The 57,671-nt window shown below is 50.8% G+C and carries 37 protein-coding genes (2 of these 37 only partly in view); 22 read left to right on the forward strand and 15 right to left on the reverse strand.

Annotation, left to right across the window (positions count from 1 at the left end):
• On the reverse strand, positions 1-947 hold the 5' end (the start) of the coding sequence (ftsH, locus tag CHB92_RS00865) for an ATP-dependent zinc metalloprotease FtsH (protein ID WP_089317267.1). The gene continues 1,165 nt to the left of window position 1, outside the view; only the first 947 of its 2,112 coding nucleotides appear in the window; its start codon is at positions 945-947; the stop codon falls past the left edge of the window.
• 68 nt (positions 948-1,015) lie between these two features.
• A complete protein-coding gene (gene rsfS / locus CHB92_RS00870; protein WP_089317268.1) occupies positions 1,016-1,390 on the reverse strand; it encodes a ribosome silencing factor in 375 nt (124 codons plus the stop codon).
• Between the two features lie 50 nt (positions 1,391-1,440).
• Between rsfS and CHB92_RS00875 the strand changes: the two genes are divergently transcribed.
• From CHB92_RS00875 to rlmB, 5 genes are all read left to right on the forward strand, one after another.
• The gene (locus tag CHB92_RS00875; RefSeq protein ID WP_089317269.1) at positions 1,441-2,190 is read left to right on the forward strand and encodes a biotin--[acetyl-CoA-carboxylase] ligase; all 750 of its coding nucleotides are present in this window, start codon (positions 1,441-1,443) and stop codon (positions 2,188-2,190) included.
• Between the two features lie 335 nt (positions 2,191-2,525).
• Positions 2,526-3,068 (forward strand): T9SS type A sorting domain-containing protein, encoded by a 543-nt coding sequence (locus tag CHB92_RS00880; RefSeq protein ID WP_179222914.1) that lies wholly within the window; start codon positions 2,526-2,528, stop codon positions 3,066-3,068.
• A gap of 123 nt (positions 3,069-3,191) precedes the next feature.
• Positions 3,192-6,140, forward strand: coding sequence for a glycosyltransferase family 117 protein (locus CHB92_RS00885; protein WP_089317271.1), 2,949 nt, complete (start codon positions 3,192-3,194; stop codon positions 6,138-6,140).
• Positions 6,141-6,343: 203 nt separating this feature from the next.
• A complete protein-coding gene (locus CHB92_RS00890) occupies positions 6,344-7,459 on the forward strand; it encodes a GWxTD domain-containing protein (RefSeq protein WP_245842232.1) in 1,116 nt (371 codons plus the stop codon).
• The gene (rlmB, locus tag CHB92_RS00895) at positions 7,432-8,247 is read left to right on the forward strand and encodes a 23S rRNA (guanosine(2251)-2'-O)-methyltransferase RlmB (protein WP_089317272.1); all 816 of its coding nucleotides are present in this window, start codon (positions 7,432-7,434) and stop codon (positions 8,245-8,247) included. Before CHB92_RS00890 ends, rlmB begins: the two co-directional genes overlap by 28 nt.
• A gap of 124 nt (positions 8,248-8,371) precedes the next feature.
• On the opposite strand, the gene CHB92_RS00900 is transcribed toward rlmB, so the two are convergent.
• Both CHB92_RS00900 and CHB92_RS00905 read right to left on the reverse strand, forming a co-directional pair.
• Positions 8,372-9,448: a mannose-1-phosphate guanylyltransferase gene (locus CHB92_RS00900; RefSeq protein ID WP_089317273.1), complete on the reverse strand. Its 1,077-nt coding sequence runs from the start codon at positions 9,446-9,448 to the stop codon at positions 8,372-8,374.
• A gap of 8 nt (positions 9,449-9,456) precedes the next feature.
• Positions 9,457-10,428, reverse strand: coding sequence for a KpsF/GutQ family sugar-phosphate isomerase (locus tag CHB92_RS00905; protein ID WP_089317274.1), 972 nt, complete (start codon positions 10,426-10,428; stop codon positions 9,457-9,459).
• A gap of 64 nt (positions 10,429-10,492) precedes the next feature.
• Here CHB92_RS00905 and recQ point away from each other — a divergent pair, with 64 nt between their 5' ends.
• Positions 10,493-12,673, forward strand: coding sequence for a DNA helicase RecQ (recQ, locus tag CHB92_RS00910; RefSeq protein ID WP_089317275.1), 2,181 nt, complete (start codon positions 10,493-10,495; stop codon positions 12,671-12,673).
• A gap of 199 nt (positions 12,674-12,872) precedes the next feature.
• Positions 12,873-14,162 carry a phosphoribosylamine--glycine ligase gene (purD, locus tag CHB92_RS00915; RefSeq protein WP_089317276.1) on the forward strand — a complete coding sequence of 430 codons (1,290 nt, stop codon included), beginning with the start codon at positions 12,873-12,875 and terminating at the stop codon, positions 14,160-14,162.
• Between the two features lie 75 nt (positions 14,163-14,237).
• On the opposite strand, the gene CHB92_RS00920 is transcribed toward purD, so the two are convergent.
• The gene (locus tag CHB92_RS00920; protein ID WP_089317483.1) at positions 14,238-14,651 is read right to left on the reverse strand and encodes a BrxA/BrxB family bacilliredoxin; all 414 of its coding nucleotides are present in this window, start codon (positions 14,649-14,651) and stop codon (positions 14,238-14,240) included.
• Positions 14,652-14,964: 313 nt separating this feature from the next.
• On the opposite strand from CHB92_RS00920, the gene CHB92_RS00925 reads away from it, so the two are divergent.
• Both CHB92_RS00925 and CHB92_RS00930 read left to right on the forward strand, forming a co-directional pair.
• Entirely contained in the window at positions 14,965-15,315 is a 351-nt protein-coding gene (locus tag CHB92_RS00925) for a hypothetical protein (protein ID WP_144266248.1), read from the forward strand.
• Positions 15,316-15,585: 270 nt separating this feature from the next.
• Positions 15,586-16,122, forward strand: a complete 537-nt coding sequence (locus CHB92_RS00930; protein WP_179222916.1) for a TetR/AcrR family transcriptional regulator — start codon at positions 15,586-15,588, stop codon at positions 16,120-16,122.
• Positions 16,123-16,283: 161 nt separating this feature from the next.
• Here the strand turns inward: CHB92_RS00930 and CHB92_RS00935 are convergent, their stop codons facing one another.
• The 5 genes from CHB92_RS00935 to CHB92_RS00955 all read right to left on the reverse strand — a co-directional run bounded on the left by CHB92_RS00935 (position 16,284) and on the right by CHB92_RS00955 (position 24,251).
• Positions 16,284-18,542 carry a glycoside hydrolase family 20 protein gene (locus CHB92_RS00935; protein ID WP_089317279.1) on the reverse strand — a complete coding sequence of 753 codons (2,259 nt, stop codon included), beginning with the start codon at positions 18,540-18,542 and terminating at the stop codon, positions 16,284-16,286.
• Between the two features lie 27 nt (positions 18,543-18,569).
• On the reverse strand, positions 18,570-19,892 hold the full coding sequence (locus CHB92_RS00940) for a sugar MFS transporter (protein WP_089317280.1): 1,323 nt from the start codon (positions 19,890-19,892) through the stop codon (positions 18,570-18,572).
• Positions 19,893-19,986: 94 nt separating this feature from the next.
• Positions 19,987-20,868: an ROK family protein gene (locus CHB92_RS00945; RefSeq protein WP_089317281.1), complete on the reverse strand. Its 882-nt coding sequence runs from the start codon at positions 20,866-20,868 to the stop codon at positions 19,987-19,989.
• A gap of 101 nt (positions 20,869-20,969) precedes the next feature.
• Positions 20,970-22,889, reverse strand: coding sequence for a glucosamine-6-phosphate deaminase (gene nagB, locus CHB92_RS00950; RefSeq protein ID WP_089317282.1), 1,920 nt, complete (start codon positions 22,887-22,889; stop codon positions 20,970-20,972).
• A gap of 111 nt (positions 22,890-23,000) precedes the next feature.
• Positions 23,001-24,251: an ROK family transcriptional regulator gene (locus CHB92_RS00955; RefSeq protein ID WP_089317283.1), complete on the reverse strand. Its 1,251-nt coding sequence runs from the start codon at positions 24,249-24,251 to the stop codon at positions 23,001-23,003.
• A 791-nt stretch (positions 24,252-25,042) separates the two neighbouring features.
• Here CHB92_RS00955 and CHB92_RS00960 point away from each other — a divergent pair.
• The 4 genes from CHB92_RS00960 (at position 25,043) to CHB92_RS00975 (ending at position 34,199) form a co-directional block, all read left to right on the forward strand.
• Positions 25,043-28,192: a SusC/RagA family TonB-linked outer membrane protein gene (locus tag CHB92_RS00960; RefSeq protein WP_089317284.1), complete on the forward strand. Its 3,150-nt coding sequence runs from the start codon at positions 25,043-25,045 to the stop codon at positions 28,190-28,192.
• Positions 28,193-28,279: 87 nt separating this feature from the next.
• Positions 28,280-29,824, forward strand: a complete 1,545-nt coding sequence (locus CHB92_RS00965; RefSeq protein ID WP_258178983.1) for a RagB/SusD family nutrient uptake outer membrane protein — start codon at positions 28,280-28,282, stop codon at positions 29,822-29,824.
• A gap of 112 nt (positions 29,825-29,936) precedes the next feature.
• The gene (locus CHB92_RS00970; protein ID WP_106219042.1) at positions 29,937-30,494 is read left to right on the forward strand and encodes a hypothetical protein; all 558 of its coding nucleotides are present in this window, start codon (positions 29,937-29,939) and stop codon (positions 30,492-30,494) included.
• 213 nt (positions 30,495-30,707) lie between these two features.
• The gene (locus CHB92_RS00975; protein ID WP_245842233.1) at positions 30,708-34,199 is read left to right on the forward strand and encodes a VCBS repeat-containing protein; all 3,492 of its coding nucleotides are present in this window, start codon (positions 30,708-30,710) and stop codon (positions 34,197-34,199) included.
• A 12-nt stretch (positions 34,200-34,211) separates the two neighbouring features.
• On the opposite strand, the gene CHB92_RS00980 is transcribed toward CHB92_RS00975, so the two are convergent.
• The 4 genes from CHB92_RS00980 to CHB92_RS00995 all read right to left on the reverse strand — a co-directional run bounded on the left by CHB92_RS00980 (position 34,212) and on the right by CHB92_RS00995 (position 45,243).
• On the reverse strand, positions 34,212-36,500 hold the full coding sequence (locus tag CHB92_RS00980) for a CRTAC1 family protein (RefSeq protein ID WP_089317288.1): 2,289 nt from the start codon (positions 36,498-36,500) through the stop codon (positions 34,212-34,214).
• A gap of 36 nt (positions 36,501-36,536) precedes the next feature.
• Complete coding sequence (locus CHB92_RS00985; protein WP_089317289.1) at positions 36,537-40,082, reverse strand: VCBS repeat-containing protein; 3,546 nt, start codon at positions 40,080-40,082, stop codon at positions 36,537-36,539.
• Between the two features lie 94 nt (positions 40,083-40,176).
• Complete coding sequence (locus CHB92_RS00990) at positions 40,177-41,526, reverse strand: vanadium-dependent haloperoxidase (RefSeq protein ID WP_179222918.1); 1,350 nt, start codon at positions 41,524-41,526, stop codon at positions 40,177-40,179.
• A gap of 204 nt (positions 41,527-41,730) precedes the next feature.
• Positions 41,731-45,243, reverse strand: a complete 3,513-nt coding sequence (locus CHB92_RS00995; RefSeq protein WP_179222919.1) for a VCBS repeat-containing protein — start codon at positions 45,241-45,243, stop codon at positions 41,731-41,733.
• A gap of 620 nt (positions 45,244-45,863) precedes the next feature.
• Here CHB92_RS00995 and CHB92_RS01005 point away from each other — a divergent pair.
• The 6 genes from CHB92_RS01005 to CHB92_RS01025 all read left to right on the forward strand — a co-directional run bounded on the left by CHB92_RS01005 (position 45,864) and on the right by CHB92_RS01025 (position 51,144).
• Positions 45,864-46,121: a hypothetical protein gene (locus tag CHB92_RS01005; protein WP_089317293.1), complete on the forward strand. Its 258-nt coding sequence runs from the start codon at positions 45,864-45,866 to the stop codon at positions 46,119-46,121.
• A 13-nt stretch (positions 46,122-46,134) separates the two neighbouring features.
• Positions 46,135-46,287 (forward strand): hypothetical protein, encoded by a 153-nt coding sequence (locus CHB92_RS25680; RefSeq protein ID WP_179222920.1) that lies wholly within the window; start codon positions 46,135-46,137, stop codon positions 46,285-46,287.
• Between the two features lie 30 nt (positions 46,288-46,317).
• A complete protein-coding gene (locus CHB92_RS01010; RefSeq protein WP_089317294.1) occupies positions 46,318-46,635 on the forward strand; it encodes a hypothetical protein in 318 nt (105 codons plus the stop codon).
• 182 nt (positions 46,636-46,817) lie between these two features.
• Positions 46,818-47,654 (forward strand): fumarylacetoacetate hydrolase family protein, encoded by an 837-nt coding sequence (locus CHB92_RS01015; RefSeq protein WP_089317295.1) that lies wholly within the window; start codon positions 46,818-46,820, stop codon positions 47,652-47,654.
• A 40-nt stretch (positions 47,655-47,694) separates the two neighbouring features.
• Complete coding sequence (locus CHB92_RS01020) at positions 47,695-49,275, forward strand: aldehyde dehydrogenase (NADP(+)) (RefSeq protein WP_089317296.1); 1,581 nt, start codon at positions 47,695-47,697, stop codon at positions 49,273-49,275.
• Between the two features lie 147 nt (positions 49,276-49,422).
• Complete coding sequence (locus CHB92_RS01025; RefSeq protein ID WP_089317297.1) at positions 49,423-51,144, forward strand: IlvD/Edd family dehydratase; 1,722 nt, start codon at positions 49,423-49,425, stop codon at positions 51,142-51,144.
• Between the two features lie 276 nt (positions 51,145-51,420).
• Here CHB92_RS01025 and CHB92_RS01030 read toward each other — a convergent pair whose 3' ends face one another.
• Positions 51,421-52,011 (reverse strand): RNA polymerase sigma factor, encoded by a 591-nt coding sequence (locus tag CHB92_RS01030; protein ID WP_089317298.1) that lies wholly within the window; start codon positions 52,009-52,011, stop codon positions 51,421-51,423.
• A 188-nt stretch (positions 52,012-52,199) separates the two neighbouring features.
• On the opposite strand from CHB92_RS01030, the gene CHB92_RS01035 reads away from it, so the two are divergent.
• The 3 genes from CHB92_RS01035 to CHB92_RS01045 form a co-directional block, all read left to right on the forward strand.
• Positions 52,200-53,228 (forward strand): FecR family protein, encoded by a 1,029-nt coding sequence (locus tag CHB92_RS01035; RefSeq protein ID WP_089317299.1) that lies wholly within the window; start codon positions 52,200-52,202, stop codon positions 53,226-53,228.
• Between the two features lie 150 nt (positions 53,229-53,378).
• On the forward strand, positions 53,379-56,837 hold the full coding sequence (locus CHB92_RS01040) for a SusC/RagA family TonB-linked outer membrane protein (RefSeq protein ID WP_245842234.1): 3,459 nt from the start codon (positions 53,379-53,381) through the stop codon (positions 56,835-56,837).
• Positions 56,838-56,858: 21 nt separating this feature from the next.
• Positions 56,859-57,671, forward strand: partial view of a SusD/RagB family nutrient-binding outer membrane lipoprotein gene (locus CHB92_RS01045; RefSeq protein ID WP_089317300.1) — the 5' portion only. 762 nt of this gene lie beyond the right edge of the window; only the first 813 of its 1,575 coding nucleotides appear in the window; the start codon lies at positions 56,859-56,861; its stop codon lies off the right edge, out of view.

The raw sequence follows: 57,671 nt of genomic DNA on the forward strand, positions 1-57,671 counted from the left end.
GGTGTTGCCCCACGGCTACGGTGACGGCCGATGGCATCAATCTCGTCAATAAAGATGATACAGGGCGCTTTGGCTTTGGCCTGCTTAAACAGGTCACGCACACGGGCGGCACCCACCCCTACGAACATCTCCACGAAGTCTGAACCAGACAGGGAGAAGAACGGAACGTCGGCTTCACCTGCCACGGCTTTCGCCAGCAAGGTTTTACCGGTTCCCGGAGGGCCTACCAGCAAAGCTCCTTTCGGAATCTTACCGCCCAGCACGGTAAACTTGGCCGGGTTTTTCAGGAACTCCACGATCTCCTGCACCTCTTCTTTTGCTTCCTCCAGGCCGGCCACGTCCTTAAACGTTACCTTTACCTTGTTTTCTGCATCAAAAAGGGCGGCTTTTGACTTGCCAATGTTAAAGATCTGGCCACCGGCACCACCCGAGGTGACGCGGCGCATCAGGAACCAGAAACCGAATAACAGTAAGATCAGGAAGCCCCAGTTCAGGAAGAACTCGGCAAAGCCGGTGCGGTTCTCCAGGTTATAGGCTACCCGATCTTCTTTCGGAAGTTCGGCCTGCACCTCCTCCAAATCCTCTTTGAAGGTCTCGGCTGATATGATCTGGAAGTGGTACTGCGGGCCCTCATTTGTGGTGAAAGCGCCTCTGTTGTCGAGCTCTACTTTATACTTTTCGTTTTGTAGTGCCTCTTCTTCCAGAAAAACCTCTACTGTCTTGCCATTCACGATGGTCAGCTTACGAACATCGCCGCTCAGCAGCATTTCCTCGAACTCCTGTTGTGTTGTTTCCACAGAGGAGTTGCTTTTGTTAAGATAGGTTAGGCCAAAAATTAGCAGAATGAGCACGGCCAGCATCCACAGCTGCATGGTAGGGCGTGGAGGCCTGTTCGGGATCATCGGCTTTTTCTTCTTGTTATTGCCTTTATTATTAAATTCTGCCATTGATGTTTAGTTACAGTTGATTGAGAAACATGAGAGGGTACAAAAAGTTCTTTGTACAGCCGCCCCTGTTAGACAGACGCAATATGCTCTATGCTGGCATCGCCCCAAAGCTCCTCCAAGGCATAAAACTCTCGCTTATCTTTTAAAAATACGTGCGCTACTACATCCACATAATCCAGTAGCACCCACTCTTTGTTGGTGCGTCCCTCGCTTTGCCACGGGCTTTGCTTGGTCGCTTTGTACACTTCTTCTTCTATGGAGGAGGCGATGGCGTCTATTTGTGTATCGGAACTAGCGGAAGCTATTACGAAATAATCTGATACTGCGTTTTTAAGTGATTTAAGGTTAATCACCACTATATCGGAGGCTTTCTTCTCCTGCATACCCTTCACCACAATATCTGCCAATATGTCTGAAGTAGCCTCTGCCTTGGTTTCTTTCATTTGCGCTCTTTAAATTTGATCTACAAAAGTATTAAATCTATACATAAAATATGTTGCCTAATACGCTGTTTATAGGCCAGCAGCTGTTTTTTCTGCCAGTTTGTGAATCTACTAGCTCGGAGGCCCATCAGCTACTTAACAAAAATGAGGCCATAGAGGGTTGCACCGTAATAACTGCCCAACAAACCCGGGGCCGGGGGCAACGGGGAAACAACTGGGAGGCGGAGCCGGGGAAGAACATCACGCTTTCTGTTATCCTGTCACCTTCTTTCCTGGCCGTCCGGCAGCAATTTTACCTCAATATGGCCGTGTCGTTGGGGGTGCTCGACCTGCTGCGCAGCCAGGGGCTTGCACAGGCGCAGGTTAAATGGCCAAACGATTTATATTTTGAAGATAAGAAACTTGGTGGGATTCTAATAGAAAACACCATAAATAGCCTCTCTTTACAACACAGCATTGTTGGGATTGGTTTAAACGTGAACCAGTTAGCTTTTGGTTATCCCACGGCCACTTCAATGGCCAGCGTGGCAGGGCATCCTTTTGGCCTGGAGAAGCTGACGGAGCAACTGCTGGAGCTAGTGGAGAAAAGGTACCTGCAACTGCGAAACGGAAGACACGACAGCTTAAAGTATGACTACCTGCAGGCGCTGTACCGCTACCAGGAGGTGCACTCCTATGTGGTTGACGGGCAGGAAACAGAGGGGCAAATCGTGGGGGTGTGCGAAGACGGCAGGCTAGCGGTGGAAACAAAAGGGCAACTGCGCTATTTTGCCTTCAAAGAAATAGGGTACCTTATCTGAGTAAACAGCGGAGCCAGCGGCAAAGGCGCTTCGAGCAGAAGAGGCTGCGTGTTTTTTTAGGAGGTGAACAGGATAAATGGAGGTGTGAACAAATGTTTTTCCTAAGTAAGTTCCGAATAGGCATAGTTTTTGATGGTGCTCTAAGATAGATGGAGGCAAAATATGCAGTGTTCTTACCAGCCTCATTTACAAATATTTTGGAAATTATATTTATAGTTTTGGTATTTTAATCTATCTTTGATTGATAAATCAGGGTGTAAACATTTAAGGCACTTAGGAGTATGGGAATTTTTACTAGAGTTTTTTTAATAACGGTCCTTATTAGCTCACACCTGTTGAGTTTTGCAGGTACTGTAGCTGGTGAGCAGGTTGAAGGAGTAACCCCAACTTATAAAGGCGGCAACACGCTTTGGAAGCTTTTGCCAGATAAGGTGTCACAGCTTACGGTGTCTGCGCAAAACGCCAGGCCGGCCTTTGTGAAAAACCCGGACGAGCATACCTGCTCTAAAATTTATGCTTCTGCTGTAAGCCAGGTGTTCCATGTGGTAGAAACAAAAGCCAGCAACAGTGTTTATACGAATGTAACCTTGGCGGCTTTTGCCCCAGGCCGGGAAATAAGTCCTTTGCCTTCTATCAATGCTTATCCCAACCCCTCTCGTGGAATTACACGTCTGGCATTAAACTTGCCTGGCAACGATAGCTACAAGATCCGGATATCGAATACAATCGGTAAAGTGCTGCGGGTGCATGAGGTAGCCCCTGCGGAGAACGCTGTAGTTGAACTGGATATGAGAAGCCTGCCTTCTGGAATCTACTTTTATAGCCTGGTGGTGAATGACAAGACGGTGGAGACGAAACGCCTCGTGTTGCAAAAGTAGTTTGTGGGAAACCAAGTAAAACAGAAAGCCGGCCATCGAGTCGGCTTTTTCATTATAAACATCTAATGTATAGGCAGCCACTGAACATTATTTACTATTTTCGGGGCTGAATCAAAAAACACTATGACGGATTATCGAAAGATAAATAACATTGTGGGCTGGGTCGTGTTCCTTATTGCGACTACAGTATATGTGCTGACGCTGGAGCCAACAGCCAGTTTCTGGGATGCCGGGGAGTTTATCGCCAGTTCTTATAAATTACTGGTGCCACACCCGCCGGGAGCACCCTTCTACCTGTTAGTTGCCCGGGTGTTCTCAATGTTTGCAGGCGACCCTACCCAGGTAGCCTGGTGGGTAAACCTGTTCTCTGCTCTGGCTAGCTCCTTCACGGTGCTGTTTCTGTTCTGGACAATTACCATACTGGCACGCAAGCTATTAGTGAAAGAGGGCGAATTGCCTACTACCGGGAACGTACTGCTGATTATGGGCAGCGGCGCGGTAGGGGCACTGGCTTATACCTTTTCAGATTCTGCCTGGTTCTCTGCGGTGGAAGCGGAGGTGTATGCCCTGTCTTCCTTCTTTACGGCCATCGTTTTCTGGGCTATCCTGCGCTGGGAGGCGAAAGCGGGTGAGGCGTACTCTGACAAGTGGCTTATCCTGATTGCTTACCTGGTCGGGCTCTCCATTGGAGCGCACTTGCTGAACCTGGTAACGATTCCGGCGCTTGCTTTTGTTTACTACTTCCGTTTATACAAACCAACTTTCTGGGGAGGGGTGCTGGCCTTTGCTATAAGTGCCGTCATTGTTGTGGCAATCCTGTGGGGTGTTATCCCTGGCCTTCCTTCCCTGGCCGGTAACTTCGAAGTTTTCTTTGTGAACAGCCTGGGGCTGCCTTTCGGGTCTGGTCTGATCGTGTTCCTCGTGCTGTTAATAGCCGCCGTTATCTTTGGCCTGCGCTACTCTATCAAGCATAACAACCGGGTGCTGAATACAGCCCTGCTCAGCTTCGTGTTTGTGCTGATCGGTTATTCCTCTTATATGATGATCCCGATCCGCTCGTCTTATGACCCGACCATCGATGAGAATGACCCGGACGATATCCTGACCTTTGTTTCGTACCTGAAACGGGAGCAGTACGGTGACCGTCCGTTGCTTTACGGACCGCAGTATAACGCGCAGCCGGTAGACCAGGAAGAGGGAGCTGCCCGCTACATAAAAGGAGAAGACCAGTACATTAAGACCGGCAACAAGATTGAGCCTGTGTACGACAGCAAGGACAAGACCCTGCTGCCTCGTATTTACAGCGATCAGCCACAGCATATAGAAGAGTACAAGAAGTGGGTGGACCTGAGAGAGGGGCAAGCGCCAACCTTTGGCCAGAACCTGAGTTTCCTGTTCCGCTATCAGTTGGGGCACATGTACTGGCGCTACTTCCTGTGGAACTTCGTTGGCCGTGAAGGCGACATACAGAACTCCGGCGTTTTATGGTTCGGTGGTGATGCGGATGCCCCTGAGAGAGTACTGGAGAGCGAGGCCCGTAACCAGTTCTTCATGATCCCGCTGTTGATCGGTATCATCGGATTGATTTACCAAGCACGCAAAGATGAGCGCGATGCCTTTGTGGTAGGTCTGTTGTTCTTCTTTACTGGTATTGCCATTGCCTTGTACCTGAACCAGCCACCAGTAGAGCCACGCGAGCGGGACTATACCTTCGCGGGGTCTTTCTATGCCTTCAGCATCTGGATAGGCTTGGGTGTGCTGGGTGTTGCGGCTCTTTTAGAGAAAGTGTTGAATAATAAAACAGCGCGCGCTGCTGTGGCTACGCTTGTTTGTTTGGCGGCTCCTGGTATCATGGCGGCCGAAGGGTGGGACGACCACGACCGCTCGGACCGTTACCATTCAGTAGACTCTGCCCGCAACCTGCTCGATTCTGTGGCGCCTAACGGCATTTTGTTCACGAACGGCGATAACGACACCTTCCCGCTCTGGTATGTGCAGGAGGTGGAAGGCTACCGTACCGACGTGCGTGTGGCGGTACTGAGCTACCTGAACACGGATTGGTACATCGACCAGATGAAGCGCCAGTCTTATGAGTCAGATCCGTGGCCGCTGTCGCTGGAGAACCCGAACTACCGCCAGGGCACGAACGATTACCTGCCTTACGTAGAGCGACCACAAGTGGCCGCAGGTATTGACCTGGAGCAGTATGTAAAACTTGTACGGGAGAACCATCCGGCCCTGCAGGTACAGTACGGTGCTGGAACCACGCTGCTGACCATGCCGACGAAGAACTTCTTCCTGAACGTTGACAAGGAGCGCATAAAGGCACTGGACTTCGTGGCAGAAGACAAGGAAGACGAGATCGTAGACCGCATGTCCTGGACAATCAACAAGTCGCTACTGGAGAAAAAACACCTGGTGATGCTGGACTTGCTCGCTACGAATAACTGGGAGCGCCCGATCTATTTCTCTACAACTGTAAACAGTGCAGACTTTATCGGCCTGTCAGACTACTTCCAACTGGAAGGCCTGGCTTACCGTGTGGTGCCTGTAAAGTCTCCTGAGGGTGAACAGGGCTTCGTGAATAAAGAAGTGATGTATGAGAACATGATGAAGGAGTTCGAGTTGCGAAACTTTAATAACCCGGACATCTTCTACGACGAGAACTACTACCGCTTTGCGGCCAACCTGCGGGATAAATATGCCCGCCTGGCTGCCGCTTACCTGGCGGACGGGAATAAGGCCCGGGCAAAGGAAATCGTAGACTTCGTGTTCGAGAAACTACCGGCTGAGACGGTTCCTTATGACTACTATACGCCGCAGTTCATCCCCATCTTAGCAGAGTTGGGCGAGATGGAAGAGGCCGAAGCATTGTTGAATGCCATGGCGCAGGATGCCATTCAGTCTCTGGATTATTTCTTTGCAAAGGGCGCCCTGTATGACATGGAGATCCAGACGAACATGGTGATTCTGCAGCAGTTGATAGGTGCGGCAGAGGAACTGGGTATGGAAGAAAGAGCTGCGCAGCTACAGCAGCAGTTCATGCAGTACCTGCAGCGCATGCGCCGCTAAACAAAAAAGCTGGATTCGCAGTAAAAAAAGCCGGACCAAGAGAATAGGTTCGGCTTTTTTTCCTTAGGCTCTAATTTCTGATTTGCATGAAGCGTGTATACTTGTGGTTTTTGATGTTGGTTCTGTTTACTGCTTGTGGGGGAGGTTACAGGCCTCCGAGTCTGGCTCCTGTGCAGGTAGAACAAGAAACACCCAATATTATCATGCAGCATGCCTTCTATGGCAAGAACGACAGCCTGTTTCTGATCTTACGCTTCGAGGATGTACGCGAGGTGCTGGACGTATTGCAGGCAGCCAGTTCGTACGAGTATACTGTCAGAAACGGCGTAGGAGCACAAAGCACGGTCGTGACTAGCGACTCATTGGACTTACCGGTCAGAAGTATAACAGACGTGGAAGGGGAAGTAACAGTACGAATGGCGCTGCCCGGAAGCGTGGTGCAGGAGCCCAATGTGCTGCAGTTGATTCTCTGGAATGTGCTGTCGGGGCAGGAGCGGATGGGCGTTAAGTTCAAACTGCCGCTGACACAGCAAATGCTGCGCAAAAACTATTTGCTGGAACATGCGAAAACGGGTAAACCTCTCTTTCAGAACTATGTGACTACAGCTGATAAGTTGGTTGTAAAGAGCTTTGGAGGAGGCACAGACCCGGTGAACGTGCAGCGTTTTGCGGCAGACTTCGGACCTGCCTTGCCTCCTATGGCAGTAGAGAAAGGAGAGGTGCCGCGTACTTTGTCGGCTATCGATACAAAGTCCTTTTACCCTGGCGATACCATTCGTTTTGAAGAGCAGGGGCTTTACCTGTTCGAGCCAAACACTGCTTTCACGAGAGGCCTGTTGGTACTTCCCAATCATTACCCCCAGATAACAAAGACGGAGGAGATGCTGCAGCCGCTAATATACCTCACTACCTCCGAGGAGCGGGAGGCGCTGCTGAGAGAGGCGGACACGAAGGCCGCCGTGGATAAGTTCTGGATAGCGACAGGTGGTGACAAGAATGTTGCCCGCGACCTGATCCGCAAGTTCTATAGCCGTGTGGAGATGGCAAACAAACTGTTTTCCTCGCATAAAGCGGGTTGGGCGACTGACAGAGGAATGATTTACATTATTTACGGGGAGCCGACAAACGTAAGCCAGGTAGGTTCTAACATCACCTGGATTTACCGGAACAGGGAGACGGCACCCTACACCAAGTTCGTTTTTACAAAAAAAGAGAATACCTTTACCGAAAATCATTATGAGCTGGTACGGCGCCGCGATTATGAGGATAGCTGGTACAGCTCAGTAGCAAAATGGAGAGCAGGCAAAATAAACATGTAGGCAACCGCTATGGTGGCCACAGAGTACCCAAAGAAGAGAAAAGCGAGATGATCTTCGGTTCGCGTCCTATCCTGGAGGCGTTCTCAGCTGGTAAAGAGCTGGAGAAGATCTTTCTGCTACGAGGCGCCCGCAATCCTACTACGGATGAGATCGTTGCTCAGGCCAAGCGCTTTGAGGTGCCTGTGGTAACGGTGCCGGCAGAGAAGCTAGACAGGCTCACGCGTAAGAACCACCAGGGGGCGGTAGCTTTTATCTCTCCTATTACCTATCAGCCACTCTCTGAAATCGTGACATCCCTGTTTGAACAGGGCAAGAGCCCTTTGGTACTCGTTCTGGATCGGGTGACAGATGTGCGAAACTTTGGTTCCATAGCCCGTAATGCGGAGTGTATGGGAGTGGATGCCATCGTGATCCCCAGCCGTGGCGGTGCGCAGATCAACGCAGACGCGGTGAAAACCTCTGCAGGAGCTTTGCACCTGGTACCTGTGTGCCGCGAGCCAAACCTGAAGGAAACCCTGGATTACCTGAAAGACTATGGCTTTAACATAGTGGCCTGTACCGAGAAAACCGAGCAAATGCTAACGGACCAACCGGTAGACATGGCAGGGCCGACCGCTATTATCATGGGAAGCGAGGAGGATGGTATTTCACCGGAATACCTGAAGCGGGCTGATGTAAAATTGCGCATTCCGCTTATGGGGCAAATCGGTTCTTTAAACGTTTCTGTAGCGACAGGTATCATCCTGTACGAAGCCATGCGCCAGCGCCTGCGTGATCGCCAGGCCTAGGAAGGACTATATTGGACAAAGGACTACTTCTGGATAAGGGATAAAAGCGCAAAAGAGAAGGGCCTGCTAAGTTTAGCAGGCCCTTCTCTTTTGCGCTAACAAAGGATGTCCAAAAGTCCTTTGCCTATATATAGTCCGGGCCTTTTTTTGATTTCGCGTCTGCCATAAATTCTTTCACCTTCTGCTCTTCTGTTTTCTTACAGATCATCAGCACATTGTCATACTCCGCTACAATGTAATCCTCCAGACCCTGAATCACCACCAGGCGATCTTTTGGTGTTTTGACAATGCAGTCTTTGGTGTCGTATAGCATCACATCCCCGTCCACCACGTTGCCTTGCTCGTCTTTCGTGTTAATGGTATAGAGTGAGTTCCAGGTGCCAAGGTCAGACCAGCCGATATCAGTCAGCATCACGTACACATTGTCCACTTTCTCCATCACTCCGTAGTCGATAGATACGTTACGGAACTGGGAATATGCTCTTGTAATGAAATCGCGCTCTTCGGGGGTGTTCATCACCGCACTGCCTTCATCAAATATCTCTGTAATGTCAGATAAGTGCTGGTGAAAAGCCCGCAGGATTGTCTGAACATTCCAGATAAAGATGCCGGAGTTCCACACAAACTCCCCGCTCTCCAGGAACATCTTCGCCAGCTCCAGGTTAGGCTTCTCTGTAAAGGTCTTCACCTTCTTGATGCTCTGGGACTCGTTGTTGATGTATTGGATATAGCCATAGCCTGTATCCGGACGGCTAGGGGTAATGCCCAGGGTAAGCAGGATATCGTCTTTTGCCACAGCTTCTACGGCCTCTCTGATCACACTTGTAAACACATCCTGCTTGAGTACAGCGTGGTCGGAGGGGGTTACAATAAGGTTCGCGTTGGGGTTGAGCTGCGCTATTTTGTAGGAGGCATAAGCAACACACGGAGCGGTGTTGCGGCCTACAGGCTCCAGCAGAATCTGGTTATCGCTTAACTCCGGTAGCTGCTCCTGTACCAATTCCTTGTAGTCTTTGTTGGTGACAACAAAAACGTTTTCGGGGGGGCAAATGTCCTTAAAACGGTTCATCGTCATCTGCAGCATGGTTTCCCCTATGCCCAGCACGTCGTGGAACTGCTTTGGGTAGTTGGTGCGGCTGAAAGGCCAAAAGCGGCTTCCGATGCCACCTGCCATGATCACTACATAAGTATTGTCTCTCATAACTTAATTTATACAAGTCCTTCTTTTAGCAAGTCATGCAGGTGTATAAAGCCCGCAAATTCACCTGATTTAGTTACTACTAGTTGTGTTATGCTTTTATTCTGCATCAGTACCAGGGCCTCCACAGCATAGGCCGATGCTTCGATAGTTAAGGGGGAGGGCGTCATGATGTCCGATGCCCTGATTCCTTCAATCGTGTCATACTTATTTAGCATGCGGCGCAGGTCACCGTCTGTGATTATACCAATAAGATTTTTCTTGTTTTCCGTCAGTACGGCAGTGGCCCCTAAACGTTTGGAGGAGATTTCTATAATGATCTCCTTTAATGGTGCTTGCTCCGTTACCCTGGGTACCTGGTTTTGCGGGTAAATGTCGGCCACTTTCAGGTACATGCGCTTCCCGAGGGAGCCACCGGGGTGCAAGCAGGCAAAGTCCTCACTGCTGAAACCGCGGGCTTCCAACAAGCTTACCGCTAGGGCATCGCCCAAAGCGAGAGCTGCTGTAGTGCTGGTGGTGGGGGCCAGGTTGTGGGGGCATGCCTCGCGCTCTATGTTGGCATTCAGAATAAAATCAGCACAACGGGCCAGGTAGGAGTCTGTGCTGGAGACCATGGCTGCCAGCCTAGAGCCCTTGCGCTTTAGCAAGGGCACCAGCACCTTTATTTCCGGGGTGTTGCCGCTTTTAGAGATGCAGATCACAAAATCATCTGATTGAATCATTCCAAGATCGCCGTGAATAGCATCGGCAGCGTGCATAAACAAGGCCGGGGTGCCGGTAGAGTTAAGGGTAGCTACGATCTTCTGGGCGATGTTGGCGCTTTTCCCGATCCCGGTTACCACAACACGGCCTTTGATCTGCAGGATAGTTTTAACGCACGCTTCAAAACTTTCGTCGATAAAATTCGCTAATCTGGCGATTGCCTGGGCCTCTGCTTCTAAGACTTTTTTTGCTGTTTGGGTTATATTATTAGCGATATTCAAATTAAATTTGTGTTAGTGTACTCTTTAGGAGTACGTTGCAACCTTTTATTTTTTGCAGGATTACATGTCAGTTAAACAAGAGATAAATCTCAAGAACAAATTAAAAGAAGTTTTTGGGTATAATCAATTTAGGGGAAATCAAGAGTTGATAATAAACAATATTATCAATGGCAAGAACACCTTCGTGATTATGCCAACAGGCGCGGGCAAGTCGTTGTGTTACCAACTTCCTGCTCTTTCTTTACCAGGTACCGCCATTGTTATTTCCCCGCTGATCGCCCTCATGAAGAACCAGGTAGACCAGCTGAATGCCTTTGGCGTTAATGCTCATTTCCTGAATTCCACCTTATCCAAGGCTGAAACCAACAGAGTAAAAAAGGAGACCCTGGCAGGGGAAGTGAAGTTGTTGTATGTGGCGCCGGAGTCGCTGACGAAAGAAGACAATATTGAGTTCTTGCGTAACTCTAACCTCTCTTTTGTGGCCATTGACGAGGCGCACTGTATATCGGAGTGGGGGCACGATTTCCGGCCGGAGTACCGCCGTATTCGCGGCATTATCGATCAGATCGGTCACCTGCCGATTATCGCCCTTACGGCTACGGCTACACCAAAGGTACAGCTCGACATACAGCGTAACCTGCAAATGGACGATGCCTCTGTTTTTAAATCGTCTTTTAACCGCACCAACCTGTACTATGAGGTGCGCCCGAAGCACCACACCAAAAAGCAGCTGATCCAGTATGTGAAAAAGCACAAAGGCAAGAGCGGGATCGTGTACTGCCTGAGCCGTAAGAAGGTGGAGGAGATCGCAGAACTGCTTCGTGTAAATGACGTGAAGGCGCTGCCTTACCATGCCGGGCTGGACGCGAACGTGCGCATGGCCAACCAGGACGCTTTCCTGAACGAGGAGGCGGACGTAATTGTAGCGACCATTGCCTTTGGCATGGGCATCGACAAGCCAGACGTGCGCTTTGTGATCCATTACGATACACCAAAGTCAATCGAGGGCTACTACCAGGAAACGGGCCGTGCCGGACGCGACGGGTTGGAAGGAAACTGCATCATGTTCTACAGCTACGATGACATCGTGAAGCTGGAGAAATTTAACAAAGACAAGCCGGTAACAGAGCGAGATAATTCCAAGCTCTTGCTGCAGGAGATGGCCGCTTACGCCGACTCAGCGGTGTGCCGCAGAAAGCAGCTGTTGCACTACTTTGGAGAGGCGTACGAAAAAGACTGCGGCTTCTGCGATAACTGCTTGCACCCGAAAGAAAAATTTGAGGCCGAGAAAGAAATACAGTTGGCGCTTAAAGCCGTAGAACAAACAGGGCAGCGTTTCGGTATCGACCATATCACTGCCGTGCTAACTGGGCTGCGTAACCAGTACGTAACCAGCTACGACCACGATAAGCTGGAGGTATTTGGCGCCGGCAAAGAGCAGGATGCTCAGTTCTGGAGTTCTGTGTTGCGGCAGATCCTGCTGTCTGAGTTCCTGGAGAAGGACATCGAGAGCTTCGGGGTGATTAAGCTGACTCAGAAGGGCCTTGACTTTATTCAGAAACCATACTCCGTACAGTTAACAAAGGACCATAACTACGAGCAGGAAGTGAAAGAGGACGAGGAAAAAGAAGAAACACAGGCATCGGCCGGGCACGACGAGGTACTGTTTGACCTGCTGAAAAACTTGCGTAAGAAACTGGCCAAGGAAAAAGAACTGCCACCGTACGTGCTGTTCCAGGATCCATCCCTGAAAGAGATGGCTACTGTTTACCCAACCACAAGAGACGAACTGGCACACATTGCCGGCGTGGGCATGGGCAAAGTGCACAAGTTCGGCAAGCCCTTCCTGGATCTGATCAGCAAGTACGTAGAGGAGAACGACATCGTAACGGCCGCTGACGTGGTGGTGAAGTCCACGGTCAACAAGTCGAAGATCAAAATCTATATCATTCAGCAGATCGATAAAAAGGTAGACCTGGAGGAGATCGCTGCCTCTAAAGACCTGACGATACAGGAACTGATTGAGGAAATCGAGCACATTTGTTACTCCGGTACAAAGCTGAACCTGAATTATTACATTAATAGTATTTTGGATCAGGAGCGTCAGGAGGAGATTTACGACTACTTTATGCATGCCAGCACAGATAACATTGGCGAGGCACTGAAGGAGTTGGGTACCGATGACTATTCAGAAGAAGACCTGCGCCTGATGCGCATCAAATTCCTGTCTGAGTATGCGAACTAAGGCTCGAAACGGGATGCCATAAACGGCACTTCGCATTCGCTACATCAAAGGGCAGGCCTACAAACAGGTCTGTCCTTTTTGTTTTAAATCTCCTTTAAGTATAAGGGCGAAGGTGCTGCACGGGCAAGTATAAATCTTTAACTTCGCAGCAGATACTTTTGAGGAACAGCTATACTTTTATAATCAGCAATTACAACCCATGAACGTACTGATAATAGGATCCGGAGCCCGGGAACATGCCATTGCCTGGAAACTGAGCCAGAGCGAATACTGCGAGAAGGTGTTCGTAGCCCCCGGTAATGCCGGGACAGCCAAATTCGGCACTACGGCGGCAGTAGACATTCATAATTTCAATGAGCTGGCTAAGTTTGCCACAGACTTCGACATCATGATGCTTGTAGTAGGGTCTGAGAACTCGTTGGTGGAAGGCATTCATGATTATTTCCAGAGCTCGGAGTACCTGAAGCACATCCTGGTAGTTGGGCCGAAAAAAGCCGGTGCCATGCTGGAAGGAAGCAAGGATTACTGTAAGGCTTTCCTGCAAAAGTACGGCATTCCGACGGCACGTTACCAGACCTTTACAGAGGACACCTTCAAAGAGGCGGCAAGCTATCTCCGCGACCACAGCTATCCTGCCGTAATAAAAGCCGACGGATTGGCTGCAGGCAAAGGGGTGATCATAGCACAGGATTACGAGGAGGCGATCAGCGTACTGGAAGACATGCTGCGCAACAAGCGCTTTGGCAGTGCCAGCAGCAAGGTCGTGATTGAAGAGTACCTGCAGGGCATTGAGGTATCGGTGTTTATCCTGACAGACGGCAAGGATTACGTGCTGTTGCCGGAAGCCAAGGACTACAAACGCATTGGTGAGGGAGACACAGGGCTGAACACTGGCGGCATGGGAGCTGTTTCCCCGGTTCCGTTTGTAGACGATGCCTTTATGCAGAAGGTAAAAGACCGTGTGATCGCGCCTACCCTGCGGGGCATGCAGGAAGAGAAGATGGACTACACCGGCTTCCTTTTTATCGGCCTGATGAACGTGAACGGAGACCCTTACGTGATTGAATACAATGTACGCCTGGGCGACCCGGAGACAGAGGCAATTCTGCCGCGCATCAAGTCAGACCTGTTCGAACTGTTCAGAGCCCTGCACGAACACAAGCTTGGCGAATTTAAGCTGGAGATAGACCCTCGCACAGCCACTACCGTGTTTTTAGTATCGGGTGGTTATCCAGAGGGCTTTGAGAAAGGCAAGGAGATAAGCGGCCTGGCGCAGGTACCGAAGGACGTATTGGTGTTCCATGCCGGCACAAAAGAGCTGAATGGCAAGCTGCTCAATAACGGAGGGCGCGTAATTGCCGTTACGGCGCTGGCAGATACGATGGATGAGGCGCTGGCCAAAGCGAATGCTGCGGCAGAGGCCATTACCTGGGACGACCGTTACTACCGCCGTGATATTGGTTTTGACCTGAGAGGCATACCTGCCTAAAAATAAGTAGAAGCTAAAAACAGCGAAGGCCGGTGAATTTCACCGGCCTTCGCTGCTTAAGAGGAATAATGCTGCTTAGCAGTACTCTTCGATGGCTCCTTTCAGGTTGTCCACGATGCGGTTCAGCTCATTGCCCTCGATGTGGTAGCGCTCGATCATATGCACCAGTTCGCCGTCCTTGAACAGGGCAATGGATGGTGATGATGGGGGGTAAGGCAGCATGTGCTCACGCGCTTTCGCTACTGCATCCTGCTCCATGCCCGCAAAAACAGTGATGAGCTTCGTTGGTTTTTTATCAGACGCTGCAACAGCCATTTTAAGGGCAGGGCGTGCTTTAGAGGCGGCACAGCCACACACAGAGTTCACCGCCAGAAGTACGGTGCCATCAGTTTTGATAGCGCTCTCTACTTCTTCAGGAGTCATCAGTTGCTCAAAACCTGCCGAGGTAAGGTCCTCACGGATAGGGGCAACCATATATTCGGGGTACATTGCCATAGTTGTTCTGTTTTTAATTTAATGTGCTGTAAAGTTAACAAATCCTTATCACAAAGTATACAAGCAGCTAAAGCGAGAGGCTCTACCTGCTTCCTTAAAGGTTATAACAAAGTTAAGGCAGCTTTTGTTAGCGCTATCCCTTAAGTTTATGATGCCGCCCAGGCTATTGGTGTTGTTAAAGCAGTGGCTTAAGAGCCTAAAAGGGGAAAGGATGTAACTACTCTTACTAAGAAGCGGTACAAGGTTTTGAAACTTGTATCGCAGCTTTTTTTAGTTGCTATGGCCCTATAATTTTCAACCCCTGTTTGTGAACGATATGCCTACGCATCACTCCAAGTTAATGCTCCCCTGTGTTCGTTACTTCTATCTGCCGGCAAGTAACGGGAGGCACGCCGAAATAATCGTAGTGCTTTACAGTGGCAGCACGCGTGTGCAGGTACCCATGCGGGAGGAGGACGTGACCCTGCGTGCCTTTTTCGAGAGAACCCTTACCCCGGAAGAAGCGCAGGCCTGCAAAGGAGACCAAACATGGAAAGTGTTTGACAGCTGGGAGGAGCTGCAGCAGGACCATAACGAACACGGTGTTGCGCATGAAGCACTAGAGGCGCTACAGGATGGCCTTGCAAGGCTTTCACCTATAGAAGAAGCAGTGGTTTAGTAGCATGCCTCTGTTTACGACCAGGCCTTTCCTGCAAGAAGTACAACGCGGAGTTAAGTAAAGACCGTACAAATGCTGTGGCGTTTTCCACTTTTATGGCAAAGGTTTTGCTTCCTTTCTTGTTGCAACAAAGGTTCTTGCCCTCATTGCTTTCTTAATACATTTTATCGTTTTACTTTTGCAAATTGTAACAGTAAACCGCACTTTCCTGGTCAGATGTTTAAAGCTGGCTTGTTGCAAGAAAGGGCAAGAGATAACTCATTTTTGAAAATGGTCAAGACAAAAAAAGAAATTATACTGGATACAGCCCTGGACCTGTTTGCCGAGAAGGGCTATGACGCCACTCCCACCAGCCTGATTGCCCGGGAGGCCGGCGTGTCGGAGGGGCTGATTTTTAAGCACTATATCAACAAGGAGAACCTGCTAGAGGCAGTAGTGAAGGCGGGGTATCGGCGCATCACGGATAAGAGCAAAGGCCTGGTGTCGGAGGATGATCCGGAGAAGCTGATCATGAACGTGCTGGATATGCCCTTCAAGTTGGTGGAAGAGGAAAAGAACTTCTGGCGCATGCAGTTCCGCCTGGTGGATGAGGAGATTTCCCAGCGTCACCACGCCCGCTACTCGCAGTCGGTGATGCAGACCCTGGTTGGTGCTTTTAAAAGGTTGGGCTACAAGGAACCTGAGTTGGAGACAGAGGTACTGATGCTCATCATCGAAGGTTTGTGGAGGCACTACCTGCTGAACGAGGACAAGGAGCACTTCGGTAAAATGATCAACCTGATCAAAGCCAAGTACAGACAAGGATAACAGGCAGGTATAGAAGAAGAGGAACACTTTTCTTTCCGGGCTTCCTGTGCCCATTTTTATACCCTCCCAGCTTAAGATGAAAACAAGGCGTAGCCAAACAGAAAGGCCGCTTGCTATAAGCGGCCTTTCTGTTTGGGGTAATGCTTTAAAAATGCTTGCGCCTAGTTCACCTCAATCTCATCTAAGAATAACCAGGCTTTTTCACCAGCACCCTGCTTTCCTTCCGGAACAGTTTGTGTGTTCCGCACGGCCACTTTCACAAAGCGGGTTGTAGCGGGTTCAAACGCTACTTTTACGATAGCCTTTGGTCCGGTTAGCTGCGTTACTGCATACGTGCTGCCCAGCGGCACAAACGTTTTACCATCCACAGAGCCATATACCTCCACTGCTTTCGGTGGGTAAATGTAGCTGCCTCCGGCTTGGAGCGCATGCACTACGACGTTGTTGATGGGCTGTGCTGCCCCCAGGTCTATGGTGGCCTCTACATCGCTGCCGGAGTACCCGATTGATTCCTGGTTCCGGCTTCCTTTCTCATTAATGATGCCGTCAATCAGCGTGAAGGCACCATTTCCCGGATAGTAATCAGACGGGAGCTGGCTTAAAGTAATGGCTTTGCCGGTTGCTTTATTGAAGTTGAGGTTAATGGTCAGGGAGTCAATAAGCTTGTTGTCCTTGTAGTACATGCCCATCACTTTGGCCGTCTCCTTTATCAGCAGCGGAGCGTTGTACTCCTGTTCAGGCTGAACCCCCTTAATCGCGTACACCAGTTTGCCTAAATCTTTCTTTCCGTCAAGTTGCACGGTAATGCCTTCGTAGTTTGCTGCAGGTAAGAGCTTGGCATAAATATCATAATAAGCGTTGCTGTACCTGGCTCCCCACAGGTCGTAACGCTTAAACTGCGTCAGCAATCTTTTCTCAAAGTCGTTCCAGTTTTTCTTCTCAGGCGCTGTCCACAGCACCTCACTCAGGGCACTCATCCGCGGAAAGATCTGATACTCTACTTTAGCCGGGGTCTTCATATACTCTGTCCACACGTTTGCTTGTGCACCCAAGATGTACTTGCTCTGTTCGGCAGTAAGCTCCTTAGGAACCGGCTCATAGCTATAGGCTTTTTCCACAGTTGTGAACCCCCCAATTGTCACGGAGTCCTCGCGTTGGCTTTGGGAATGGTCGAAGTAAACGTGGCTACCGGGTGTCATGATCACGTAGTGGTTCTGCTGCGCGGCGGCAATGCCACCCGCTTCTCCACGCCAGCTCATCACGATGGCATTCGGGGCCAGGCCACCTTCCAATATCTCATCCCAGCCAATGATCGTGCGGCCTTTGCTGTTGATGTACTTCTCCATGCGCTGGATAAAGTAGCTCTGTAGTTCATGCTCGTCGTGCAGGCCCTCGTCCTTTATCCTTTTCTGACACAGAGAGCAGGCCTTCCAGTTTGCTTTTGGGCTTTCGTCACCACCAATGTGGATGTACTTCGAGGGGAAAATGGCCATTACCTCGTCCAACACATCCTGCAGGAAGGTGAAGGTAGAGTCTTTGCCGGCGCAGTACACGTCATCAAACACCCCCCAGGTCTGCTCTACTTTGTAAGGACCCGTACCGGGGCAACCTAACCAGGAGTAAGCGGTAAGCGCCGCACTGGAATGGCCTGGCATTTCGATTTCAGGAATCACTGTAATGTGCCTGTCTGCCGCATACTTTACAATCTCTTTGGCCTCTTCCTGCGTGTAGAAGCCTCCGTAGCGCTTGTTGTCGTTGCCGGTTCCGGGATAGCGGCCAATGATGGTTCCATCCCGGAAGGCACCAACTTTCGTAAGCTCGGGGTACTTCTTGATCTCGATTCGCCAGCCCTGGTCTTCTGTTAAGTGCCAGTGGAAGTAATTCATCTTGTGTAGAGCCAGGTAGTCGATATACTTTTTAATAAAGGATATCGGAAACATGTGGCGGCCTACATCCAGGTGCATGCCCCGGTAGTTAAAGCGGGGAACGTCCTGTATGGCCACTGCCGGGATCGACAAGGCCCTGCTTTTCTCCACAGGCAATAACTGAATCAGTGACTGCAGACCATGGAAAGTGCCGGCATAGGTATCACCTGCTATGGTCACGCCATCCTTCGTAACATCCAGGGCATAGGCATCCTTGGCGTTTGTGCCGGACGGCTTGCGCGTTTGTAACCTGATGTAATTTTTGGGCTCTTTTTTTTCGATAGGGAGCGTAAAGCCATACACTTCCTGCAGGTAAGCATTCAGGAAGTCAGCAGCCTTCCGGTCTTCTTTATCCTTGGCCACGATCGTGGTGCTCTGGGAGAGGGTAAAGTTACCTGGCTTAACCTGAACACTGGCAGGCTTCGGAATAATAGAGATGTCCTGTGCTGTTGCCATTTGGGCTACAAGCACTAGTAAGAACAAGAGTCGTTTCATACTATTCTGTGTTTAGGGGAAGATTAACTACAAAGGAAGGTCGCCGGATACTTGCGCTCTAGTCCTGATCTTGTGACCGTAAACAGCGAAGTATAAAATGAACAGGTAGCAAGGCACCATGATCCAGTACGCCTGGTGCGGGTCAATGGTGTCGGCCAGCCAGCCGTAAACCAGCGGCAGCACGGCGCCACCGGCAATACCCATGATCAGGAGAGAAGACCCAATCTTGGTGAAGCGCCCCAAGTCAGCAATAGCCAGTGGCCAGATAGCAGGCCACATCAGGGCGTTTGCCAGGCCCAGCAACGAGATGAACAGCACCGAGACATAGCCATCGGTAAAGAGTGCCACCAAGGCAAAGACCACCCCCAGCACCGCAGACACCTGTAGGGCCTTGGATTGGGAGATGTATTTAGGGATCGCGAAAATACCGATAACGTAACCTATGAGCATGGCAACCATGGTGTAAGTTGTGAAGACCTTTGCCTCTGAGAGCGCAATACCTTGTGCGGCACCATAACTGATAACGGTATCACCGGCCATTACCTCCACACCTACATAGAGGAAAAGTGTAAAGGCACCAAGCAACAGGTGCGGGAACTGAAAGACGCTCTTCTTGTTCGAGTTGGCAGAGGCAACAGTTTCGTCTTCCTGGTCTGTGTCCACTTCTGGTAAAGCAGAGAAAGAAACCAGAACAGCCAGTACTACCAGCACACCTGCCATAATGAGATAAGGCGTAATTACTTCTGAAGCTAAGTTATCCAGCTCTAAGGCCTGCTGTGCGGCACTCATGCCGGCGAGGCTCTTTTCCAGTTCATCTGCATTCTCTAAAATGATGGCTCCCATGATCAGCGGAGCAAGAGCACCTGCCACTTTGTTGCAGATACCCATGATGCTGATGCGCTTGGCAGCACTTTCGCGGGGGCCCAGAATGGTGACATAAGGGTTAACGGCTGTTTGGAGTATTGCCAAACCAGTACCCTGTATAAACAGGCCGATCAGGAAAAAGGAGTAAGTCCGGGTCATAGCGGCCGGAATAAACACCAGCGCCCCTACGGCAATAACGCCGAGCCCGACAGACATCCCCCGCTTAAAGCCAGTCGCCTTCAAAACCCAGGCAGAAGGGATGGCCATCACGAGGTAGGCAACATAAAAGGCAAAAGCCACCAGGTATGACTCAAAGTTGTTGAGCTCGCAGGCTATTCTAAGGTAAGGGATCAGAACTGAGTTAAGCCAGGTGATAAAGCCAAATATGAAAAACAGGGTTCCGATGATGAGCATGGAGCGTACGCTGCCCTCATGCTGTGAGGCAGGCGTTTGCTTTTCCTCTTTTGTTAATGAGTTTTGTGCCATTGGGTAATGCCGGTTAGATATTGATTTCTTAAAGCTAATTGTTTTGGTTTAATCAAGGTAGCAATGTCGCTTGTTTTGAACAGTGCTTTTTAGGCTAAGGCAGGGCCAGGTTAGCCGGATAACTGTGCTTGTGTCTCATCTGGAAGAGCGCCACGGCTCCCAGAATGGCAACATTATCCATGGCCGAAGGCTCGATTACCAGTTTGTCCCGGATCCTTTTAAAAGGGAAGGCCTGCACTTGTTTTAGCATGGCTTCCTTAAAAAGCGGAAAAGACTTGCTGATAGAGCCTCCTAAGAATATGGCCTCTGGTGAAAGCAGGTGCAAGACGAGGTTGATGGCGTTCCCCAAGTGATAGCCATACTGCTCGTAAGCTTCGAGGGCCTTTGTGTCACCTTGCTTTGCTCTCTTTTTTAGTTCATTGCCCTCTACGCCGTATTGCTGGAGGAAAAACTTGCCACCGCAATAATCCTCCACCACCTGGTTCAGGTAAGGGATGCTTCCTATCTCGCCTGCACTGGAGAACGAGCCACTATAGAGGTCGCCATTGATGATAATGCCAGCGCCAAGGCCTGTCCCAAGTGTTAAGCCCACTACATTTTGGTAAGCCTGTGCTTTCCCAAACACTTTCTCGCCCAGCACAAACGTGTTGGCATCGTTGGTGAGGTACACGGGTACATTAAAGTAGTCCTGCAGGTTCTCTTTGAGGGGCACTTCCTGCCAGGCCGGGATATTCGTGATATCGTATACTTTGCCCGCAGCCTCATCTACCAGGCCCGGGACGCCGATCCCGATCCCGGCTACCTGCTCATCCATTAGTTGTGCTATGCCGCCTTTGATGTTCGCAATAATTTGCTCCTCGGGCGCCTGTGCTTCTGTGGGTATCTTTACTTCGGCTACAATAGAGCTCCCCCGGACTACGCCCATGTGGATCTTGGTGGCACCAATGTCAATACCGATTATCTTTTGTTCTTCCATTGTTGTATGTTAAAGGAGTTCGCATTGTCATGTTCACTCCAACTCGTTTGTCTAAGTAGCGGGCTGCACAGGTTAACTGAGCAGCCCGGGTAGGAGCTTCCCTAGTAACGGAACCGGACAAAGGCCTCCATTGCCTCATAGTCTGCCAGGCCCAGCTGGTCGTAGTGTCGGGCAGTCTCACGATTGCGCTCCTCTGCCCGCACCCAGAACTCCCGTGCATCATCACCGGGGAACACAGGGCGGTCCTTTTGCGACTGGTGCTTAAAGATAGCAAAGCGTTTGCGCTCCACTTCCTGTGGCGAAAGTGGCACGGCCATTTCGATCTCATGCGTGTCGAACTCGTGCCAGGCACCGCGGTACATCCACAGCCAGCAGTCCTCTATCCAGTCCTCAGTTTCGCGCAGGCGGCGCAGTGCCTCCAATATAATTCTAAAGCAGACGATGTGCGTGCCATGTGGGTCGGCAAAATCACCGGCAGCGAAGATCTGGTGTGGCTTCACTTCACGCAGCAGTGCCATGGTCAACTCAATGTCTTCGTCTGTTACAGGGTTTTTGCGCAGCTTGCCTTCCTCGTAGAAGGGCAGGGCCATAAAGTGTATGCGCTTGTCTGGCAGGCCTGCGAAACGGGCTGCCGCAAAGGCCTCGCTTTTGCGGATAAAGCCTTTCACGTTCCGAATCTCCTGGGTGTCCGGCTGGTTCGGCTGCTTGGTGCTGAAGAACTGGCGCATGTCCTCGTAAAGGTCTTTTAATTTGCCGCTGTCTTCCCCTATGCTTCTGTCGAAGTCAATGGCAAACTCCATGTAGCGGAGCACATCATCGTCCCACACAGCAGTATTGCCCGATGTCTGGTAGGCCACGTGTACCTCGTGCCCCTGGTCTACCAGGCGGATAAAGGTACCGCCCATGGAGATCACGTCATCATCGGGGTGAGGCGAAAAGATTACTACTCGCTTCTTGGCCGGTTCTGCCCGCTCTGGACGCTGCTTGTCATCAGCTTGGGGCTTACCGCCTGGCCAGCCCGTGATGGTGCGCTGTAGTTGATTGAAGATATCGATATTGATGTTGTAAGCCGGGCCTCGCTCCGTGGCCAGTTGAGCCATGCCGTGGTTGTTGTAATCCTCCTCCGTTAGTTTCAGGATTGGCTTCTTCACTGTTTCTGAGAGCCAGATCACAGCCTTCTTCGTTAGCTGCTCATCCCACACGCAGTCCTTCACGAGCCATGGCGTATCGAAGCGGGTTAGTTCAGAGGCGGCGTCCTCGTCCAGCACGAACTCCACGTTGTCGGAAAGTTGCAGGTAGGTAGCCGGCACCTCAGACGAAATCTCTCCCTCGACTGCTTTTTTAATGATTGGTGCTTTCTTTCTGCTCCAGGCCATGAGGATGATCTCACGGGCCTTAAAGATGGTGCCGATCCCCATGGTGATGGCCTTGGTTGGCACGTTCTCCTTACCGCCAAAGTCGCGGGAGGCATCCCTTCTGGTCAGGTCATCAAGCGTCACCAAGCGGGTGCCGGAGTTAGGTGCGGAGCCCGGTTCGTTAAAGCCGATGTGACCCGTACGGCCAATGCCCAGGATTTGTAAATCAAGGCCGTTTAGCTCCTCGATCATGTGCTCGTAGTTCAGGCAGTAAGCTGCTATCTCATCCCGTTCCAGCGTGCCATCCGGAATGTGCACGTTCTCCCGAGGTATATCCACATGGTCGAACAGGTTCTCATTCATGAACGTCACATAGCTCTGGGCTGCGTCGGGCTGCATCGGGTAGTACTCATCCAGGTTAAAGGTGATCACGTTCCGGAAGCTCAGTCCTTCCTCACGGTGCAGGCGCACCAGTTCAGCATACACACCCACAGGGGTGGCGCCTGTAGCCAGTCCCAACACAGCTTGCTCCCCTTTCTTCTGTTTGGCGAGGATAAGATCTGCAATGCGGCGGGCAACCCTGACAGAGGCTGTTTGCTCATCGGGGTACACGGTTACGGGAAGCTTTTCGAAGCGTGTTTCTTCAAGAAGGTTTAATCGGGCCATTTTTGTTAACGTATGTGTTTCTTAGTTTCTGTTTGGTGTATGTAAGCTGTTCTTTTCTGTCGTTCCCCGGAAAGGGAAGTGCCAGGTGGCAGAGCTGTGGCTGTGGTCTTGTTATTTGGCCAGTTCAATCTGGCTTTCGAAAATGTTTTCCATAACAGTGGCTACCGAACCTAAAATACCTGCATCCTTGCCAAGGCCAGAGAGGGCGATGTTCGTCGTTTCCCTGAGCTGTGGCATGCAGTAGGTGTTGATAGCTTGTTGTATCGGTACGGTGATGTATTGTTTGGCTTCGGCAATTTTGCCGCCCAGTATGACTAGTTCGGGGTTAAAGAGCTGTATCAGGATCGCGATTCCCTTGCCCAGGTGCATCCCTGTTTCGGCAAGGATGCTGATGGCGTACTGGTCGCCCTGGTTCGCGGCGTCAATTACTACCTGGGGCTCTATCTGTTCTATCTCCTGGTCCGACAACCTGTTCAAAAGGGAACTTTGCCCGGACTTGATGCCCTCTTTGGCCATGCGTGCCATCGCAATGCCCGAAGCAACTGTTTCCAGGCAGCCTCGCTTGCCGCAATGGCACAATGCCCCATTTTCTAACAAAGGTATGTGCCCCAGCTCTCCTGCAAAGCCGGAAGATCCGCTGCGGAGCTTGCCGTCCACAATAACACCGAGGCCAATGCCCCAATCCATGGAAATGACCAGTACGTTTTTCTTGTTCTGGGCAAGGCCGAACCGGAACTCCGCCAGAGTGGCGCTCTTTACGTCGTTTTGGATGTACACAGGCTTGTTAAACTTCTTCTCCAACACTTGCTGCAGGGTGTCAGAGTTCGGAGGTGTTAGTAAGTAGGTATAGTTGCTGCCCACATTGGGCGATACCAAGCCGGGCATACTGATGCCTATACCCATTAGCTTGTTTGTATTGATTCCGGAAGACAGGATTAAGTTGGTCGCGTACTGGTAAAGCTGCTCAACAGCGCTTAAGTCTTTGGATATCTTAAAAGAAAAAGTTTGCGTGCCTGCAATGTTATTGTTGTTGTTGTCAAAGATCGCCATCCTGGTCTTAAAGCGGTCCATGTCGATACTCAGCACAAACAGGGAGTTGTCTTTTAGTCCATATAAGTCTGGCTTTCGTCCTCCCACCGACTTGCCTCGTCCCTGTTTCTCTACCAGTCCTTCTGCCATCAATTCATTTAGCAAAGCCGTAGAGGTTGGCGAACTGATATGAAAGCGGTTGCAAATGTCTGTATTGGTTTTTGCCCCTTTTACATAAAGGTGCTTTATAATCTTTATTTTCTGGAGGTGCTTTTTTCTTTCGACGTTGTTGAGCGTCTCAATAAAGCTGTTCTCTGTTAGTAAGGATACCATTTCGTTCCGCTGAAGTACAATCTACGGACTTAAATTGAATATTATTTTAGTAAAATCAAACCACTTTAGTAAAAATATAGAGTAAGTCATGTTGATTAAGCCAAAGTTTTTTAAAAATATCCTCGCCTTAGTGCTGCCCTTAGGCTTTGGCGTGCCAAGTTGATTCTGAGAGTTTCGCTTTTAAAAAAGCCTTGTGGAAGGGGGTTGCTTTTATATAGCATATTCGACAACCACATATGCCATTCTATCGTTTTATTGGCTTATCTATAAAATAAAGTTAAGTGAGTGCTCATATTTTTATTAATACCATAAAGTATTTTGTTTTTACGGTGTTTAGGACTCCCTTGTCATGCTTATCTTAAATACTGAACTATTTAAAAGTTTATAATTAAATATAGGCTGTCCTTTTAGTGTATCATAACATCTGTTATATATAGAGTTGTTATAACATTGATTTACAGTGTTTATACTTCGAATGTGGCTGGCTTTAGATAGTTGTTGCTTTATTTATTGTATAACGGGGGCTTGTTTAGTTCAATTTGGTTAAAAAAATATCACCAAAAAGTAGACACTATTGATTTTTATTATAGATTTGGGTTTGAATATATGTTTGAGTAACTAATCACTATGCTTATGTAGCACTTATACGCCTCCTTGCCTATTCTAGCTTCCTGGTAATATCATTCATTTTGCAGTGCATGTAAAGGCTTGTCTTACCGTGTACTGGCAGATGTCTTAATTGATATGGTCTGTAGAAATCCGATGTCTTTATAATCTCAAAACAACACAGTATGAAAAAGAGATACCTGAACACTTGGGCAATCCCCAAGAACACCCATTCGAAGAGTGTACCTCAAAAAAAGGTGCTCGCTCTTCTCTTAGCTGCTGCGTGCTTGTCGCAGGGCCCTATGGGGGCAGAGGCCCTTGCAGGTAATTTAGATGCATCTTATGATGGTAATAGGGCTGGCCTGCTTGTGAAGCAGGGTACGGAGGTAAGAGGAAGGGTTGTTGGCCCGGATGGAGCAGGGGTGCCGGGAGCTACCGTCGTTGTGAAAGGAACTACCACCGGTACTGCCACAGACATGAACGGTAACTTTACCCTGAACGTGCCAAGTGGTAACGGAACCCTTGTTGTTTCCTTTATTGGCTACAAAACCCAGGAAGTGCCAATCAACAACCGTTCAACTGTGAACGTGTCGCTGGCAGTGGATACAAAAGCGCTGGAGGAAGTTGTGGTGGTGGGGTATGGTACTCAGGAGCGTGCTGACGTGACTGGTGCTATATCCTCTGTAACCGGGGAAGCCATGGAAAGGGTACCAACGCCGACTGTTGCCCAACAGCTGCAGGGGCAGGTACCAGGCGTGCAGGTAACGGCTAACTCTGGCTCACCAGGTGCAGGATCCAGCATACGCATCAGGGGTGCTGGTACTATCGGTAACAACAACCCGCTTTACGTAGTGGACGGGGTGCAGGTAGAGGGTAACATCAACTACTTGAACAGTAATGACATTGCCACGATTGAGATCTTAAAAGACGCTTCTGCCACTGCCATATACGGATCCAGAGCAGCGAACGGGGTGGTTGTGGTAACAACCAAAAAAGGAAAGGCGGGGAGCCCTGAGATTAACTTCTCTGGTTACAGAGGCTGGCAAACTCCCTGGAGACAATTGGATATGACCAATGCTGCTGAATACGCAGCGTTAGACAACTTAGCCAGACAAGCAGCAAATATTCCGACCAATCCAGCCTGGGCAAACCCAGAGGCTTTAGGAGAGGGCACAGACTACCAAGAAGAATTATTCAGAACAGCCCCTATTTCGAATTACCAGTTATCCTGGTCTGGCGGTAGCGATAACTCCACGTTCTATGTGTCTGCTGGCTATTTTCAGCAAGACGGTATTGTGATCGGAAGTGATTTTGAGCGCTATACCTTCCGTATCAACACAGACCATAAAATCGGAGAGCGTGTAAAGATTGGTAACACCTTGTTGCTGAGTACCACAGATGAGTCGCTTATCCCAAACAACACTGACTTGAACACAGGCGTGCTCTCGCGCGGTATCCGCCAGCTGCCAACAGTGCCTGTTCGTAACCCCGATGGTTCTTTTGCCGGTCCTACCAGTAACTTTGAGGGTGAATCAGAAAACCCGGTATGGTTAGCGCTTGAGTCCTATAACACAGACAGAAATTACCGTGTGCTGGGCTCCGTTTACGGTGAGGTGGAGATCGTGGAAGACCTGGTTTTCCGTTCTAACTTTAACCTAGACTTCAACTACTTCCGAAACAAGAACTTCGATCCGGCTTATGCCATCGGTAACAGGATAAACAATGCTAACTCGTTGAGTGTAAACAATAGTACATTCACCGGGTGGCAGTGGAGTAACCTCTTAAACTACGAAAAGACTTTCGGGCTGCATGAGGTCTCAGTGCTGGCCGGTATCGAGGCACAGGAGAACCGCTATGAGAACAACTTTGCCAGAGGCGGTGGCTTCCTGAAGAACGATGAGATCCAGTTCCTGAACCAGGCGACCAAAGATTTCTTCGTGAGTGGTGGAGCCAATGAATCAGCCATTTTCTCACAGTTGGCAAGAGTGAACTATAGCTATGCGGATAAGTACCTGTTGACAGCGTCTGTCAGAAGAGACGGTTCTTCTAAGTTCGCGAATAACCGCTACGGTGTTTTCCCTTCTGCATCAGTAGGCTGGAGACTATCTGAAGAAGGCTTCTTTAGAGACAATGTTGATTTCGTAAGCAACCTGAAACTGCGCGCCAGCTGGGGTGAGACAGGTAACCAGAATATCTTCAGTAACTACCCTACCTATGGTGTGATTGTCGGAGATGGTCGTTATGCCTTGGGAGAGACCCAGATTCAGGTGCCCGGCTTCTACCAGGCTGTTCAGGTGAATCCCGACATCCGTTGGGAAACAACAGTGCAGACTAACTTTGGTTTAGAGGCAGGTTTCCTGTCTAACAAGATCACCTTCTCTGCGGATTATTTCATTAAGACGACTGAAGACCTGTTGCTGCAGCTGCCAATTCCGTCGAGTACTGGTCCTGGCGCCGCTTTCACGAACGCCGGTAGCATCCGCAACAGAGGTTGGGAGTTAGCTTTGGGCTATCGTAACATGGACCACGAGTTCGGTTACAGCTTTAACCTGAACTTTACCACCATTGATAACGAGGTGCTGGACCTAGGCGGGCTGGTGCTGACTGAAGGTAACAGCCGTACGCAGGAGGGCCTGCCAATCGCACAGTTCTTTGGCTTTGAGACTGCAGGCATTATCAGAACGCAGGAGCAGTTAAACGAGGTGCAGCCAATACAGCCTGACGCTGAGTTAGGTGACATTATCTTCGTAGACCGCAATGGCGATGGCCAAATCACCGGTGACGACAGAACCTTTATCGGTAACCCGCTACCTGACTTTACCGCAGGCTTTACTGGTGAGTTTACCTATAAGAACTTCGACCTGAACTTCCTGTTCAACAGCAGCTTTGGGAATGACATCTGGAGCGCCATCAGCCTGTATGGTTACTCTGCTGACCCAGGTAACAAGTTCTCTGTGCTGATCAACAATACCTTTACTCCGGAAAACCCGGATGCAGAGTTCCCAAGACTGATTGCCGGTGATCCGAACAATAACCTGAGGCCAGACTCTGACAGATGGATAAGAGATGGATCTTACATCCGATTGAAGAATTTGCAGCTGGGCTATAACGTACCAACAGCTTTCTCCAGCAAAGCAAAGATCGACCGCCTGAGAGTGTATGTAAGTGCTGCCAACCTGTTTACCTGGACACGCTACGACGACGGGTTTGATCCGGAGATTGGTTCTGCAAGATTCCTGCAAGGGCAATCAAACAGTGTACTGGAAATTGGCGTTGACCGTGGTATCTATCCACAGTCCAGAACATTCTTAGTTGGTGTAAACATTGGTATTTAATTAAAGCATTAATTCAAACGAACCATGATAAATTTTAAGAGAAAACTTCATCTGTCCCTTCTAGCTGGGGGGCTTATTACAGGTGGAATGGTGTTGCAGGCATGTGAGGAAGAGTTTTTGGATAGGAAGCCTTTGTCTGAATTAACTACTGCAAACTTTTATACCTCAGCCGCCGATGCGCTGGCTGCGCTCAATGCTGCTTATGACCCTTTGCAGTGGGACGTGCACTCCCGCATGGACTGGATATTTGGTGACGTGGTAGGTGGAGACACCGACAAAGGTAGCACCGACGACCAGGACTATAGTGAAATTCTCCAGTTCCAGAACTTTACACAGGTGGCAAGCGCTCCGCTGTTAATGGACTTCTGGAGCCAGTCCTATGACGGTGTGTACCGCGCAAACCTGGTGTTGGAGCGTGTGCCAGATATTGATATGGATCCGCAGCTGAAGGCTCGTATACTGGGAGAAGCTAAATTCCTGAGAGCCCAGTATTACTTTGACCTGGTAAGAGCCTGGGGACGTGTCCCGATCATTACAACTGTACTCAATCCGGATGAAGTTTTCGTGGCGCGTCCGGAGTCTATCGCTGAGAACTGGGAGCAAATAGAGCAGGATTTAAGAGACGCTGCTGAAGTGCTTCCTTGGGTGTATGGTGGAGGAGACGTGGGTAGAGCAACAAAAGGCGCTGCCCTGGCGCTTCTGGCCAAAGTTAACCTTTTCCAATCTACGCCTGAGGGGTGCAGCAGCACGCCTTACGCTACAACAGACCAGTACCAGGAGGTAGTAGATCTAACCGGTGAAATCATCGCCTCCGGAAACTATATGTTGTTGCCAGACTTTCCTGGCCTGTTTACCTTACAGGGAGAGAACAGTCCGGAGCACATCTTTTCTGTGCAGGGTGTAGCTGGTACCGGTGGCTGGAACAACGAAAACGATGGACTAGCCCTGAACCAGTGGATCGCACCGCGTACTTCGAACTTCTCTGGTTGGGGTTTCAGTACCCCGATCGGGCCAATTACGCCGGAAGGTTACGGTGGTAACCCGAAGATCAAAGTGAACAACATCTACGAAGCCTTCGAGCCTTGTGACCCTCGTCTGGAGTACTCTATCTTAGAGCCAGGCGATATCATCGACCACGGCGGTGATAAAGTGTATGAGTATGACAACACCTGGTCGCGTACGGGGTACAGTATTCAGAAGTTCCTGATCCCGGAGGCAGAGTTAGCGGGTGCTGCCAACTCACCGCTGAACATCCCATTGATCCGTTATGCAGATGTACTGTTGTGGCATGCTGAGGCCCTGAACGAACTAGGCAGAACAGACGAGGCGCTGGAGTTTGTGAACATGATCAGAGCCCGTGCGCGTGCCAGCATGCCGGGCGCTACTTGCCCACTGCCTCTTGAAAACGTAAGCCAGGCAGAGCTGCGCGACCTGATCATTTTAGAGCGACGCAGAGAACTGGCCTTCGAAGGACACCGTTTCTTTGACCTGGTTAGAACTTGTAGAGCATCTGAGGTGCTGAATGCGATGGGCAGACCATTTGTGGAAGGCAAGCACAACCTGTTCCCTATTCCACAGGCTGAGATTGACAGAAACCCTGCCTTGCAGGGAGATCAAAACCCTGGCTTTTAATGTTTTAATTTAACAAAAGGACCTTTTAAGGTTTCATGTTAGAAATAAAGAAAAAGGATCGCGAACTGCGATCCTTTTTCTTTATTTTAGCTAAGTGATGAAACGGACCTATATGAAGAACTTTTTTTGCAAACACATTCTTTACTTTTTACCGATCCTCTGTGGATTGTTTCTTGCTGCCTGTGGCGATGATGACATGCCCGATCCGACAGTGGTCACCACAAGCGGTATGTCGGCCGTGGTGAATGGTGCCGATTGGTCCTCTTCTAATGGGAACTTTAAGTTAGGGAACCGCACGATCACAGATGGTGCCAGTGCTTTTGTTGGATCAGGAGATACGCTTACGATCATCGGCGTACAGGCCCTGCCGACAGATACAACAGCCATTATGCTCTCTGTGAAGCTTAGCCCGGAGAAGGTAGGCACGTACCAGCTTAGAAGCGGAACAGCTGGCCAGGGAAAAGCTTACTTTCTGACAAAAGTATCTGGTAATGCCCTGGCAGAAACAAAAGAGAAGTACGGTGCCGGCATTACCAACGGCAATCTCCGCATCACGAGTTACGATGCCGCAAACTACAGCGTGTCCGGAGATTTTGCGTTCAGCATGTCTGCCACCGGCGAAACGACCTATACTGTAGTAGCCGGGGAAATAGATAATGTCACTTTTTAAGAAGTAATTGTGTTCTCTGTTTTTCAGAAACTTAATGCGCCTGCAATTTTTTAGCAGTAGGCCTTGTTGATGCCTTGATAGCCTTTCCTGGCGACTTTCGCCATAAGCCCTATTACCATGATATCGAATTTTTGTCGTTTTCCTGTTCTTAAAAGAGCCCTCGTTTTTTCTCTTGCAGCTGCAGGCTTTGCCAGCTGCAATCAGGAAGAAAAGATGTTCGAGTTAAAGTCCCCGTCCGATACCGGCATTATCTTCCGGAACACCCTTACGTCCAACGACTCCATCAACCTGCTTAACTTCGAGTACTTTTATAATGGAGGCGGGGTCGCTGTCGGGGATGTAAACAACGATGGCCTGCAGGATATCTTCTTTACCGGTAACATGGTGTCCAGTAAGTTGTACCTGAACAAAGGCGAACTGAAGTTCGAGGATGTGACCCAGCAGGCAGGCGTAGAAACAGGCAGCTGGGCTACAGGGGCTTCCATTGTCGATATCAACAACGATGGCTTGCTGGACATTTATGTTTGTGTGTCTGGCTACAAAGACCCTCAGCGCCGCAAGAACCTGCTCTTTGTTAACAAAGGCATGGATGCAGGCAATCAACCACGGTTCGAGGAAGAAGCAGAAAAGTACGGACTTGCAGACACCGGCTACTCGACCCAAGCCGTGTTTTTTGATTATGACAAGGACGGGGACCTGGACATGTACCTGGCTACAGTAAACCGTTCTGATACGAATCCGAATGTGATGGCCTCCAAAGCAGGCAAGGGCAAGGACTCTAGCGTGGACAGGCTGTACCGGAACAACGGCAACAACACGTTTACGAACGTTGCCGCCGAGTCCGGGATTGTAAAAGAAGGGTATGGGCTGGGCGTGGCTATTGGTGACGTAAATCAGGACGGCTGGCCAGATATTTATGTGACAAACGACTTCATTTACGACGACCTGCTGTACATTAACAACCAGGATGGCACCTTTACTGAGCGCATACGCGACTACCTGAAGCATACAAGTCATTTCTCGATGGGAACGGACATGGCTGACTTCAACAACGACGGCTTGCTGGACATCATCAGCGTGGATATGATGCCGGACGACAGCAGACGGCAAAAGCTCATGAACGGGGTTAAAAACTACGATGAGTTTCAGCTGGCGCTCCAGAGAGGGTACATGCCGCAGTACGTCCGGAATAACCTGCAGCTAAACAATGGGAACGGTTCTTTTAGTGAGATCAGCCAGTTAGCCGGTGTGCACTATACAGACTGGAGCTGGAGCCCTTTGTTTGCTGATTTTGATAATGATGGTGTTCGGGATCTGTTTATTACAAACGGTATTCGCAAAGACATCACCCACCTTGATTTCGCCACCTACTACCTGACACAGGCCCGGTCCAGCTTTGGAAGTAAGGACATCGAAACCCACTTACTGAAGATAGCTGAGACAATGGAGGGAAGTAAAAAGCACAATTTCATGTATCGGAATAAGGGCGACCTGACCTTTCAGGATGAGTCGGAGAGTTGGGGCTTTGGCCGGGAGTCTTTTTCAACTGGCAGTGTCTATGCCGACCTGGATAACGATGGAGACCTCGACATCGTGACGAGCAATGTAGATGAGGAACCTTTCGTGTACCAGAACATGGTAGCGGAGCGTGCCAGGGAAGCGAAGGATAAAGCTGAAAACAGGCATTACCTTCGGGTAAAGTTTGAGGGTAATGCAACCAATAAAACTGGAATTGGCGCAAAGGTAGCGCTGCGGTATGGCGATAAGATGCAGGTGGCAGAGCAATATCCTTTCAGGGGCTTCCAGTCCACGGTAGAAAACACGCTGCACTTTGGCTTAGGGCCAACGGAGCGGGTAGATGCGGTTGAGGTAACATGGCCCGATGGCAGCTATCAACTGCTGAAAGATGTAAAAGCAGATCAGGTACTTACAGTATATCACAAAGATGCATCCCAAAGAAAGACAAACGCACCTTCCGGAAACAAAGATATTTTATTCACCGAGGTAACAGCTGCCCTGGGCGTTTCCTATAAGGATAACAGCTTAGCGTATGTGGACTTTAAACTACAGCCCTTATTACCGCACAAATATTCTCAGAACGGACCAGGCATTTCGGTGGGCGATGTGAACGGGGATGACCTGGAAGATTTTTACGTGGGAGGTGGTGCTACCTCGTCCGGCATGTTGTTTCTGCAAAGTAAAGACGGGGAGTTCAGGTCAAAGCCTTTGACACTGGAGGAGAAGCCAGGCGAGGACATGGGCAGTCTGTTCTTTGATGCGGACGGTGACGGTGACCTGGACCTGTACGTGGTAAGCGGCGGAAGTGAATACACCACAAGAGATAAAGCCTACCAGGACCGCCTGTACAAGAACGACGGCAAAGGTAGCTTTACGCTTGATACCAATGTGCTGCCTGTGATAGATGCCAGTGGCTCCTGCGTGGCAGCGGCAGACTATGACAAGGATGGCGACCTGGACCTGTTTATAGGAGGAAGGGTACAGCCAAGGGCTTTTCCCTTACCAGCGAAGAGCTATCTCCTGCAGAACAATGGTGGTAGGTTTAAAGATGTAACCAGTACAGCCGGGCCGATGCTAGCTGACTTGGGCATGGTTACCGCAGCCCTCTGGACAGACTTTGACAGTGACGGTGCTGTAGACCTGATCGTAGCAGGGGAGTGGATGCCGCTAACGTTTCTGAAAAACACTGGTGGAAAGCTAAAAGACGTTACAGGCAGCACCGGATTGCGTGGTACGCATGGTTGGTGGAACAGCCTGGCAGCCGGTGACTTCGACAACGATGGCGATATGGATTACGTGGCCGGTAACCTCGGCCTGAACTCCCGGTTCAAAGCCTCAGCGGCACAGCCTGTGCAGGTGTACGCAAAGGACTTTGACAAGAGCGGGACAACAGACGCCCTCATGACCCATTATATACAGGGAACGAAGCAGCTGGTGCACGGCCGTGATGACATGACAGACCAGATGGTATCCCTGCGGCGTGAGTTCAGGACTTATGAAGACTACGCAAGCAAGTCATTTGATGAGATATTTACCCCGGAAAGGCTACAGGGAGCGTATGTGGCCAAGAGTGAAAACTTTCAGAGCAGTTACATCGAGAACCTGGGCAAGGGCAAGTTCAGGATCTCGGCGCTACCAATACGGGCTCAGTTTGCTCCGGTGTGTGGCATTGTGGTGAATGATTATGACGGGGATGGCAACCTGGACCTATTGCTTAGCGGAAACTCCTATGCTACGGAAGTGGTGGTAGGGCGCTACGATGCCTTTACCGGCTTGTATCTGAGAGGAAATGGCAAAGGACAGTTTTTACCGGTAGATGTCAACCGGAGTGGGTTTATGGTTGATGCAGATGCCAAGGGCATGGCAGAAATAAACACCGGAAGCGGGGTGCCGCTCATCATTGTCGGGGCCCATAACGATAGTGTAAGGGTTTTTCAGCCGGCAGTACGGACAACTGATCTGCAAGCTGTTGCGGTTACACCAGCCGATGCTTATGCTCACATCACGCTGGCTAACGGCAAGAAAAGGAAGCAGGAGTTTTACTTTGGCTCGGGGTATCTTTCCCAGTCTTCAAGAGCCTTATGGCTACCAGCCGGGGTAAGGTCTGTTCAGATAGTAGACAAGGCAGGGATAGCACGGACAGTGCCAGCGAGGCAAACAAACCTTGCTGCTGCAGAGCTGAAGTGAGGCGCTAAAAAGTTAAGAATGATTTGAAAGGTGGGCACGGTGTAAGTCGTGCCCACCTTTTTTCTTTTTCAGGTTTAGCTTCTTTATATCCAGCTTGTTTACCTGGTCGTGGCCTTCTGTTATCTGAATGAACTGGTTGGCCCCAATGTTGTCAAACACCTGGGTGCGGTTAGAGCCAGCCCACTTAACTTCCAGCTTATCAATCTTAGTGGCCTGCCCGAGTCCCAGTTCTGCCCGCAGGGTAGAGGCCCCAAAGCTTCCTCCGGAGTTTATATCGCGGTAAATGGTTCTTGGCTTGCCTCCGTCCGTAAAGGTTATTTTCAGGCGGGTGCCGATAGCCGCTTTGTTTGCCTTTGTCCCCTCCAGCTTTATTTTGATCCAGTTGTTTGCAGCAGGGGAGCTTTCCTGATAGGTATTCTTAAAAAGAGCGTTCCGGTAGTTGTCGCCCTCAAAAGCACCGCCCATAACGGTGTAGATGTCCTGGTCGCCATCGTTGTCCAGGTCACCGGCCGATACAGCATGCCCTTTCTGTAAATGGCCTACGCCCGCAGCGGTCGTTACGTCCTGAAAGTTCTTGCCTTCGTTGTTGCGGAACAGCTTGTTAGGGATAATGGACTCAAAGCTCGGATCACCGGTACCCAGGTACATGTCCAGCCAGCCATCGTTGTCAATGTCCATGAAATTGCTGCCCATGGTGTACAGTCCCTTGCTTATCCCCACCGCTTTGGATACGTCCGTAAAGGTACCGTTTCGGTTATTGCGGTAGAGTCTGGCTTTTTCGGCATCGCTCGGCAGGCCCAGGTACTCGGCCGCTACATTGTAAGATACGCTGGGATCTGAGCTGAACTTAAAGCCCGACACGAAAATGTCGAGCCAGCCGTCATTGTCGTAGTCATAAAACCAGGTAGGGAAAGATAGCATCGGCTTGTGCAAGCCAGCCTTTTGTGTGACATCCTCAAACCGCAGCTGCTCCTTTTTTCCTAAGCCCAGGTTCCGGAACAAATAGTTCTGGCCGTATAGTGTAGACACGTAAATATCCTGCCAGCCGTCGTTGTCGTAGTCGCCGGAGGTTACGCCTTTTACGTACTGTACTAGTTCCACACCAGCCTCTTTGGCGATGTTTTTAAATACCCCCCGGTGGTTAAGGTACAGCTCGCAGGGGTTGGGGCTAAACTTGTCAGCCGTTTCGTTGCCAATGAACAGGTCCAGCCAGCCATCGTTGTTAAAGTCAGCCCAGGTAGCCGTCTGGGTCGGGTAAAAGGAGAGTAAACCTGCCTCTGCCGTTACGTCCGTAAAGGTGCCGTTACCGTTGTTGCGCAGCAATGAATTCGGTTGTTTGCCCTGATTCTCGAACCAGGCGCCGCGGAGCACCAGCACGTCCACATAGCCGTCGTTATTGTAGTCAGCCTGCATCATGTTCAGGCTGTTGGTGATACCTTTCAGCCTAGCTCCTTCTGTCTGATCGGTGAAGGTACCGTCCCCATTGCTGTGGAAAAAGCGAATCTGGTCCCGCAGGCCATAGGAGGAGGCCATGATATCAAGGTAGCCGTCGTTGTCGAAGTCCTCCAGAATAGAGCCACCGGAAATATCATCCACATCCACACCCAGCTCTCCTGCTATTTCTTCAAAACGGGCTACAGGATGGGCTAACTCGTTTTCCAAAGGGATGAGCCACTTCTCCGGTACACTTTGCGGGTATTCTCCAAGCGTCATGTAGGCAATGTTCAGCAGCCAGCGGTACTGGAGGGCATCGGGGTTCCGGCTTAATAGCGAGGTGTAATGCTCAATCGCTTTCCGTGATCCGGTTGGGAGCTGGTGGAAACCGGCGCTAGCGATAGGGAAGATGCAGGACGCCGAGGTGTGGTTGATGAGGCAGTTTTCCTGCTCACCTAGGCGCAGATAGGCTTGGGCAATATCCCCTTCCAGTTTATCTGCCAGGTCCGCGTCTTTTGGCGTAAAGCTATAAGCGATTTGCGGTAGCTCCTGGTACAGCTTTTCGAATAACTCCGCTGCCTCTGCCGGTTTTCCTGCGCGGAGTAATTCAACGGCTTTCTGGTACTCGTAGTCAAACTTCTTTCTGCCGGTGGCTTTGCCTGCCAACTCATCAAAATGAGTTACGCGGGCATGATTGGCAAACCTGTTGTCCGGGATATAGAACCTTTGTGCCACCTCTTCCAGTAGTGTGGCCATCGCCTCATTTCCATTGTCCGGCTCTTTCTCTCCGCAGGAGGAGAGCAGGAGGGCAGCGGATAGAAAGGCGTAGGATGTTTGTTTAAAATATCTTCGAAGCTGACGCGTCATTTTGAATGCTATTGAAGCCCCGGTAGGAGGTTATAATTACTTGATTTTTCTGCTTGCTCCCTTAAAGTCATAAGCAACGACAGAGGTGGCATGTTGTGGGATCAGGACGTTTCTGGAGGACTGAGACAGGTAGCCTGAACCATAGTAAAGTTCTTTTATGAGTTTTTTGCCAGAATCCAGGCTTATCTCCACTCTGGCGTCAGAAGGCCTGGTAGTTAGCACCTGGCCTTTCCTTCCCGCCGGGTTTGTGGTGTAGGCTTGCAGCGGTCCGTTGTTATTCGCTGCAAGAACCAGCGGCCTGCCATCTGGGAGCATTAACTCTGCCATTCCCTTTGCATCGCCGTCTACTAAAAAGCCGCTTTGTTGTAAGGAGACAGGCTGGAATTCTCCCTTGCCGTTGCCTTTCAAAAGGAGGCCAGTAAAAGCATCGTAGGCACCGCTGATTACCTCTGTTGCCTGTGAGTTACCGGAGAGCAGGGCGTCCAGGTTACCGTCGCCGTCATAATCGTTTATGGTGATGCCAAACACCGGGGCAAACTGCGCCTGCATCGGCAAGGCTTTGATCTGGAACTTACCGCCCCCTAGGTTCTCGATGTAAGAGGTTTGCATGTTTACGCTTCTAAGCACATAAGAGCGTTGCATTTCTGCCGGTAGCAATACTTCCGTAACAGAGGCACGGGCATAGCTCTCGTACGTAGTAAAGCGCCTGCGCATGGACACCATCTGGTCAAAGATATCATCGCGGGGGCGTGCGGGCACATTCTTGCCCATGACATAGTGCGCCAGTATGGGGTCCATGCTGCCGTTATTGTCATAGTCGGCGGCGTATACACTTACAGGTTCAGCGTCCGATGCCTTTAATTTGGTGTTCAGGCCGAGGTTACCCGCAATGTAATCGATGTCGCCGTCGTTGTCTAAATCACCTCCTGCCAGGCTGTTCCACCAGCCGCTGGTATTAGGCAATCCGGTAGCAGTCGCTACGTTCTGAAGTTTGCCGTTCACATTCCGGAAGAAAGTGATGGGCATGCCTTCTCCGGTAACGATCAGGTCAACCGCCCTGTCGTTGTCGAAATCAGTCCAGAGGGCAGCCGTTAGCATTCCCAGGTTGTATAGCTCAGGACATATCTGCTTGGTGGCATCCCGGAACTTCCCACCTTCATTTAGCAGGACATAGCTTACAGCCGGGGCAGGGTAGTGCTGTGGGTACATCCTGCCTCCAACAAATAAATCCAGGTCTCCATCACCATCCATGTCTGCAGCCGTCACAAACGAGCCACTGGAGGTGGTGTTAGGGAGTGCCTGGGCGTCCAGCGTGTACCTGCCCTTACCATCATTCTTGTAAAGTTTGTCCTGGTAGTACTGGGAGTTGGCTGGAAACTCGCTTCCGCCGCTTACCACGTACAGGTCCAGGTCACCGTCACCATCCGCATCAAAGAACAGACTGCCCATGTCTTCTTCATACTTTGTCTGATCAGTGATGGCAGTGCTTGTAAAGGTGCCGTTTTTCGACTGCAGAAAAATCCTGCCTGGATACTTAAAGGCCCCCCCTACATAAAAGTCTTCCAGGTTATCCCCGTTCACATCGCCCACCGAAATGCCCGGTCCGTTCTGAGAATATTTGTGCGGGAGCAGCGGCTGTATCTTAAAGTCGATGTAAGGCTCCTCTATATGGGTGTAAGTTATCCGATACTCCGGGCTGGCATTGTGGAACAGTGGCGACGAAGGCTTCGTTCGCTCTTGAGTAGCAACGGCATCCTGGTGATGAAGCGTTAGTACCTGGTTGCCTTTTACATCCTCCAGGCGCTGTACCTTCCCGTCCGGCCAGGTAACTTCCAGGGCTGTCACCGTTGCATCCTGCCCTAACCCAAAGTGTAAGTAAGGTTCAACCGTAGACATAAAGCCACGGTACGGAGAGTGCTCCTGGTACTGCTCTTTGTCTCCCTGTATCAATTTTACCTTAGCTCCATACCCTGCCGCATTTGCTTTGTCTCCCTGTAGTTTTATCCGCAGGAAATTGTTCTTGAGCTGCTTTTGGGCATTGTTGCGGTACACAAAGGCCTTTCCATTGATGTTGTTGGTCACCAGGTCCAGGTCTCCGTCTCCATCCAGGTCGGCATAGGCCGCTCCGTTTGAGAAGGAGGGTGTTTCCAATCCCCAGGCTTTGGTCTCATTGCTGAAAGTGAAGTCTCCTTTGTTCCGGTACATGTAATTCGACTTCTCCGCATTTGGCAGCTGGTTCACTACCTCCAGCAACTGCTTGTTCAGTATATCCAGGGGCACAGAGCTGTTAAGGCCCTGCATGCGGTACATGATAAAGTCGCGGTTGGTGATATCCTTTGGAAAACCGTTGGTAATGTGCAGGTCTTTGTAGCCATCGTTGTCGAAGTCAGCCAACAGGGGGCTCCAGCTCCAGTCAGTGCTATGCACACCTGCCAGTTGCCCTATTTCGCTGAAGGTCCCGTTGCCATTGTTCAGCTGAAGCGTGTTGCGCATGTACTGCGGCGTATAGCCATTCTGGATTTCCGCCATAAAGCGGTCATAGTTCATGCCCCCAAACATCAGCTTTGTGCGTAGGTTGTCTTCCGGCAGCATGTCCACGGTGATGATGTCAACCAGCCCGTCGTTATTGAAATCAGCTACGTCGTTGCCCATCGCTGACTGGCTCTGATGCTTGAAGTAAGCGGCCGCTCTGTCGGTAAAAGTGCCGTTGCCATTGTTCAGGTACAGGGCGTCATTCGACAAATAATCATTCGACACGTACACGTCTGGCCAGCCATCCTGGTTAATGTCGCTGATGGCTACGCCCAAGCCGTGTCCTTCCACCAGGATACCTGCTGCCTTCGAAACATCCGTAAAGGTATTATTCCCGTTGTTTCGGTAGAGCTTATCCGTGTTCTTGCTGGAGCCATCCCGCAACTGGGGGCGCAGCAGGTTTGGGTTTGTTTCTTCCAGGGTATGGTTGAGCAGGTAGAGGTCCAGGTCCCCGTCCTTGTCATAGTCAAAAAAGGCAGCATGCGTGGAGTAGCTGCTGTCGTCCAGCCCGTATTGCTGCGCGGCCTCTGTAAAGGTATTATCCTGGTTATTGATGTAGAGTAGGTTCTTGCGCTTGTCAGGAGTGGTCCTGCCCGTCACGCAGACATAGATGTCCTGGTAGCCGTCATTGTTTACGTCCGCAACAGCCACGCCGCTTGCCCAGCGGCCGGATGTACGGATACCCGCCTGCTCGGTAATATCCTCAAACTTTAAGTTGCCTTTGTTCAGGTATAGCCTGCTGGGCACCATGTTGCCCGCAAAGAAAATATCTTGCTGCCCGTCGTTGTTAAAGTCCCCGACGGCCACCCCGCCTCCGTTATAGAAATACTCAAACTCCAGCACGTTCAGGGCCGGTGTCTCTGTGAGCGTGTTCGCAAAGGATACCCCTGTTTCCGAATCAGGAAGCCGCTGGAACAGGGTAGGTTCCGCTGCCTGGGCCTGCCCTGTGGTTGTCTCCGTTGCAGGCCTGTTTTCGGAGCAGGCAGCAGCCAACAGGGCAATGGCAGCAAGCGTTATTCCTTTGAATTTATAAGTGGGAGAGGTAGGCATAGGCTCTGGTAATTAAAAAAGCAGTAAGCGGGTGCGTGAGACCAGTGCCAACTGCTTTTTTATGATAATGCTTTTAATTAAAAGGACAGGTAACTTACAACTGGGCTGTCTGGTCCATCCTGCGCGTTCTTAGCTTGGTGAGAATCAGATTGCCTACCGTTTTTCCTTGCTCAGCGCCCAGATCACAGGCGGGGCGGAAGTGAATGCCACCGTATATTCTGCTTTCTCCTACTTCTATGGCAGCCTCGTTAAAGGAGTTGAACGTACGGGTAGGCAGCCCTATGGCTAGCTGTGTAGAGTCTACAAAAGCATAGTTGTCTCCAAACTTATGCGTCAGAACAGTGGCCGCCGCCGCTGAGATAACGCTGTGGCCGCTCGGGTACTCCGGAAACGGAGGGGTTTGCAGGATTGGGTCCCAGTCCGCGTCTATGTAGCGCTCGATGTAAGTATCCGGACGAATGGAGTTATAGGCGTATTTCGCGTCCCAGCAGCTGATGAAGCCGTCAGCCAGCGCCGTGGCAACCATCACATACGTTTCGGCAGCCTCCATCATGTCCAGCTTGTTTTTTCGGATTGCAGAGCTGGTGATCGACATCCAGTGGCCCGGAGGCGTTAGTTTCTGCTTGAAGTACATCACATGCCCTGTTGTGTAGGAAACGTTCGGGTTATCGTCCCAGAAGCGGGCGATCAGGAGCTTTTCGTCGTCTATGTTTTTCACGATTTCATACACCTCCATGGCATCCTTGTAAAAGTCAGAGGTGGCGAGGGAGTCAAAAGCAGTAGGCGTTTTGGGCTTGCACTGCGCCGCAGAATCCATGGCAAAAGGCCTGATCTTGTTCCAGTGAGGCTCTACCGCCGGCATGTAATCCGGGGCAGTGGGCTGCCAGGCGCCGGGCTCGTTTGAAACCACATGGCGTGTAAGCGCGCGTGTTTCCACGTACCCGTCTTTCTTCGCCCAGGCCAGGATGTGCTCGCCTACCTGCCGCCCATAGTCGATCGAATTGTGCAGGACCTCTTCCCGGATACCGATCTCTTTGACCTGTGCCAGGTACGCTGCTTCGTACTCCTGCACCTTCAGCTCGTCCAGCACCAACTTTTGCCCAACAGTAGAGAAGGCGATGATGCTGGAAACAGGCAGGTACAGTTCTTTCCCCTCTTCAGGCTGTGGCACATTCACTAAGCCGTTCAGTTGGCTGGAGAGCGACTGGTAAGCGGGATAGGCAGGCGCCAGTGCCTCGTACGCCGCTATATTCGGATAGGAGTAAATACGGCTGGCCACGGGCGGCGAGAAGATATCCTTGATGATGATCTCACTTAAGTGCCTGTTCCATACCACCAGCTGTGACTGCGAAAACCTGTCTAAGCCTGCCACATCATGTTTTTCCTCACAGCTAAACACGAAGGGTACTACCAGCAAAAGGAGTAATAGCTTTACACGTTGCATAACCTTAGCGCTTCTCATAACCTGAATTAGTAAGAATGTATCGATATTATAACTGGGTTGAAGTCTTGTATAACTTGTATAAAAGGGCTCAGGCGCTGCCAAAGCCTGTTTACAGGTGTTGTAAGTAAGCAATTACTTTGCTTAGAAACAAGTTCCGGGTTCAGGCACAATTATTGAAATTTTCACGTCTTTTATAATGCCAGGCTAAGGATGAAGCGCCAGGCTTTCTTGCTGTAAGGCCACCTCCCTGCCTTTTCCCTTAAAGTCGTAGATGGTTATAGCTCGTGCTCCTGCCGGTACAGCTAGTGTTCTGGACGATTGTGACAGGTAAGTAGCCCCGTAGTAGAACTCCTGCCGTACCTCTCTGCCGTCCTGCAGGGTTATGCTGGCCCAGGCATCCGCAGGGCTTAGTTGTACGACTCTTTTCTGCTGCCCGTACCTGAACGCTTTAATCGTGCCCTGGTTGGAGGAGGACAACACCATGGTTTGGCCTGTTGGTAGGGCAAGCTCGGCAAGGGCCTTCGCATCTGAGTCCACAAAGAAGCCGCTGCGGGTAACGGGCACCGGGGCAAAACCTCCTTTGCCGTTTCCGTGCAGGTACAACCCAATGGAGGCATCATACCAACCTGTCTGTATTTCGGTGCCATAGTTGTTCCCGGTGAGCAGCAGGTCCAGGTTGCCGTCTCCGTTGTAGTCATTTACTGCCATGCCAAAGGCGGGTGCCACCTGCGCCTGTACCGGCAGGGGGTGCACCTTAAACGTGCCCTTACCCAGGTTCTGGATATAACTACTTTGCAAATGCGTGCTTTTGGCGGTAATGGCTCCTCTTAGCCATTCTTCCGGGAAAAGCTCCTCATAGCCAATCCTGGCATAAGAGTCAAAGGACTGATACTTTCTGCGCAGGGTTACCATCTGGTCTGTCATGGCATCGCGGGGATGCGCCGGGTAGTTTTTGCCCATCAGGTAATGCCCTAACACAGGGTCTATACTGCCGTTGCTGTCGAAGTCCTTGGCCGTGATGGAGACAGGCGCTTTCGCAGAAGCCTTGTAATCCGAGTTAAGGCCGAAGTTACCACCAATATAGTCAATGTCCCCGTCGTTGTCGAAGTCACCGGCCGCCAGGCTGTTCCACCAGCCAACAGCGTCCTGCAGTCCTGAATCCTGGGTCACATTTGCAAACTTGCCGTTTTTGTTCTTAAACAGGCTCACCGGCATCCATTCGCCAGCCACCATCAGGTCTACCTGCCCGTCGTTATCTGCATCGGTCCAAAGGGCTGCGGTAATTAAGCCGTATTGTGTTAACTCCGGGCATACCTGAGCCGTTACGTCTGTAAAATGGCCTCCATTGTTTTGCAGAATATAGCTTTTGGCAGGCAATGGATAGCGCTGGGGCACTACTCTGCCTCCCACAAACAGATCCAGGTCACCGTCCCTGTCATAGTCTGCGGCTATCACGCAGGAGCCGCTGGACCTCGTGTCTGGCAAGGCGGAGGTGCTTTTTTCAAAGGCTCCCTTGCCATCGTTCCGGTACAGGCGGTCCTGGTATTCGGCAGCCCCTTCCTGAAACTCACTACCACCGCTCACCACATACAGGTCCAGGTCGCCATCATTGTCCGCATCAAAGAACAGGGCGCCCATATCGTCGCTATGCTTATCGGTGTCTGTAAAAGGAGCTTCTTTGAATTTTCCTCCGGTTAGCTGCAGGTACAGTTTCCCGGCAGCGTCAGAGGAGCCGCCTACATAAAAGTCTTCCAGGCCGTCACCGTTCACGTCTCCTACCGCCAGGCCAGGCCCGCCCTGCGAGTACTTCTGCATGAGCAGGGGCTGTAGTTTAAAGTCTACAAAGTCGTACTCCTTGTGCTTATAGCCAATGCCTGTTACGGTGCTGTCCAGTGGCTGGAAAAGGGTTGCGATAGGAGCAGAAGCCGGTGCTGTGGCCGGGGCTACGGCATCTGCATGCTTCAGGGTTAGTACCTGGTCTGCTTTCACGTTTTGCAGGGTCTGCTGCCGGCCATCGGGCCACACAATTTCCAGGGTGTTTACCAAGGTGTCTTTCCCGAGGCCAAAGTGGGCAACGTTCTCTACGGTCGACTTGTAGCCCCGGTATACGGAGTGATCATGGTACAGCTGCCGCTCCCCATATCTCAAGGTGAGCTTTACACCCATGCCGGCTTTGTTTTTCTGGTCCCCCTCAAACTTCACGCGTAGGTAATGCCGGTCAGGAAGGGTATTCGCATTATTGCTGTAGATAAAGGCTTGCTGGTCTATGTTGTTCATGATCAGGTCCAGGTCGCCATCATTGTCCAGGTCGGCAAAGGCAGTACCGTTGGTGTAGGAGGGAGCATCCAGGCCCCATTCCACTGACTTATCAGCAAAAGAGAGGTTTCCTGTATTCTGGTACACATAGTTGTGTACTTTCACCCCGGGGAGCTCCTTGATTAGCTTGGCCATCGTTTGGGACTTGTGGGCTTCGTCCCCGAACTGGCTTTCCTGGCGCTTGTAGATGATAAAGTCGAGGTTGGTAACGTCCTTCCGGTAACCGTTGGTGATCAGCAGGTCACGTTGCCCGTCATTGTCGTAGTCCGCGAACAAGGGAGCCCAGCTCCAGTCTGTTCTGTGGATACCCGCTAGCTGGCCCACTTCGCTGAAGGTGCCATTGCCGTTGTTGAGTTGCAAGGTGTTGCGAATGTATTGTGGCTGGTAGCCTAACGAAAGGTTATGCTTGAAACGGTCGTAGTTGGCCGCCGCTATCATTGTTTTTTCCCGGAGGTTGTCAGGTGGCAGCATGTCTACCGTCACAATGTCCAGGAGACCATCGTTATTGAAGTCGGCAATGTCTGTACCCATGGCGTTCCAGCTCTGATGCTTCAGGTACTGCCTGGATTGATCTGAGAAAGTACCGTCTCCATTGTTGATGTACAGCAGGTCGTTTGTGATAAAGTCATTGGCGGCGTAAACATCGGGCCAGCCATCGTTGTTGATATCTGCGATGCCTATCCCCAGGCCATACCCTTCGATCAGGATGCCAGCTTCTCTGGAAACGTTCGTAAACGTGTTGTTGCCGTTGTTCCGGTAAAGCCTGTCTGTGCTCAGGCCCTGTCCGTCTACTTTCTTAGGCCGTGCATTATTGCGCGGGAAGCTCTCCAGGGCGTTCGTGAGCAGGTACATGTCAAGGTCCCCGTCCTTGTCATAGTCGAAAAAAGCAGCCTGTGTGCTGTACCCGGTATCCGCTACCCCATAGGCCTTAGCAGATTCCGTAAAGGTGCCGTCGCCGTTGTTGATAAACAGCATGTTTGGTTTGTCCGGCGTTTTGTTGGGGCCAGCCACGCAGGCATAGATATCGATATGGCCGTCGCTGTTTACATCGGCCATGGACACACCTGTTACCCAACGGTCAGTCATCACCCCGGCTTTTTCTGTAACGTCCTCAAACTTCATGTTTCCCTTGTTCAGGTAAAGTTTGCTGGACACCATGTTGCCCCCGAAGAAGATGTCCTGCAGGCCATCGTTGTTGATGTCCCCGATGGCAACGCCTGCTCCGTTATAGAGGTAGTCATACTCCACGGCGTTAAGGGTGTCGTTTTCAAGCAAGGTGTTGCTAAAGGTAATGCCTGTGTCTTCCGGAGAAAGCAAGTGAAAGAGCTGGTCCCCCTTATCCTGGTTACAGCTGCCAAGCAGGAGAGAGGTACCTATGAAATAGAAGAATAAACGCTTCATATGATGCATAGCAAGTAAGGCATAAGCAGTAGTATCTCTCACTCAAATAACCCGCATTCGCCTTTTTAGTGGAGAATAACCTGCTGGAAATAGAGATTCAACTACCAAGATAACTCTCAAATTAAAAAATTAATCACAGACAAAACTACATTTTGCAAAATAAGACGCCGTGCTAATTGCGTAATAGTTTGCTTTACAGCGGTATAAAGCATGTTTGATTACTTACTTAGCAGTTGTTGCTGAAATAAAGTTCATTTCAGCAGTCTTGTAAAGGTAATGCGAAATGAACTTTCCCTGCTCCATATTTTCCAAATCCTGTGCTAAAAAATCTTTGTTTAAACAAAGATATCGCCTGGATGAACATACTTTTTCTGTTTCTCTGCTGCATGCGTTGCTGCAGAGCTTCTATATTATATTAAAAAAGCTGGGGGAATTCGTTGAAACAAATAAATATTTTTTTAAGTTTATTGTAGCCTTGGCGTTGTTCCGAAGGCGTTTTGTGCAAATCGTGCGAGGTAAAAGCTAAGCCAGGCTTGCCACGGCGCCGACCGGCGGGCATAATAGGCCCTTCTCTTCTTAACTTAGGCGCACGGCTTAGTTTCAGGGATTTCCAGCAAGCGATGCTTGCGGGTAGGGGTGGCATGCCGGCCTTTCGGCACATAAAAAAGGATGCCTTAGAGAACCTGTACAGCTACTTGCAAGGCGAGGATGCGAAGGGGAAAGCAAAAGGACTGGCGGAGCACTTGGAGACCAGGAGCTGCGCCGGATGGAGGAAGAAGGAGGGCGCTTCGGTCGCCCTTACCCGGCAGAAGCTGTTGCACCTGCTGATCGCTATTATACGCAGGGCTGTGGGAGGGGAAGCTCCCTGCCGGCATTGAGGGACTGCCTACTATGTACGAGGTGAAAGGCCGCCATTACCTGATGGTAACGGCAACCACCCCACTGAAGTGGGCACTCGAAGAGGAGAGTAAGGAAGGAGTTGAAAAGCCACAGGGTGGCTATGTCGTTTTTGCCTTACCCCAGCTTGCCTCCCTTAAAAAGTAAACGTCTTTTAATAACAACAGGCTGGCCCTGGTGCTGCTGACCGAGAACCATTTCAGCATAGAGATGGAGCCCGACATACACCTCCTGATTAACCGGGAGGCAGGGCCGAAAAACCTTTACACCCTGCCCGACTTTGGTAATTATCCCGTAGAGACCATGTTCCAGTCTTTGGAGAAGATACTGTCACATGCTTATATGATCTCGGCAAAGGCGGCAGAGTTTAACAAGGACCTGGAGCGCATCTCTTATGATTTCGACATGTGCGTGCAGCTAGCGGAGCGGTTCGGGTTTACAGGAGTTTACTGTGGGAGCAGGAGGTGGACTATGAAAAAGTGGGAGACTGGCTAGTGGAGCATGTGAAAAAGAACATTTAAAAGCCAGAATGCCGGTAGGAGGGAGGTCGCCGTTTTTCTCCTGTCGTCTACGCGGCCTATAGAAGACAGCAGCCCCTGTGAGTGCCCGTTGCTCTCTGGCCGGAAGACCGGCTACCTGTCCTTATAAAAGCAAAGTTGAACCATAAATATGCTTAGATGAAACTGTACCGCACACAACAAGGCCTTGTGATCGAAAAAGAGGAATCACTGTATCCTGTAAAAGAACAGCCCTGGGATGAATTCGTAAACGACGACCAGCTGTATGGCAAAATGCTGGAGCTAACACAAAACCAAGCGCCTGACCCGGAAGCACGCGAGTGGCTGCGGCATCAGTTGCTTGCGCCTGTTCAGAGCCAGGAAATATGGGCAAGCGGGGTAACCTACTATCGCAGCAAAGTGGGGCGGCAGGAAGAGTCGAAAGGAAGTGGTGGCGGAGAGTTTTATGCCCTCGTGTATGAGGCAGAAAGACCGGAGCTCTTCTTTAAGGCTACGGCTTACAGAACGGTAGGGCCGGGAGGAAAGGTGAGCATTCGAAAAGACTCTACCTGGGATGTCCCGGAACCGGAGCTTACCCTGGTACTTACCTCCTCTGGGAAAATCGTGGGCTACACGATCGGTAACGACATGAGCTCACGCAGTATCGAGGGAGAAAACCCCCTGTATCTGCCACAGGCAAAGACCTATGACGGAAGTGCCGCAGTCGGTCCCTGTATTCTCGTGACGGAGAAACCTTTGCCAAAAGACACACTTATTCAGATGGAGATCAGGCGGGAGGAGGCCACCGTGTTTGAGGGATGCGTTGAGCTGGCACAGATGAAGCGCAAACCGGAAGAGCTCGCTTCTTTCCTTTACCGTGAATGCTCTTTCCCTAGCGGTAGCCTGCTCATGACGGGAACGGGCATCGTGCCTGAAAACGAGTTTACCTTGCAACAGGGCGATGAGATCAGAATTACAATTGAGCCTATTGGCACCCTTGTGAACTACGTGAAGTAGTCGGATAAACACCATGTCAAGCAATCAAGCACCTTATACTATGGAATTAACAGGACGAAATATCATTGGCCACGCCGTGGTGGGAGAGGGCAAAGAGACCTTTTTTGCTGTAAACCCAAGCAGCGGAACGGAAATTGAGCCGGGCTTCCGCGAAGCTAGCCTGGAGGAGATTGATGAGGCTATACAAGAAGCAGCCAAGGCCTTTCAGGAGTACCGGAACAAAACTGGGCAAGAAAAGGCCGAATTGCTCGAAGCGATTGCTGAGGAGATCATGGCCCTTGGGGAGGGGCTGATCACACGATGCATGGAGGAAACAGGCCTGCCCGAGGCACGCCTGGTCGGGGAGCGTGGCAGAACAGTAAATCAGTTAAAGCTTTTTGCCCAGTTGTTACGCGAAGGCTCCTGGGTGGACGCACGGATAGATACCGCTGACCCTGAGCGCAAGCCACTCCCGAAGCCTGACATAAGAAGCATGCTCCGGCCTTTGGGCCCAGTGGGCGTGTTTGGGGCAAGCAATTTCCCGTTGGCTTTCTCAGTAGCGGGAGGCGACACTGCCTCTGCCCTGGCAGCTGGTTGCACGGTAGTCGTGAAGGCGCACCAGGCACACCCGGGTACATCAGAAATGGTTGGCCGGGCAATACAGCGGGCCATGCAGCAGTGCCATATGCCAGAGGGTACGTTTTCGATGGTGCAGGGAGCCTCTACGGAAGTGGGGCAGGCCATCGTACGGCATCCCCAGATAAAAGCGATCGGGTTTACGGGGTCCTTCCGGGGAGGCAAGGCCTTGTTTGATGAGGCCAACAAGAGAGTGGAACCCATACCGGTATATGCTGAGATGGGGAGCACGAACCCTGTCTTCATCCTTCCCCGTGCTTTGCAGGAAAGAAAAGATAACATGGCCCGTGACCTGGCTGCATCAGTAACCCTTGGTGTAGGGCAATTCTGTACGAATCCAGGCCTGATCTTCTTACAGGACGCTGCGGAGGAGAAGGAGTTCCGGCAGCTGTTGGCCCAACACATCGGCGACATGAGCGGAGGGGTGATGCTCACTTCCGGTATCCGGGGCAATTACGAGCGGGGCATTGAGCAGCTAAGTAAAATAAAAGGGGTGGAGGTCTTGGCAAAAGGAAAGGCGGACACTTCTGCCTGCCACGGCACCGCCTATTTATTGCACACCTCCGTTCAACGGTTTTTAGAGGAGGAGGCGCTGGAAGAGGAGGTGTTCGGCCCTTCTTCTCTCACAGTTACAGCTAAGGATAAAGAGGAGCTTTTGCAGGCAGCCGAGCGGCTGCGGGGGCACCTGACGGTTACAGTGCATGGCACAGAGGAGGACCTTTTAGAGCACCGGGACCTGATCGATGTACTGGAGCAGAAGGCTGGACGATTGATTCTGAACGGATACCCGACAGGTGTGGAGGTTGGCTATGCCATGGTACACGGAGGGCCATTTCCGGCTACGACCGACAGCAGAACGACATCGGTGGGGGCTGCAGCCATCACCCGTTTTGCCCGGCCGGTATGCTATCAGGCCTTTCCGATGGCCTTACTGCCGGACGAACTAAAAGACGAGAACCCGCTCCAGATCTGGCGGCTTGTTAATGGCGCGTTAAAAAAAGGCTGATTTGCCGACAAATAGCATCGCTGCCAGGCCCTGTTTTATGAAACAGCTTTTACTGGGCTATCAGCTGAGAATGATTGGGCGGTTGTGCAATGGCCTGAAGTTTTATAAAAGACCTGATTTTTAAATTTAATTGTATGGAGCTTTTTTATGGCATCAGATAAAAAGTTAAGAAGTTACGATTGGTTCGGCAAGTCCGATAAGATGGGCTTCGTGCACCGGTCCTGGTTGCGTAACCAGGGCTATCCGGATGACTATTTTCAGGGTAGGCCGGTTATTGGCATCTGCAACACCTGGTCGGAGCTTACGCCGTGCAACGGGCACCTCCGTGACTTTGCGGAGGTTGTGAAAAGAGGGGTGGTAGAGGCCGGTGGCTTTCCGCTGGAGTTTCCGGTTACTTCCTTAGGAGAGACCATCATGCGGCCCACCACCATGCTTTTCCGTAACCTGGCGGCCATGGATACAGAAGAGTCTATCCGGGCTAACCCGCTGGATGGGGTAGTGCTGCTTACCGGATGTGACAAAACGACGCCTTCTACCTTGATGGGGGCCTGCAGCGTTGATTTGCCTACCATTGTAGTGCCGGGAGGCCCTATGCTGAATGGCCGGTTCAAAGGAGAATGCGTGGGCTCAGGGTCATTTAACTGGCTGCACAAGGAGAAGCAAAAGGTGGCGAACTATTCTGATGCCGAAATCCATGAAATGGAAATTGGGGCGGCTCGCAGCCAGGGGCATTGTATGACCATGGGGACGGCCTCTACGATGGCCTGTATGGTAGAGGCACTGGGCCTGACCCTGCCTGGAGCTGCGGCCATACCTGCCGTTGACTCGCGCAAAAAGGTCATGGCCCAGATGTCAGGCAGAAGAATCGTGGAGATGGTGCGGGAGGACCTAAGGCTCTCAAAGGTCCTTACCCGGAAAGCTTTCGAGAATGCCATTGTGGTGAACGCGGCGGTTGGCGGGTCTACTAACTTTATCATTCACCTCTTGGCCATTGCCGGGCGGCTTGGGGTAGAGCTAGACCTGGAGGACTTTGACGCCATAGGAAGCAAAGTTCCCTTGTTGGTCAACCTAAAACCTTCGGGTAAGTACCTGATGGAGGATTTTTACTATGCCGGGGGCTTGCCGGTGGTACTGAAAGAAATACAGCAGTACCTGCACAACGAGGTGATCACAGTCAACGGCCGCCCGATAGGAGAAAACAATGCAGACATCTGTTGTTATAACTGCGATGTGATTAGCTCGGTAGAGGAGCCTTTTCAGCGGGAAGCGGGCATTGCTGTACTCAAAGGCAACCTGTGCGAACAGGGGGCTGTGATCAAGCCCTCAGCGGCAACACCCGAATTGATGAAGCATCGGGGGCGTGCTGTGGTTTTTGAGACAATAGAAGACTACCACCAGCGCATCGACGATCCGGACCTGGACATAGATGAGACCTGCGTGATCGTGCTGAAAGGAGTGGGGCCCAAAGGCTACCCGGGCATGCCCGAAGTGGGGAACGTAGACCTTCCGGAGAAGCTCCTGCGGAAAGGAGTACGGGATATGGTGCGTATTTCGGATGGCAGGATGAGCGGCACAGCGGCTGGAACTGTCGTATTGCACGTGTCGCCGGAGTCGGCTGTTGGTGGCAACTTAGCCCTGGTGCAGGACGGAGACATGATTGAACTTGATGTAGAGCGCAGAAGGCTGCACCTGGATGTAAGCGAGCAAGAGCTGCAAAAGCGCCGGGCTGCCTGGGTAGCTCCCGCGCCCAGGGCCACAAGAGGCTACGTTAAAATATACATCGACCACGTACAGCAGGCGCATTTGGGGGCAGACCTCGATATCTTACAAGGCAGTTCGGGGGCAGAGGTAACGCGAGACCTGCATTAGGTTACTGTGTAAGAAGGGGCAGCGGTAGCAGCGGAAAAGTACTGGCTGCCCTTCCTGTTCTTTCTTATAAGATGCATTTGCTTGAGCTGGTGTCCCAATAAAACTAGGCTTACTTGGTATAAGGTAACTATAGAAGTTTAACCTGTGTTAAGACATTAAAAGAAAGGCTTACTTCTGGCTTTTTATGATAGCTGCATGATAGCTGCCTGTCTGGCTAACCTCTTTGTCGGAATTAAAGGGAAGGGGAATGTTTATGCCTGAACTGCCAAAAGTACATTAAGAAAGAGAGCTGAAAAGCAGAATAGCATAGGCGATTTCGTAAGTCTTAAGCTTTTCCTTTATTGCCTTCAGTGCCTTGTTCAGGTGGTTCTCAATGTTGCTGTTGCTTGTGTTTAGCAGCTGCGCTATCTCGCTGTTGCTTTTGCCCTCTACGCGGCTCATCACAAACACTTGTCGTCTAACCGGGGGCAGGGCGTCAGAAGCCTCTTCCAATAGCCTGGCCAGGTCCTCGTATGCCACTTTCTCTTCTGTAAAGCAACCCGCATTCACACCTGCCGCAGTCATGTACTGGGCGAATGCAAACTCATAGGCCTTGTGCCGTGCTTTGTTGTACACTATGTTCTTGGCAATGCGGAACAGGTATCCGTCGAAGTTCTGCTCTGGGTTAAGCTGGTGCCGGTGGTCCCATACCTTCAGAAATACCTCCTGCACGATTTCCTCTGCTTCCTCTCGCTGCCTGACCAGGCGCAGGGCAAACGTAAAGAGCTTGGGCTCGAATGCCTGGTAAAGATTTTCAAATGCGGACATGTCATCTGCCTTTAAGGCCGCTATGCTGCTGGCCAAGGACACGGGGGGGGGTGGCTTCATAATGTCTGGTCGCTTTGTGAGAAATATACCAATGAGGGCACAGCTTTATACGAGCTATACTAAAAGTAGGAATTAAATAAAGTAAAAAATAAAATACGATAATTGCAAAAGTGAGTACTTAATTATTTTTTTTTAAAGTGAGGTGGTGGAGCGCGTCGTTCAGGTGTAATCTATACAAACACTACAATATGAACAGAGACTTACTTGACAGGTTTTACAGGGGCGAGTGCTCGCAGGAGGAGGTAAGAGCCGTGTTGAAGTGGTTTCAGGCGAACAACCTGGCACCACAGCAAGAGCAGGAGCTTTACGCCATGTGGCATGAAGCTGGTCAGGTAAGTGCGGGAGAGCAGCCACTACATGACGCCGGAAGTGCCTACAGTAAAATCCTATCGCGCATAAAAGACGCAAAACAGGAGGAGGAAAGCTGTGTTACCTACTCGTTTCCCCGGCAACAGCCGCAGTTCTGGCTTAAAGTTGCCGCTGCTATCGTACTGCCACTGTGCCTTGCCTGGGCTTTTGTGCACTACACCACTTCCCGAAGCACGCCTGTAGCTACCTATGTCTCCGTAACGGCTGAGCCTGGCGTTAAGAAAACAATACACTTACCCGATGGCTCCAGGGTGAAGCTGAACTCAGGGAGCGAGGTAACTTTCCGGAAAGACTTTGCCCTGCATGGGAAGCGTGATATCCAGCTTCGTGGCGAGGCCTTCTTCGAAGTAGCCAAAGATAGCCTCCGTCCTTTTATTGTGCACACAGGGGCCATATCCACAGAAGCCCTGGGCACTTCTTTCAACATTAACTATGACATCTGTAACGGCGCAACCAGGGTGGCACTGGCTACGGGGGGCGTGAGGGTAGACAAGCAGGGCCATAATCAGCGTCAGGAGCTCTCCCGCCTGGTGCCCGGGCAGCAGTTGGCCTACGATAAAGCATCGCGTAAATACAGCGTCTCAGGATACAACGCGACAGAAGTGCTGGGCTGGCAGGAAGGCGTGTTGTACTTTAAAAAGGACAGCATGGACCAAGTCGTCAAAAAGCTTGAAAAATGGTACGGTGTGGATATAGAGGTAGAGGCAAAGCACCTGCAGGATAACGCATGGAACTACACCGGCGCGTACGATAACGAGAGCTTGGAGCGAGTGCTGGAGGGCATCGGCTTTGTGAAGGACTTCACCTACGAGCGAACCAAGGACAAAGTAAAAATAGTGTTTAACTAAGCCTTAAAACATATGATAAAGGAGACGGGATGAAAAACAGCCAGTCCAAGAATAAGACTGGCTGTGATGCCTCCATAAGAAGTCTGTTGGCGCATAATTCTGAGGAGGCAGTTGTTTAACGAATACATTCAAATTAAACATCTCAAATTTATGGAAAAAAGTCTTTACTACCAATTAGGGAGTGTAGCAAGAAAGGTTCTGCCAGTAGTTGTTCTGCTTCTGACGACTGTCTTCCCCGTATCTGCAGCAGTAGATTCGGCGCCTCTGCTGCCGGACATGCGGAAAGAAAAAGTTACGTTGTCGCTCACTGAGGCTTCGTTGGAGGAGTTTATAAAGAGCGTGGAAGCGCAAACGGCCTTTCGGTTTACATTTGATGAGAAGGAACTGGCAGGTAAAAGGTTGATTTCTATAAATGCCAGAAACGAGCCCCTCAGTACGGTCCTGGAGCGGATCACAGCTAAAACAGGGCTGGAGTTTAAGCTGATCAATAACAACATTCACGTCCGCCTTCCCAAAAACCACAAGTCCCAGTCTGGCAAGTTGCCAGCCGCCAGTGCATACGCGCAGCAGGAGCCGCTAACAGGGCGCGTGACGGACAGCAAAGGGGTAGGGCTGCCCGGCGTGAGTATTGCGGTTAAAGGCACCAGCAAAGGAACCGTAACAGATGCTGACGGTACTTTCTCTCTGGCCGCTTCGCCTAAAGATGTGCTTGTGTTCTCTTATATCGGTTTTGCAACAAAGGAGGTGACCGTCGGGAACCAAAATAAACTGGAGGTGGCCCTGAGCGAAGACGCCAAGGCCCTGGAGGAAGTCGTTGTAACAGCACTGGGAATCAAAAGAGAAGCAAAGAAGCTCGGCTATGCCACTGCTACAGTAGACCCCGAGGCGCTTTTAAGCAGCCGCTCAACAAACGTGGGTAATAACCTGGTTGGTAAAGTCTCCGGTGTAAACGTACAGACGCCTCCCACCGGTCCGGGTGGTTCAGCTAAAATCAGGATTCGCGGGCAGTCCTCGTTCGGTGGTAACAACTCCCCCCTGATTGTGGTAAACGGTGTGCCGATTAACAACGAACCACAAGGACGCGGTAACGGTGCCGACGAGGGCTTTGCCGGAGAAGCAAAGTCTGACACAGGGGATGGCTTGCAGAGTATAAACCCCGAGGATATTGAATCCATGACCGTGTTGAAAGGAGCGGCTGCCGCTGCGCTGTACGGCTTTCGGGCAAAAGATGGTGCCATTATTATCACCACTAAGTCCGGCAAAGGACAGACAGGTATCGGGGTCACCCTTTCCTCTACTGTTCAGGCCGATCAGGCTTTAGATTTCACAGACTTCCAGTATGAGTATGGCCAGGGCGAAAACGGCGTGCGCCCACAAAGTGAGAGCGACGCACGCTCTTCTGGCGTTTGGAGTTTTGGGGAGCGTTTTGACGGACAGCCTACCTGGCAGGTCGACGGGAAGCAGCATCCTTACTCGCCTTTCAGGGATCGCACCGGTGCTTTTTACCGCACAGGTTTGATGGTGCAGAATACAGTGGCGCTGGCCGGCGGGAACGAGAACGGAAACTTCCGGGTCTCTTTTTCCAATACTGACTCAGAGGGCATTATTCCAAAGTCTGGCTTTACCAGAAGGTCTTTAAACCTGGGTTTAAACTATAACTTAACTAAGAAGCTCTCTACGCTCGTTAACGTTAACTACACGAACGAATACAACAAAAACCCACCCGTTGTTTCGCAGCAGGACTTTAACGTGAACTCCACCCTCTATACGCTGGCAAACAGTATAGACCCAAGGTGGATGAAGGACGCTTATAAAAACGCTGAGACGGGCAATGAGATCAACCCGGCGCGATTCACGAACCGTACCAACATGTATTGGTCTATAAACGAGCGTTTCGAAAACCGTAAACGGGACCGCCTCTTTGGCAACATGGCGTTGCGGTATGAGTTTACTCCTTGGCTTTACGCACAGGGCCGCATCGGGCAGGACTACTTTACCGTGAACCACGAAGTGAACCGTCCAACAGGCACCGCTTTCTTACCGCCTCCTCCGTCAGGTTTTAACGGCAACTATTACCAGGACACAGAAACATTCAGGGAATTGAACATGGACTTCCTCGTAGGGGCAAACCATGCTTTTGGTGATTTTAGCATCGACGCCACCTTTGGTGGTAACTCCATGGACCAGACTGCCCAAACCCTGAGCACGTCGGTGACTAACTTCTATGTGCGGGACCTGTACACGATTAATAACGGACAGATAAAGGCGCCAGACTATTCTTATTACAAGAAGAGAGTAAATTCCTTGTATGGAACAGTAGACTTTGGCTTCCGCGAGTATCTTTTCCTGACGCTGACAGGCCGTAACGACTGGTTCTCTACCCTGAACCCAGAGTCAAACAGTTACCTATATCCATCGGTAAGCACCAGTTTCGTCTTTAGCCAGGCGTTTGCATCCTCGTTGCCTACCTGGATTAACTTTGGCAAACTCCGTGCTGCTTATGCAGAAGTAGGCGGCGACACAGACCCTTATACCAACCAGCTTTTCTATGGGCTAAATAACAACACTTTAAATAGTGTTCCGCTCGGCAGCATTGCCGGTACGGTGAGCCCCAACCCGAATCTAAGACCTCTGAAAGTAAAAGAAGCTGAAGTAGGCTTAGAGCTAAGGCTGTTTGATAGCCGCGTAAACCTCGACCTGGCGGCGTACCGCAAGAACACAGAAGACGAGATCCTGAACGTGGACATTTCCAACGCCTCCGGTTACGGGCAGACAAAAGTGAACGTGGGTAGGCTTCGAAACCAGGGGGTGGAAATGCTGTTGGGCATAATGCCAGTGAGGAACAGCAGCATTACCTGGGAAACTGCCTTTAACCTGACCTACAACAAGAGCGAAGTACTGGAACTGGCAAATAACCAGCAGCGAATCGACGTAGGTACAGGTGAATACATCGGTATCGTATCGCATGAGGTGGGTATGCCGCTGGGCTCCCTGCGGGGGGTTGACTTCAGGCGCGATGAGCAGGGACGAATTGTTACTTCCCAGGGCAGAATGCTGGGAGGAGAGATCGTGACGTACGGTAGCGCGGTGCCTACCCACACTGGCGGCTGGCTGAACACCTTTAATTTCAAAGGCTTCCGCCTGTTTGCTCAGGTCGATTTCAAAGCCGGCCATAAGCTGATCTCGAACTCTAACTTTAACTGGTACCGTCATGGCCTGCACAAGGCTACGCTGGAAGGCCGCGAGGGCGGGGTGATTTTCCCGAGCGTAACACCGGAAGGGGAGCCAAACACAACGGCTGTAATTCCCGGAACATTCTACAACGGCGTGCGCAGCTTCAGTATCGCTACCCCATTTGTGTATAACGCCAGTTTTGTTCGGTGGCGCACTGTGTCTCTTGGCTATGACCTGTCCAAGCTCCTGGGCGATAGCTTCATTAAAGGGCTTAACGTCAACGCCTACGTCAACAACGTGTTGATGATCAAAAAGTACGTCGACAACCTTGATCCGGAGTCTCAATATTCTGCTTCTGATAATCTGGCGGGGCTTGAAGCACACTCGCTTCCCACAACCCGCAGCTACGGCGTGAATATTAACATCAAATTATAACATCACATTAAAGGCCACATCATGATAAAGAACATATATAAATCGACGGTTCTGGTTGCACTGCTGTTTAGCGCATGGGGGTGTGATGATAATTTCGAGGAAATAAACACTAACCCAATTCAACCCACTACCCTCAACCCGGAGTACCTGTTCTCAGACGCCCAGCGGACCTCTGCAGTGAATACGCTGACGTATCAGGCGCCCATTGTACAGCAGGTGCAGATACCTTACTCCGGAAACCCCGCGGGGGGTAACCTGAACGTGGTGAATGAAACGAACACCGCGCCTATTTTTAACACCCTGTACACGGAGTCGATCCGGAACCTAACGGATGTTATCAACAAGACGCAGGACAATCCGGAGCGGAGTAACCTCTACAACATGGCCAGGATCTGGCGGGCGTACTGCTTTCAGGTACTGGTAGACACGTACGGCGACGTGCCTTACTCTGAGGCAGGAAAAGGTTTTCTGGAGAGCAGTTATTTGCCTGCCTACGAGGAGTCATCGGCTATTTACGAGGATATTCTGAAGGAGTACCAGCAAGCTACCGATGCGCTGGACCCAAGCAAGGACGTGGTGTTGGGCGACCTGTTCTATCAGGGCAACATCGACAAGTGGAAAAAGCTGGGCAATTCCCTTTTGCTACGTGCCGGCATGCGGTATACCGAGACGAACGAGGGGAAAGCCCAGTCAATAGTGGCAATAGCTGTAGACCCGGCGAGAGGCGGGGTGATGACTTCCACAGAGGACGACGCCTTTGTTCCCTTCAGTTCCATTTTCACGCACCCCATGTCGTCCCAGCTACTGGCCACAGAGCGGCATAACTATTATGTA

The sequence above is a fragment of the Pontibacter ummariensis genome (assembly GCF_900188175.1).
Classification (GTDB): Bacteria; Bacteroidota; Bacteroidia; order Cytophagales; family Hymenobacteraceae; genus Pontibacter; species Pontibacter ummariensis.

Bases quoted from the DNA above. Each gene is read 5' to 3' on its own strand.
- CHB92_RS00875 (WP_089317269.1), top strand. From the start codon at position 1,441: ATGTTGCCTAATACGCTGTTTATAGGCCAGCAGCTGTTTTTTCTGCCA.
- nagB (WP_089317282.1), bottom strand. From the start codon at position 22,889: ATGGCCCGATTAAACCTTCTTGAAGAAACACGCTTCGAAAAGCTTCCC.
- CHB92_RS00885 (WP_089317271.1), top strand. From the start codon at position 3,192: ATGACGGATTATCGAAAGATAAATAACATTGTGGGCTGGGTCGTGTTC.
- CHB92_RS01030 (WP_089317298.1), bottom strand. From the start codon at position 52,011: ATGAAGCCACCCCCCCCCGTGTCCTTGGCCAGCAGCATAGCGGCCTTA.
- CHB92_RS01005 (WP_089317293.1), top strand. From the start codon at position 45,864: ATGCTTGCGGGTAGGGGTGGCATGCCGGCCTTTCGGCACATAAAAAAG.
- CHB92_RS00985 (WP_089317289.1), bottom strand. From the start codon at position 40,082: ATGCCTACCTCTCCCACTTATAAATTCAAAGGAATAACGCTTGCTGCC.
- recQ (WP_089317275.1), top strand. From the start codon at position 10,493: ATGTCAGTTAAACAAGAGATAAATCTCAAGAACAAATTAAAAGAAGTT.
- CHB92_RS01035 (WP_089317299.1), top strand. From the start codon at position 52,200: ATGAACAGAGACTTACTTGACAGGTTTTACAGGGGCGAGTGCTCGCAG.
- CHB92_RS01025 (WP_089317297.1), top strand. From the start codon at position 49,423: ATGGCATCAGATAAAAAGTTAAGAAGTTACGATTGGTTCGGCAAGTCC.
- purD (WP_089317276.1), top strand. From the start codon at position 12,873: ATGAACGTACTGATAATAGGATCCGGAGCCCGGGAACATGCCATTGCC.
- CHB92_RS01015 (WP_089317295.1), top strand. From the start codon at position 46,818: ATGAAACTGTACCGCACACAACAAGGCCTTGTGATCGAAAAAGAGGAA.
- CHB92_RS00890 (WP_245842232.1), top strand. From the start codon at position 6,344: ATGCAGCATGCCTTCTATGGCAAGAACGACAGCCTGTTTCTGATCTTA.
- CHB92_RS00995 (WP_179222919.1), bottom strand. From the start codon at position 45,243: ATGAAGCGTTTATTCTTCTATTTCATAGGTACCTCTCTCCTGCTTGGC.
- CHB92_RS00975 (WP_245842233.1), top strand. From the start codon at position 30,708: ATGTTCGAGTTAAAGTCCCCGTCCGATACCGGCATTATCTTCCGGAAC.
- CHB92_RS00920 (WP_089317483.1), bottom strand. From the start codon at position 14,651: ATGTACCCCGAATATATGGTTGCCCCTATCCGTGAGGACCTTACCTCG.
- CHB92_RS25680 (WP_179222920.1), top strand. From the start codon at position 46,135: ATGTACGAGGTGAAAGGCCGCCATTACCTGATGGTAACGGCAACCACC.
- CHB92_RS00970 (WP_106219042.1), top strand. From the start codon at position 29,937: ATGAAGAACTTTTTTTGCAAACACATTCTTTACTTTTTACCGATCCTC.
- CHB92_RS00965 (WP_258178983.1), top strand. From the start codon at position 28,280: ATGGTGTTGCAGGCATGTGAGGAAGAGTTTTTGGATAGGAAGCCTTTG.
- CHB92_RS00945 (WP_089317281.1), bottom strand. From the start codon at position 20,868: ATGGAAGAACAAAAGATAATCGGTATTGACATTGGTGCCACCAAGATC.
- CHB92_RS00980 (WP_089317288.1), bottom strand. From the start codon at position 36,500: ATGACGCGTCAGCTTCGAAGATATTTTAAACAAACATCCTACGCCTTT.
- CHB92_RS00960 (WP_089317284.1), top strand. From the start codon at position 25,043: ATGAAAAAGAGATACCTGAACACTTGGGCAATCCCCAAGAACACCCAT.
- CHB92_RS00940 (WP_089317280.1), bottom strand. From the start codon at position 19,892: ATGGCACAAAACTCATTAACAAAAGAGGAAAAGCAAACGCCTGCCTCA.
- CHB92_RS00900 (WP_089317273.1), bottom strand. From the start codon at position 9,448: ATGAGAGACAATACTTATGTAGTGATCATGGCAGGTGGCATCGGAAGC.
- CHB92_RS00935 (WP_089317279.1), bottom strand. From the start codon at position 18,542: ATGAAACGACTCTTGTTCTTACTAGTGCTTGTAGCCCAAATGGCAACA.
- rsfS (WP_089317268.1), bottom strand. From the start codon at position 1,390: ATGAAAGAAACCAAGGCAGAGGCTACTTCAGACATATTGGCAGATATT.
- CHB92_RS01040 (WP_245842234.1), top strand. From the start codon at position 53,379: ATGGAAAAAAGTCTTTACTACCAATTAGGGAGTGTAGCAAGAAAGGTT.
- CHB92_RS00990 (WP_179222918.1), bottom strand. From the start codon at position 41,526: ATGCAACGTGTAAAGCTATTACTCCTTTTGCTGGTAGTACCCTTCGTG.
- CHB92_RS00930 (WP_179222916.1), top strand. From the start codon at position 15,586: ATGGTCAAGACAAAAAAAGAAATTATACTGGATACAGCCCTGGACCTG.
- rlmB (WP_089317272.1), top strand. From the start codon at position 7,432: ATGGAGAGCAGGCAAAATAAACATGTAGGCAACCGCTATGGTGGCCAC.
- CHB92_RS01020 (WP_089317296.1), top strand. From the start codon at position 47,695: ATGGAATTAACAGGACGAAATATCATTGGCCACGCCGTGGTGGGAGAG.
- CHB92_RS00955 (WP_089317283.1), bottom strand. From the start codon at position 24,251: ATGGTATCCTTACTAACAGAGAACAGCTTTATTGAGACGCTCAACAAC.